This is a genomic window from Pseudomonas sp. 2hn (genome assembly GCF_019646095.1).
Classification (GTDB): domain Bacteria; phylum Pseudomonadota; class Gammaproteobacteria; order Pseudomonadales; family Pseudomonadaceae; genus Aquipseudomonas; species Aquipseudomonas peradeniyensis.
The window spans coordinates 507501-564194 of record NZ_CP081016.1 but is presented as its reverse complement, the minus strand read 5'-3'; the positions used below and the strand labels follow the sequence as shown (position 1 = coordinate 564194).

Here is a 56694-nt window from a genome sequence, read left to right as displayed (position 1 = left end):
GGCCTCCTGAAGTCGCAATTGGCGTCGCCTGAACTACCGCGCACTTAGAAGCAAGATCAAGATCAAGATCAAGAGATACGAATTGATTCGAAGATCGACAGATATACTAAGTGCTTCAAATGGGACAAGAAAGATATCCCACTACATGCAAGTTATCGTAACCCACAAGATTTAAACGAAGAAATTGGCGGAAGGCAGCGGGAGTCGAACCTGCCCGGGAACGGCTGCCGTCCCCAACCGGGTTTGAAGCCCGGCCGCGCCACCGGGCGCGATTGCCTTCCTTGAAATCAGGGCCCGTGTTGCGACTGGGCCAGGGCGCTGTCGACGCGAATATGCCGTTGGTCACCGACCCGCCGGGTCAGACCAACGCGGTCGAAGTACTCGAGTATCTGCACACTGCGCTTGCGACCGATGCACAACATATCGCGAAACGCCGCAACCTGCACTATCGGCGATGCCTCGGCCTGCTGCAACAACAGCTCTGCCATGCGCCTTAGCGTCACCTCCGGGTAGAACAGGTCACGCACCACCTGGTGCAACAGGCCCAGGCGGGCGAGCTTGCGCAGCAGCAGCCGCACCTCGGCCTCCTCGCAGCGCTCCTCGGCAGCCAGCGTACGCACCCAGGGCGGATCGAACTCACCCGCCAGCAAGCGCGGCAGCAAGCGCTCCCACAGCGCGGTATCGGCTTCGCTCAACTGAACCTTGTGCCCAGGCAGATGCAGCCACGGACCACTGCTGCTAATCCCCCCTTCACCCAACAACTCATCCAGCAGGCTGACAAACGCCGGACGCTCCAGCGGCATCGCGGTAAAACGGCGCAGGCGGTCGCGGTCCGGACCGAGCTGGTCGGGCTCCTGCTCGTGGAACTGCGCCAGCCTCGCCAGCACCTGCTGCTTGAGTGAATGCCACTGCTGGCGTGAGAACAGCAATTGGCCCTGGCGGGTGGCAATTACCTGTACATCCTCCGGCAACTGCCAGGTCTCGCGCAGACGGTTGAACTGGCGCTCGAGCCGCTGCGGGTCGAGCCCGCCCGGTGCCGTCTCGAGCAACGCCGGCAAGGCCTGCTCCAGTTCAGTGGCATCACGCAGTACCTGCAGCTGGCGCAGGCGCGCCTCGCTGCGACGCTGTCGGCTCGGCGCAAAGGGATCGAGCACGCGGCCACCGCCGAGTGTGCGCTGGGCGCGCTGGTCGCGCAGTACCAGGCGATCGCCATGCACCGCCTGCAACGGCGCGTTGAGCAGCAACTGGGCGAACATGCGCTGGCCGGCGCCGAGCCGTTCACCCTCCAACAACGCAACACGGGCCGTGACATCCTGGGTCCCCAGGTGCACATGCACCGCGCTGAAATGTTCGAATGTCCGGGTCTCGCCCGGCAGCAAGGTGAAATCGATATCGACCCGCACGCTCGGTGCATGCAGCCACTGCGGCACCAGCCAGTCGCCCCGGTGCACCTGCTCTGCCGCCAGCCGTTCAGCGCTGATGTTCAACGCGACCCGCTGCCCGGCCTCGGCCACCAGCGCCGCCTGGTTCTGCGCATGCAGGCCACGCACCCGCACCGGCTTGCCGGCCTTGCCCAGCAACAGCGTGTCGCCGGCGCTGACCTGCCCGGCCAGGGCCGTCCCGGTGACCACCACGCCCGCCCCGGACACCGCGAAGGCGCGGTCCACGGCCAGGCGGAATCCGCCCCGCACACTGCGTCGACGCACCTGTGCCTCGGCGGCCAGCAACGCTTCGCGCAAAGCGTCGATCCCCTCGCCGCTCAGGCTCGACACCGGGAACTGCGCTACCCCGGCATATGGCCCGGGCGCCAGCAACGCCGTGACCTGCGCCTGGACTTCGGCCAGCCGCTGCGGCTCGACCCGGTCGCACTTGCTGATGACCACCAGCGCCTGGGGAATACCCAGCAACTCGATGATCGACAGGTGCTCGCGGGTCTGCGGCATCACCCCGTCGTCGGCGGCGACCACCAGCAGCACCAGATCGATGCCATGGGCGCCGGCGAGCATGTTGTGGATAAAACGCTCATGGCCGGGCACATCGATGAAACCCGTCAGCGGAGCACCTTCGGCCAGTGCCGCATAGCGGTAGCCGAGGTCGATGGTCATGCCCCGGGCACGCTCCTCCTGGCGCGTGTCGCCGGCCTGGCCGGTCAGGGCCTGGAGCAGCGCGGTCTTGCCATGATCGATGTGGCCGGCGGTACCGACGATCACTGCACCGGCCCCAACTGCAACGCCGGCAGTTGCGCCAGCCACTGGGCCTCGTCGTCCAGCTGGCGCAGGTCGAGCCACAGGGCATCGTCGTCGATGCGGCCCAGTACCGGCACCGGTAGGTCGCGCAGCGCCCGCTCCAGCACATGCAGGCTGCGCCCACGCAGTTTCTTCGACACCTGCGCACGCATGCACAAGGCCGCGCTGGGTAGGCGCGCCACGGGCTGGCTGCCGCTGCCGATCATGCCCAGGGCCGGTTCGACGCTGACCGTCCATTGCGTACCCAGCCTAGCGGCCAGTTCAGGCGCCAGGCGCTCGGCCTGGGCGGCGATCTCGGGCTGGGGCCGGGTGAGCAGGCGCAGACTCGGCAGGCGCTCAGCCAGACGGTCCGGATTACGGTACAGCGCCAACACGGCTTCGAGTGCCGCAAGGGTGATCTTGTCCACCCGCAGGGCACGCTTGAGCGGGTTCTTCTTGATCTTCGCGATCAGCTCCTTGCGCCCGACGATGATCCCCGCCTGCGGCCCACCGAGCAGTTTGTCGCCACTGAAGGTGACGATGTCGGCACCATCGGCCAGGGCCTGGCGCACGGTCGGCTCGGCCGGCAGGCCCCAGCGGGTCAGGTCGAGCAGGCTGCCGCTGCCCAGGTCTTCAAGCAGCGGCAACGCATGTGCATGGGCGATGCGCGCCAGTTCCGCAGTGGGCACCTGGGTAGTGAAACCCTGGATGCTGTAGTTGCTGCAGTGCACACGCATCAGCAGGCCCGTGCGCGGGTTGATCGCGCCCTCGTAGTCGCGGGCATGGGTGCGGTTGGTGGTGCCGATCTCGTGCAGCTTCACCCCCGCGCGGGCCATGATGTCGGGGATGCGGAAGGCGCCGCCGATCTCGATCAGCTCGCCCCGGGAGATGATCCCTTCCTTGCGCGCGCCCAGGCTATTGAGCGCCAGCAACACGGCGGCGGCGTTGTTGTTGACCACGGTGACGGCCTCGGCGCCGGTCAGTTCGCGGATCAGGCCTTCGATCAGGTCGTCGCGGTCGCCGCGCTTGCCGGTGTTGAGGTCGAACTCCAGGTTCAGCGGGTAGCGGGCGGCGGTTTGCATGGCGTCGATCGCTTCTTCGGGCAGCAAGGCCCGACCGAGGTTGGTGTGCAGCACCGTGCCGGTGAGGTTGAACACCCGGCGCACCTGGCTGCGCTGCTGGATGGCCAGGCGTTCGCCGGCTCGACCCAGGAGGACTTCGGCGGTCAGTTCGGTGGCACTCAGTTGACCGAGGCGAGCTGACTCGCGCAGGTCGTCGAGCAGCTGGCGCAGGGTGGCCAGCGTGGCGTCACGACCGTGGCGGTCGATCAGTGGAGCGCAGGCTGGGTGGCGCAGCAGGGTGTCGATGGAAGGCAAGCGTGGGGTGTCGCTGGCGAGGGTTGAAGACATTCGGTACTACCTATGACTGATCCGTTGTCTGTTCCGGCCCTTTCGCGGGGCAAGCCCGCTCCTACAGGAGACACGTTGGCGTCGTAACCAGCGCTGCACCTGTAGGAGCGGGCTTGTCCCGCGAAGAAGGCGACTCGGTGTAGCAGTGTAGACAATTACCCCCTAGCCCGGCGCCAGCAGCAGGTTCGGCGCCAGCCGATGGAAACCCTCCTCGTCCAGGCGCATGTCCAGCGCCAGGCTCGCCAGGTCATCGGCCAACGGCTCGGCCGCGGCGTCATTCTCCAGGTAGCACTGCTTGAGGTAGCTCTGGCACCCCGGGCAGCACTCGGCGCGCAGCGGCGCCTTGCCCGGTGCGTGGCGGTCATCCTCAAGGTTGCTGTAGCGCAGGTCCTTGCTCGACTCGCAGTACACGCACTTGACCCGCACCACATGCCATTCGCAGGCACACAGCGAGCAGGCCAGGTAGCGCAGGCCATTGTGCTTGCCACGGTTACGCACTACCCCGGCCATGGCCGGCGATCCACAGGCTGGGCACTGGGCCAGGCTGCCGGCGGGCTTGAGCTCAGGCGCAGGCAAGGCCAGCAGCCAGCTGGACCACGCCGCCTGCAACGCGGCGCCGATAAAGGGCACCAGCGCCGCCGGCACTGCGTCGTACTGGCCACCGAGCAGGGCGATAGCCCAGCCCTTGCGCTGGGCATCGTCGCTGCCACGCAACGCATCCAGCGCCTCGGCCAGTGGCCCGTCGGATTCGGCCTCGAAGCGCTTGAGCAACGCCTGCAACCAGACCAACCAAGGCCCTTCACGCACCAGGCTGTCGGCCGCCAGGGGCGGCAGCCCATGACTTATACACAAGCGCTGGCGCTCTTCGGCCACTGGTAAGTCCGCAGGCGGGTTATCCACAAGCTGCTGCTGAATCCGACACAGCCGAGCCATCAGCCGCAGGTAGTCACCCAGGGCATTACCCTCGGCCAGGTACTCCAGCCGCGTGGCGCGGACCTCGTAGAGGTTGGCGGGGGGCAGGTGCAGGAACGGCGGCATCACTGCCGACGCTTCGATCTGCCCAGGTTCAAGAATCGTGCTCAAACGGTCATCCTTCTTTTCCACCGTGGTTGTTCGGCGTCTTGTCGCCGGTCACTTCCCGGTACCACAGTTCATGGTGCTTGCGTGCCCAGGCGCGGCTGACCCAGCCATGCAGCATGGCGCCGATCGAGCCCTTGATCCAGATCCCTGCGTAGATGTGCACGATGATGCTGAGGATCAGCACGAACGCCGCCAGGGCATGCAGCAGCGCGGACAGGCGAATGACGTCGATGCCGAACCAATGGCTGAAGTACGCGCGCCAGATCACCACGCCGCTGACCAGCAGTACCAGCATGCAGGCCAGCAAGGTCCAGAACAGCAGCTTCTGCCCGGCGTTGTACTTGCCGATCGGCGGCACGCCCTCTTCCTTGTTGAGCATCACCCGGTCGATGCGGCGCAGCCACAGGCGGTCGTTGGCGGTGATGAAGTTGGCGCGCCAGAAGCGCAGCACCAACCCGAGAAAGAACACGAACATGCCCACACCGATGAACGGGTGGAGAATCCGCGTCCACGGCCCGCCGCCGAACAGGTGGCTGAGCCAGAACAGCGCCGGGTGGAACAGCGCCAGCCCCGAGAGGCCGGCGAGCACGAACAGGATCGCCACGACCCAGTGGTTGCTCCGCTCGTTGGCGTTGTAGCGCAGGATAGGCTTGTTGTCGTTCATGGCCGCTGCTCCCCCTGCCCGCCCGGGCGGTTCGGATCATAGACATGCACCGCCGGGTCCACCTGGTGGACAGTGTTATCCACAGGCGCCGGGTGTTCGTCCTCCTCGACCCGTTGCGGACCCACGCGTACATAGTGGAAGAACCCGGCCAGCACCGCCGCGCCCATGGCCAGCAGCGCCAGCGGCTTGCTGAAGCCCTTCCACAGCCCCACCAACGGGCTGATCACCGGTTGGTCCGGCAGGCCGGCGTAGATCCGCGGCGTGTCGGCGTGGTGCAGCACGTACATCACGTGGGTGCCGCCGACGCCATCCGGATCGTACAGCCCGGCGTTCTCGTACCCCCGCGACTTCAGGTCGACGATGCGCTCGTCGGCATGCACCTTCATCTCCTCCTTGCTGCCGAAGACGATCGCCCCGGTCGGGCAGGTCTTCACGCAGGCCGGCTCCAGGCCCACGCTCACGCGGTCGGAACACAGGGTGCACTTGTAGGCCTTGTGGTCCTTCTGCGAGATGCGCGGGATGTTGAACGGGCAGCCGGTAATGCAGTAGCCGCAACCGATGCAGTGGTCCTGGTTGAAGTCGACGATACCGTTGGCGTGCTTGATGATCGCCCCCGGGCTCGGGCAGGCCTTCAGGCAACCTGGCTCGGCGCAGTGCATGCAGCCGTCCTTGCGGATCAACCACTCCAGGTTGCCGTCGTCGCGCTCGTGCTCGGTGAAGCGCATCAGGGTCCAGGTCTCGGCGCTGAGGTCCTGGGGGTTGTCGTAGGTGCCGTGGTTGTGGCCGACCTCGTCACGCAGTTCGTTCCACTCCGAGCACGCCACCTGGCAGGCCTTGCAGCCAATGCACTTGGTGGTGTCGATCAGCTTGGCGACTTCCTGCTGCTGGCGTACCGAGGGCGGTACGGTGGTGGTGGCCGAGCGGGCGATGATGTCTTGGCTGGCCATCAGAGTTTCTCCACTTTGACGAGGAACGACTTGGACTCCGGCGTCTGCGTATTGCCATCACCGAGGAACGGCACCAGGGTGTTGGTCAGGAAGCCGTGCCGAGTGCTGCCGGTGAAGCCCCAGTGCAACGGGATGCCGATCTGGTGCACGGTCTGGTTGTTGACCTGCAGCGGACGGATCCGCTTGGTCACCACCGCCACCGCGTCGATATAGCCGCGCTTGCTCGACACCCTTACCCGGTCGCCGGCCTTGATGCCCTTCTCGTTTGCCAGCACCTCGCCGATCTCGACGAACTGCTCGGGCTGGGCAATGGCATTGAGCCGGCAATGCTTGCTCCAGAAGTGGAAGTGCTCGGTCAGCCGGTAGGTGGTCGCCGCATGGGGGAACTCGTCGTGCGTGCCGAGGGTGTCCCACACCGAATCGAAGATCCGTCCGGCCGGATTGCTGGTGGCCTTCTTGTTCTGCGGATGCAGCGGGTTGATACCGATGGGTGTCTCGAACGGCTCGTAGTGCTCGGGGAACGGCCCCTCGGCCATCTTGTCGATGGCGAAGAACCGCGCCACGCCCTCGGGGTTCATGATGAACGGGTTCATCCCCGCTTCCGGTGGCGAATCGACCTTGAAGTCCGGCACGTCGGTGCCGGTCCAGGCCTTGCCGTTCCACCACACCAGGCGTTTCTTCTCCGGGTCCCACGGCTTGCCTTGCGGGTCGCTGGAGGCGCGGTTGTAGAGGATCCGCCGGTTGGCCGGCCAGGCCCAGGCCCAGTTCTGCACCTGGTGCATGCCGTACGGGTCGCTGTTGTCGCGCCGGGCCATCTGGTTGCCCTGCTCGGTCCAGCAGCCGGCGAAGATCCAGCAGCCCGACGCAGTGCTGCCGTCGTCCTTCATCTGGGCGAAACCGGCCAGTTGCTGACCGGCCTTGAGCGTGGCGCCGGTGGCGTCGGTGAGGTCGCTGACCGCCCAGCCGTTCATCTCCTTGGCCAGCTCTTCGGGCGAAGGCTCTTCCGGGACCTTGTACGGCCAGCTGAGGTTGAGCAGGGGGTCGGGGTAGGCGCCGCCTTCGGCCTGATAACGCTTGCGCAGGCGCAGGAACAGCTCGCTCATGATGTGCACGTCGGTGCGGGTCTCGCCCGGGCCGTCGGCGCCCTTCCAGTGCCACTGCAGCCAGCGGCTGCTGTTGACCAGCGAGCCGTCTTCCTCGGCGAAGCAGGTGGTGGGCAGGCGGATCACCTCGGTCTGGATATTGGCCGTGTCGACGTCGTTGAACGCGCCAGCGTTGCGCCAGAACTCCGAGGTCTCGGTGGCCAGCGGGTCCATGATCACCAGCCACTTGAGCTTGGCCAGGGCCGCGGTGACGCGGTTCTTGTCCGGCAGCGCGGCGATCGGGTTGAAGCCCTGGCACATGTAGCCGTTGACCTTGCCCTGGCCCATCATCTCGAACATACGCAGCACGTCGTAGGCCGGCACATCGAGCTTGGGCAGCCAGTCGTAGCCCCAGTTGTTGGCGGCGGTGGCGTTGGCGCCGTACCAGGCCTTCATCAGGCTGACGTGGAACTTGCCATAGTTCTGCCAGTACGACAGCTGCCCCGGTCGCAGCGGCTTGGAGGCGCGCTTGTCGATGTAGGCGGCGTAGTCCTGCTCGGCGTCTCCGGCCAGCGTGAGGTAGCCCGGCAGCGAGTTCGACAGCAGCCCCAGGTCGGTCAGGCCCTGGATGTTGGAATGCCCGCGCAGGGCGTTGACCCCGCCCCCCGGCATGCCGACGTTGCCCAGCAGCAACTGCACCATCGCCGCGCTGCGGATGATCTGCGCGCCGATGGAGTGCTGGGTCCAGCCCAGGGCGTAGAGGATCGTCATGGTCTTGCCCGGCACCGAGCAGGTGGCGATCTCTTCCCAGATCTTCATCATCTGGTCCTGGGGCATGCCGCAGGTCATGCTCGCCAGTTCCGGCGTGTAACGGCTGTAGTGCTGCTTCATCAGCTGGTAGACGCAACGCGGGTGCTGCAGGGTCGGGTCGACCTTGGCGAAACCGTCCTCGCCCAGCTCGTAGCCCCAGCCGGACTTGTCGGCGTACACGCGCTTGGCCGCGTCATAGCCGCTGAACAGTCCGTCCTCGAAGCCATAGTTCTCTTTGACGATGAACGACACGTCGGTGTAGTTGCGCACGTACTCGTGCTGGATCTTGTCGTTGCTCAGCAGGTAGTTGATCAGCCCGCCCATGAAGGCGATGTCGCTGCCGGTGCGGATTGGCGCGTAGTAATCGGCCACCGAGGCGGTACGGGTAAACCGCGGGTCGACCACGATCAGCCGCGCCTTGTTGTGCGCCTTGGCTTCGGTCACCCACTTGAAGCCGCACGGGTGCGCTTCAGCGGCGTTGCCGCCCATCACCAGGACCAGGTTTGCGTTGGCGATGTCAGACCAGTGATTGGTCATCGCGCCACGGCCATACGTCGGGGCAAGACTTGCCACCGTCGGGCCGTGTCAGACACGCGCCTGGTTATCGAACCCCAGCATGCCCAGCGAACGGATCACCTTGTGCGTCATGTAGCCCGCTTCGCTGGAAGCGGCGGACGCGGCGAGAAAGCCCGTGGTGAGCCAGCGGTTGACCGTCTGACCCTGGGCGTTCTTCTCGATGAAGTTGGCGTCGCGGTCCTGTTTCATCAGGTCGGCGACGCGGTCGAGGGCTTCGTCCCATTCGATGCGGGTCCACTCGTTGCTGCCCGGCTTGCGCACCTCGGGGTACTTGAGGCGGCTGGGGCTGTGGATGAAGTCCAGCAGGCCGGCGCCTTTCGGGCACAGGGTGCCGCGGTTGACCGGATGGTCCGCGTCGCCCTCGATGTGGATGATGTTCTGTTTGACGTTCTTGCCCGCGTCACCCTGGCTGTACATGATCAGGCCGCAGCCGACCGAGCAATAAGGGCAGGTGTTACGGGTTTCTTTGGTATGCGCCAGCTTGAAGTGGCGCACCTGCTCGGCGAACGCGGGTGTCGGGGCCATGCCCAACGCCGCAAGGCTCGAGCCTCCAAGGCCGACGGCGGCGACCTTGAAGAATTGCCGACGGTTGAGATCCATCGTGCACTCCTGATCAGGTTCTCGGGCGCGCGGGACTTGGCCGGCGCCTCAGGGACTTCACGGTGACGGTGGACAGACACCGCCAACTGTTAAGCCTAGTCAAGAATCTGCAAAGCGCGATGATCTGGATCAGGCTCAGGGCATTTCGCCGCTTCATCCATACAGATGCAGGAGGACAGCGCCCACCAACACCAGGATCACCCCGACGACCTGCAGCAGGGACAGGCGCTCGCGGTAGAACAGGAAGCCGAGAATCGCGGCAATGCCTCCGGACAAGGTGCTGATCACCGTGACGACCGCAATCGAGCCATGCAACGCGCCCCAGGAAAACGCCGAGAAGCCTCCCAGGTTGAAAAGGCTGGCACCACACAAGGTGCCCCAGGTCTTGAGCCTGACCGTAACCTGGTCTCGAAGCATTCGCAGCGCCTCAGGCAGCAGGAACAGAACCCCTACTCCGTAGCCCAGCGCCAGCATGTTCACCGGCCCCAGCACTGGCAGTGCGTACTTGCCCTGGACCCAGAAGCTGACGCCATACAGCAGCGCCGCCAGCAGGGCGAAGCCGACCGACAGACGACCGCCCGCATGCGTTTGCCCACTGCCGCCCTTTGCCTCACGGCTGGCCAGGACCACACCCAAGAAGCAGGTCAGCAACCCGAAGATCTGCCAGGTGCCCAGCGCCTCGCCGCCCAGCCAGGCGAGCAGCGTGGTGAACACGCCATAGGAAGTCACCAGCGGCGCCACCACCGAGGTCTTGCCGATCGCGAACGCCTTCGAAAGCGCCAATGCGCCGCTCAAGGTACATAGCGCCGCCAGGCAGGCGAGCAGCAGCACGCTCGCTGGAGCCGCGACCATCTTGGTGAGTTGCAGGGAAGATACGGCAATGATGAGCCCCATCAACAACAGGCCCAACAACTGTCCGAAGAATACCGCCCGCCTTACGCCAACCGCCCGGGCATTCATGCCGACCAGAAAGTCGGTGGCTCCCCAAAGTACAGCCGCCAGCAGTCCCATGAGCACATCCATGTCTCGGTTCCTGAATGGGAGGAGCGTGACGATAGCCATCGTCACGTCCAAAGTTCAAGCCACATGACGGCATTCAAGAACAGCATTACGTCGGCAATTGCGCGCTCCTACGTCGCTATCGGAAACGTACTACGTCGCGAAATATCCTGTGCCTGTTAGGTTAACGGGCCACACATGGACGAGGCTCACGGGCATGAATATCAAGTACCTTTTGACCACCCTCTTGATTGGCACTTCGGTGTTCCTTCAACCCACCGTAGCGGCGACGGCAGACAATGTTCACACGCCTCCCACCACCCAGCAGATCACAACCGAGCGCGCGCGGAGCATGGCCGATGCCGCAGAACGTGCCGCCCGTGCCCAAGGCTTTGCCATCGTCATCAGCATCGTCGACAACCATGGCAACCTGAAGTACTTCCACCGCATGGATGGCACCAGCAGCGGCAGCATCCAGGTCGCGCAGCTCAAGGCAGAGACATCCGCCCGCTTCCCTCTGTCGACCCGCTCGCTCGGCGAGCGCAGCACCGCGCTGCCGGCCAATCCCTACGCCTCGCTCCCCGGGTTCACCCTGCTGGAAGGCGGCCTGCCGATCATGGACGCGAACGGCAGGCATATCGGCGGCATCGGTATCAGCGGAGCAACGCCGGAACTGGACGCCCAATTTGCCAGAACGGCACTCGAAGAAGGCTGACGCCTTGTCAGAGCACCGGCTTCAGACAAAAAGAAACCCGCTTCAGGTATGAAGCGGGTTTCTTGTTTCAGCTCTGTTTCGCTGGGGCACCGTTGGCGCCCCCAGGAAGTATCAGAACGGAATATCGTCGTCGAAGCTGTCGAAGTCAGCGGCTGGCTGCGGAGCCGGCTGTTGCGGCGCCGGGCGCTGTGGCGCCTGCTGCGGACGTGGGGCCTGCTGGCGCGGAGCCTGGTTGTACTGCTGCTGGCCACCCTGGTTGTAGTTGTTACCACCACCTTGGTTGTATTGGTCGCCACCACCCTGCTGACCCTGCGGACGACCGCCAAGCAACTGCATGGTGCCGTTGATGTCGACGATGATCTCGGTGGTGTAGCGCTTGATGCCGTCCTTTTCCCACTCGCGGGTCTGCAGCTTGCCTTCGATGTAGCACTGCGAACCCTTGCGCAGGTACTCGCCGGCAATCTCGGCGACCTTGCCGAACAGCGACACACGGTGCCACTCGGTACGCTCGACCTTCTGGCCCGACTGCTTGTCGGTCCACTGCTCGCTGGTGGCCAGGCTCAGGTTGGTCACGGCGTTACCGTTGGGCAGGTAGCGGACTTCGGGATCCTGACCGCAGGTACCGACCAGAATGACTTTGTTAACCCCACGGGCCATAACGTTCTCCTAGGCTTCGCACGCCGCAGAGGCTGGGTTCACCAGACGCTCGAGGGTCGCACGGTCCAAAATTTTCGTATCCAGTTTGATATAGATGGCGGCTTCTTCTGCCACCACCACGGCGTCGGTCACACCCGGCACGGCCATCAGGCGCTCGGTCAGCCCGGCTTCCCGGACCGCTTCCGGCGTCAGCGGCATGCGCAGGCTGGTCACGTACGGCGGCTCGTTCATGCGCAACGCAGTGAGCAACCACAGGACGCACAACACGGCACATCCCAGGAACACCATGCTCAAGCCACCGTGCTGGAACAACCAGCCACCGAGGATGCCTCCCAGCGCGGCGCCGAGGAACTGGCTGGTGGAGTACACCCCCATCGCCGTCCCCTTGCCACCGGCAGGCGACACCTTGCTGACCAGCGAAGGCAAGGATGCCTCCAGCAGGTTGAATGCAGTAAAGAATACCACGGTGCCGATCACCAGTCCGCGCAAGTTGTCAGCCCACTGCCAGAAGAACACCTCCACCAGCAGCAGGACACTGACCGCGCCGAGCAACACGCGTTTCATCTTGCGCTTCTTTTCCCCGTAGATGATGAAGGGGATCATTGCAAAAAATGAAACCAGCAAGGCGGTCAGGTACACCCACCAGTGCTGTTCCTTGGGCAGCCCGCCGCGCTCGACGAAGGCCAGGGGCAGCGCCACGAAGCTGGCCATCAGGATCGCGTGCAGCACGAAGATGCTGATATCCAGGCGCAGAAGGTCCGGATTGCGCAGGGTCGGACCGAGGGCCTGACGGGCGACACCGGACTCGCGGTGGGTCAACACAGTGTGCGAGTTGGGCACGACGAAGGCGATCAGGCCGATGCCGACCAGGGCAAGTCCTGCGGTGGCAAGGAACAATCCTGACAAGCCAAAGGCGCGGGTCAACAGCGGGCCGACCACCATCGCCACGGCGAACGACAGGCCGATGCTCATGCCGATCATGGCCATCGCCTTGGTCCGGTGCTGCTCACGGGTCAGGTCGGACAACAACGCCATCACCGCCGCGGAAATCGCCCCCGCCCCCTGCAGGATGCGTCCGGCGATCACGCCCCAGATGGAATCGGCCTGGGCCGCCAGCACGCTGCCCAGGGCGAAGATGATCAACCCCACGTAGATCACCGGACGGCGGCCGATGCGGTCGGAAATCACCCCGAACGGAATCTGCAGCACGGCCTGGGTCAGGCCGTAGGCACCGATGGCCAGACCGATCAGCGCAGGCGTGGCGCCGGCCAGGTCCATGCCGTAGGTGGCCAGCACCGGCAGTACCATGAACATGCCCAGCATACGAAAGGCGAAGACCAGGGCCAGGCCGCTGGCGGCGCGGGTTTCGCTGCCACTCATGCGCTCGTTGTGGGTGTCGTGCATGGATTAACCTCGTGTGAACCGGCGGCGATTCTATCAGTCCGACGCCTTGACGGCATATACGTGACGCTTTGCCGCGTAATGGCAGCGCGCCGTATACTCCTTTGTTTATGCCCGCCGAGCGAGGCCGTAGTGGACAAGATCCTGATCCGTGGGGCGCGTACCCACAACCTGAAGAACATCGACCTGACCCTGCCCCGGGACAAACTGATCGTGATCACCGGCCTGTCCGGATCCGGCAAGTCCTCGCTGGCGTTCGACACGCTGTACGCCGAAGGCCAGCGCCGCTACGTCGAATCGCTGTCGGCCTATGCCCGGCAGTTCCTGTCGATGATGGAAAAGCCCGACGTCGACACCATCGAAGGCCTGTCGCCGGCGATCTCCATCGAGCAGAAGTCGACCTCGCACAACCCACGCTCGACCGTCGGCACCATCACCGAGATCTACGACTACCTGCGCCTGCTCTATGCCCGCGTCGGTACGCCACGCTGCCCGGACCACGATATCCCGCTGGAAGCGCAAACGATCAGCCAGATGGTCGATCTGGTGCTGGAAAAGCCCGAAGGCAGCAAGCTGATGCTGCTGGCCCCGGTGATCCGCGAGCGCAAGGGCGAGCACCTGGCGGTGTTCGACGAACTGCGTGCCCAGGGCTTCGTTCGCGCGCGGGTCAACGGCAAGCTCTACGAGCTCGACGAACTGCCCAAGCTGGATAAACAGAAGAAGCACAGCATCGATGTCGTGGTCGACCGCTTCAAGGTCCGCGCCGACCTGCAGCAGCGCCTGGCCGAGTCGTTCGAGACCGCGCTCAAGCTGGCCGACGGCATTGCCTTGGTCGCGCCGATGGACGACGAAGACGGCGAGGAAGTGATCTTCTCGGCGCGCTTCGCCTGCCCGGTGTGCGGCCATGCGATCAGCGAGCTGGAGCCCAAGCTGTTTTCCTTCAACAACCCGGCCGGCGCCTGCCCGACGTGCGACGGCCTGGGGGTGAAGCAGTTCTTCGACACCAAGCGCCTGGTCAACGCCGAGCTGACCCTGGCCGAAGGCGCGATACGTGGCTGGGACCGGCGCAACGTCTATTACTTCCAGATGCTCGGCTCACTCGCCGCGCACTACGGTTTCAGCCTCGAGGAACCGTTCGGCGAGCTGTCGGCCGAGCACCAGAAGGTCATCCTGCAGGGCAGCGGCAAGCAGAGCGTCGATTTCAAGTACCTCAACGACCGTGGCGACATCGTCAAGCGCTCGCACCCCTTCGAGGGCATCGTGCCCAACCTCGAGCGCCGCTACCGCGAGACCGAGTCGGCCACCGTGCGTGAAGAGCTGGCCAAGTTCCTCGGCACCCAGCCCTGCCCCGACTGCCGCGGTACCCGCCTGCGTCGCGAAGCGCGCCATGTGTGGGTCGGCGAAAAGACACTGCCGGCGGTGACCAACCTGCCGATCGGCGAAGCCAGCAACTACTTCGGCGAGTTGACCCTCACCGGACGTCGTGGCGAGATCGCGGCGAAAATCCTCAAGGAGATCTGCGAGCGCCTGCAGTTCCTGGTCAACGTCGGTCTCGACTACCTGACGCTGGACCGCAGCGCCGATACCCTGTCCGGCGGCGAGGCCCAGCGGATCCGCCTGGCCAGCCAGATCGGCGCCGGCCTGGTGGGAGTGATGTACATCCTCGATGAACCGTCCATCGGCCTTCATCAACGGGACAACGACCGCCTGCTGGCCACCCTCAACCACCTGCGCGACCTGGGCAACACGGTGATCGTGGTCGAGCACGACGAGGACGCCATCCGCCTGGCCGACTACGTGGTGGATATCGGCCCGGGTGCCGGCGTGCATGGCGGCCAGATCGTCGCCGAGGGCTCGCCCGAAGAGGTCATGGCGCACCCCGACTCGCTGACCGGCAAGTACCTGTCCGGACGCAAGAAGATCGTCGTCCCGGCCAAGCGCACACCCCGCAACAAGAAGCTGTCGCTCAAGCTCAAGGGCGCGCGCGGCAACAACCTGCAGAACGTCGACCTGGAAGTGCCGATCGGCCTGCTGACCTGCGTGACCGGTGTGTCCGGTTCGGGCAAGTCGACGCTGATCAACAACACCCTGTTCCCCCTCGCCGCCACCGCGCTCAACGGCGCGAGCAGCCTGGAGGCCGCGCCGCACGCGAGCGTCGATGGCCTGCAGCACCTGGACAAGGTGGTGGATATCGACCAGAGCCCGATCGGCCGCACGCCTCGTTCCAACCCGGCGACCTACACCGGCATCTTCACGCCGATCCGCGAGCTGTTCGCCGGCGTGCCGGAGTCGCGTTCCCGCGGCTACGGCCCCGGGCGCTTCTCGTTCAACGTCAAGGGCGGACGCTGCGAAGCCTGCCAGGGCGATGGCCTGATCAAGGTGGAAATGCACTTCCTGCCGGACATCTACGTGCCCTGCGATGTGTGCAAGAGCAAGCGCTACAACCGCGAAACCCTGGAGATCAAGTACAAGGGCAAGAACATCCACGAGGTGCTGGAAATGACCATCGAGGATGCCCGCGAGTTCTTCGACGCGGTCCCGGCCCTGGCGCGCAAGCTACAGACGCTGATGGATGTCGGCCTGTCGTACATCAAGCTGGGGCAATCGGCGACCACCCTGTCGGGCGGCGAGGCGCAGCGGGTCAAGCTGTCGCGCGAACTGTCCAAGCGCGACACCGGCAAGACCCTGTACATCCTCGACGAACCGACCACCGGCCTGCATTTCGCCGATATCCAGCAGCTGCTGGACGTGTTGCACCGCCTGCGTGACCACGGCAATACCGTGGTGGTGATCGAGCACAACCTGGATGTGATCAAGACTGCCGACTGGCTGGTGGACCTGGGTCCGGAGGGTGGCTCCAAGGGTGGGCAGATCATTGCCTGTGGTACACCGGAAGAGCTGGCCGAGAAGAAGCAATCGTATACCGGCCACTACCTCAAGCCGCTGCTGGAGCGCGACCGGGCATAAAGCAATGGGGGCGCTTTGCGCCCCATTCGCGGCACAAGGCCGCTCCTACAGGCGATCGCGTAATCTCTAGGTTGACGCGTTCAAATGTAGGAGCGGCCTCGTGCCGCGAAAGGGCTGCAAGGCAGCCCCAAGCTTTTACATCTGCGACTGCAGGTAATTCTCCAGGCCAATGGCCTTGATCAGCCCCTGCTGCTTCTCCAGCCAGTAGGTGTGATCTTCTTCGGTATCGGCCAGCTGCGCACGCAGGATATCGCGGCTGATGTAGTCCTTGTGCAGCTCGCACAGCTCGATGCCCTTGCACAGCGCGGCACGGACCTTGTACTCGAGCTTCAGATCGGCCTCGATCATCTCCGGCACGGTGCTGCCCACGTGCAGGTCGTCGGCGCGCATGTCCGGGGTGCCTTCGAGCATGAGGATACGGCGCATCAGGGCGTCGGCGTGCTGCGTCTCTTCTTCCATCTCGTGGTTGATACGCTCGTAGAGCTTGCCCAAGCCCCAGTCTTCGTACATCCGCGAGTGAATGAAGTACTGATCGCGTGCTGCCAGTTCGCCCTTCAGCAACGTGACGAGGTAGTTGATTACGTCCGGGTGACCTTGCATCGCCCTGCTTCTCCCTGTGAATACGTCTATGGGACATAGTGTGAACCAGGTTTTGCTCGCGGTCACTGAAAAACGCGCAATTAGAAGCAAAAATTCGGCTAAACAGTAGTGATATTCATTGAAAAACCGCCCAAACGAGGGCGGTTCTTGTTATCACTTCGACTTAGGCCAGGTTGATGCCCAAGGCCTTGGCGATGCCTTCTCCGTAGGCTGGATCAGCCTTGAAGAAGTACTGCAGTTGACGCTGGACGACATCCTCGCTGACGCCCGCCATGGTGCCGGCGATGTTGCCGATCAACAGCGCCTTCTGTTCATCACTCATCAGGCGGAACAGCGCGCCGGCATGGCTGTAGTAGTCGTTGTCTTCGCGGTGGTCGTAGCGGTCCGCCGAACCGTTCAGGGCCAATGCAGGCTCTGCATGGCGCGGCGACTGCTTCGGTGCGTCCGCGTAGCTGTTTGGCTCGTAGTTGGGAGCACTGCCGTAGGCGCCGGAGGCCATGGAACCATCGCGCTGGTAGCTGTGCACCGGGCAGCGTGGCGCATTGACCGGCAAGTGCTGGTGGTTGGTACCCACGCGGTAGCGGTGCGCATCGGCATAAGCGAACACCCGGCCCTGCAGCATGCGGTCCGGCGACAGGCCGACCCCGGGCACCATGTTGCTGGGGCCGAACGCCGCCTGCTCGACTTCGGCGAAGTAGTTGAGCGGGTTGCGGTTGAGTTCCAGCACGCCGACCTCGATCAACGGGTAGTCCTTCTGCGACCAGGTCTTGGTCACGTCGAAGGGGTTCTCGTCACGGCTGGCGGCCTCGGCTTCGCTCATCACCTGGATGCACACGGTCCACCGTGGGAAGTCACCGCGCTCGATGGCCTGGAACAGGTCGCGCTGGGCGTAGTCCGGGTCGCTGCCGGCCAGGCGGGCGGCCTCAGCCGGCGCCAGGTTCTTGATGCCCTGCTGGGTCTTGAAGTGCCACTTGACCCAGGTGCGCTCACCCTTGGCGTTGATCAGGCTGTAGGTGTGGCTGCCGAAACCGTGCATGTGGCGGTAGCCGTCCGGGATACCGCGGTCGGAGAACAGGATGGTGACCTGGTGCAGCGCCTCGGGCGAGTGCGACCAGAAGTCCCACATCATCTGCGCGCTCTTCAGGTTGGTCTGCGGGTGGCGCTTCTGGGTATGGATGAAGTCGGGGAACTTCAACGGATCACGGATGAAGAACACCGGCGTGTTGTTGCCGACGATGTCCCAGTTGCCTTCCTCGGTGTAGAACTTCACCGCGAAACCACGCGGGTCGCGCTCGGTGTCCGCCGAGCCGCGTTCACCACCCACGGTGGAGAAGCGCAGGAACGTCTCGGTCTGCTTGCCGATGCTGTCGAACAATTTGGCACTGGTGAGTTCTGTGATATCGCGGGTGACTGTGAAGGTGCCATAGGCGCCGGAGCCCTTGGCGTGCACGCGACGCTCGGGGATGTTCTCGCGGTTGAAGTGGGCGAGTTTCTCGACCAGGTGGAAATCGTCGAGCAGCAGCGGGCCGCGAGGGCCTGCGGAACGGGAATTCTGGTTGTCGGCTACGGGCGCGCCGCTTGCGGTGGTGAGAATCTTGCTCATGGGCTCTCCTGATCGGTCTTGAACTGCCGGCTAATCGGCTTGGAGAGAGTATTGTCGACCCAAGTTACAAGAACAAATTCATTACCTGACTTACATCAATAGAAAATAACAATTCATGAAGCAACAAAAAACCGGGCCTAGGCCCGGTTCTTTGCAGCAGACAGAACGTCTTACTCGGCAGCTTCTACAGCACCACCGACCGGACGATCAACCAGCTCGACGTACGCCATAGGCGCGTTGTCGCCAGCGCGGAAACCGCACTTCAGGATGCGCAGGTAGCCGCCCTGACGGGTGGCGTAACGCTTGCCCAGGTCGTTGAACAGTTTGCCAACGGCGGACTTCGAACGGGTACGGTCGAAGGCCAGACGACGGTTGGCGACGCTGTCTTCCTTGGCCAGGGTGATCAGCGGCTCGGCAACGCGGCGCAGTTCCTTGGCTTTCGGCAGGGTGGTTTTGATCAGCTCGTGCTCGATCAGCGACACTGCCATGTTCTGGAACATAGCCTTGCGGTGAGAGCTGGTACGGCTCAGGTGACGTCCACTTTTACGATGACGCATGATTCATTCCTTACCAAACACTACGTTCGGTGATTACGACGATCAGGCAGTCGCCTTGTCGTCTTTCTTAAGACTTGCAGGCGGCCAGTTGTCGAGGCGCATGCCGAGGGAAAGACCACGGGAGGCCAGGACGTCCTTGATTTCAGTCAGGGACTTCTTGCCCAGGTTAGGAGTCTTCAACAGCTCTACTTCGGTACGCTGAATCAGGTCGCCGATGTAGTAGATGTTCTCCGCCTTGAGGCAGTTGGCCGAACGTACGGTCAGTTCCAGGTCGTCAACCGGGCGCAGCAGGATCGGATCGATCTCGTCTTCCTGCTCGACCACAACCGGCTCGCTGTCACCTTTGAGGTCGACGAACGCGGCCAGCTGCTGTTGCAGGATGGTCGCGGCACGACGGATAGCCTCTTCAGGATCCAGGGTACCGTTGGTTTCCAGATCGATGACCAGCTTGTCCAGGTTGGTACGCTGTTCAACACGGGCGTTTTCGACCACGTAGGCGATACGACGCACCGGGCTGAACGAAGCGTCCAGCTGGAGACGGCCAATGCTGCGGCTTTCGTCTTCGTCAGTCTGACGGGAGTCGGCCGGCTCGTAACCGCGACCACGAGCTACGGTGAGCTTCATGTTCAGGGCGCCGTTGGACGCCAGGTTCGCGATTACGTGATCGGGGTTGACGATCTCGACATCGTGATCCAGCTGAATATCGGCAGCGGTAACCACCCCCGAACCCTTTTTCGACAAGGTCAGCGTAACTTCGTCACGACCGTGCAGTTTGATAGCCAGGCCTTTCAGGTTCAACAGGATTTCAATGACGTCTTCCTGAACACCTTCGATCGCGGAGTACTCATGGAGTACGCCGTCGATCTCGGCCTCGACTACTGCACAGCCAGGCATGGAGGACAACAGGATGCGGCGCAGCGCGTTGCCCAGGGTATGGCCGAAGCCACGCTCGAGAGGCTCGAGCGTGATCTTGGCGCGGGTTGGACTGACAACCTGCACGTCGATGTGACGGGGTGTCAGAAACTCATTTACCGAAATCTGCATGGATGCACCTATTTTCTAGCCCTTACTTGGAGTAGAGCTCGACAATCAGGTTTTCGTTGATGTCGGCGGACAGGTCGCTGCGAGCAGGAACGTTCTTGAAAACGCCCGACTTTTTAGCAGCATCCACGTCAACCCACTCAACGCGGCCACGCTGGGCGCACAGTTCAAGGGCTTGAACAATGCGCAGCTGGTTCAGCGACTTCTCGCGAACCGAGACCACGTCACCCGGACGAACTTGGTAGGATGGAATGTTCACAGTCTTACCGTTGACGCTGATCGCTTTGTGCGAAACCAGCTGACGGGACTCGGAACGAGTCGAGCCGAAGCCCATACGGTAGACGACGTTATCCAGACGGCACTCGAGCAGTTGCAGCAGGTTCTCACCGGTTGCGCCTTTTTTCGAGGCAGCAGCTTGGTAGTAACCGCGGAACTGACGCTCCAGAACACCGTAGATACGACGGACTTTTTGTTTCTCGCGCAGCTGGGTACCGTAGTCGGACTGACGGCCACGGCGCTGGCCGTGGATACCTGGGGCTGCTTCGATGTTGCACTTCGATTCCAGAGCGCGAACGCCGCTCTTCAGGAACAGGTCAGTGCCTTCACGGCGAGACAGTTTGCATTTTGGACCAATGTAACGTGCCATTTATCTGTCTCCTGATTACACGCGACGCTTCTTCGGCGGACGGCACCCGTTGTGCGGGATTGGCGTCACGTCGGTGATGCTGGCGATCTTGTAGCCGCAGCTGTTCAGTGCACGAACGGCGGATTCACGACCTGGACCTGGACCCTTGACGTTGACGTCGAGGTTCTTCAGACCATATTCCAGCGCAGCTTGACCAGCACGCTCAGCAGCGATCTGGGCTGCGAACGGGGTGGATTTGCGCGAACCACGGAAACCCGAACCACCGGAAGTAGCCCAGGACAGTGCGTTGCCCTGACGGTCGGTGATGGTCACGATGGTGTTGTTGAAAGACGCATGGATGTGGGCGATGCCATCAACCACTGTCTTTTTGACTTTTTTACGAGGACGAGCAGCAGGTTTTGCCATGTCTATATTCCTGGGCGATTACTTGCGGATCGGCTTACGCGGGCCCTTACGGGTGCGTGCGTTGGTCTTGGTGCGCTGACCGCGAACCGGCAGACCTTTACGATGACGCAGGCCGCGGTAGCAACCCAGGTCCATCAAGCGCTTGATCTTCATGTTGATGTCACGGCGCAGGTCACCTTCGGTGGTGAACTTCGCGACTTCGCCACGCAGGGTTTCGATTTGCTCGTCGCTCAGATCCTTGATCTTAGCGGCTGGGTTTACACCAGCGTCCGCACAGATTTTCTGCGCGGTAGTGCGACCGACACCATAGATGTAGGTCAGCGAGATAACAGTATGCTTGTTATCTGGAATGTTGACGCCTGCAATACGGGCCATTCAGTGGGACTCCAATTGACAGCTACCTACGCCCCGGAAGCCAAGAAATAGGGCGCGAGATAATATCGCTGTAGAAACGAATAATCAACCCAGCAGCACACTAGCTGCTGGGTTTGAAGCGCGGATCACACTCAGCCTTGGCGCTGCTTGTGACGCGGTTCCGCGCTGCAGATCACGCGCACGATACCTTCGCGACGAATGATCTTGCAGTTGCGGCACAGCTTTTTCACCGATGCACGAACTTTCATTACCGACTCCTCGAACCTTAAGGGGCTAAATCAGCGCAGCAGACCGCTGCCGCCGTAGCCTTTCAGGTTGGCTTTCTTCATCAGGGATTCGTACTGGTGCGAAACGAGGTGCGATTGTACTTGGGACATGAAGTCCATCACAACCACTACCACAATCAGCAACGAGGTCCCGCCAAGGTAGAACGGCACGTTTGCTGCCACCACCAGGAACTGGGGCAGAAGGCACACGGCCATCATGTAAAGAGCACCGAACATGGTCAGACGGGTCAGGACGCCATCAATGTAGCGCGCCGACTGCTCACCAGGACGGATACCCGGAATAAAGGCACCGGACTTCTTCAGGTTTTCCGCTACGTCTTTCGGGTTGAACATCAACGCTGTGTAGAAGAAGCAGAAGAAAATGATCCCTGCACTAAACAGCAGAATGTTCAACGGCTGACCAGGAGCGATCGACTGCGAGATGTCCTGCAGCCAGCCCATACCTTCGGACTGACCGAACCAGGCACCCAGCGAAGCCGGGAACAGCAAGATGCTGCTCGCGAAAATGGCCGGAATTACGCCCGCCATGTTCACCTTCAGCGGCAGGTGGCTGGTCTGCGCAGCGAAGACCTTGCGGCCCTGCTGACGCTTGGCGTAGTGAACGGCGATACGACGCTGACCACGCTCAATGAACACCACGAAGCCGATAATCGCTACTGCCAGCAAACCGATAGCGACCAGGGCGAAAATGTTGATATCGCCTGTGCGCGCAGACTCGAAAGACTGCCCGATTGCTCTCGGAAGACCGGCAACGATACCTGCGAAGATCAACATCGAGATACCGTTGCCCACACCGCGCTCGGTAATCTGCTCGCCGAGCCACATCATGAACATCGCGCCCGCCACGAAGGTGGAGACGGCGACGACATGGAAGCCCAGGCCCGCAGAAAACGCCACGCCCTGGTTGGCCAGGCCAATGGACATGCCAATGGCTTGAACCAGCGCCAGGATAACGGTGCCGTAGCGGGTGTACTGGCTGATCTTGCGACGGCCAGCTTCACCTTCCTTCTTCAACTGCTCCAGCTGCGGGCTGACAGCGGTCATGAGCTGCATGATGATCGATGCCGAGATGTACGGCATGATCCCCAGTGCAAAGATGCTCATGCGCTCCAGCGCGCCACCGGAAAACATGTTGAACAAGCTAAGAATGGTCCCCTCATTCTGCCGGAACAGATCCGCGAGACGGTCCGGGTTAATGCCTGGCACTGGGATGTGCGCGCCAATCCGATAGACGATGATCGCCATGAACAGAAAGCGCAGACGAGCCCAGAGTTCCGACATCCCGCCCTTACCGAGCGAAGAGAGAGCACCTTGCTTAGCCATTTATTCCTCGAACTTGCCGCCAGCTGCTTCGATAGCCGCACGTGCACCTTTGGTGACGGCGATACCCTTGAGGGTGACTGCGCGAGTGACTTCGCCCGACAGCATGATTTTCACGCGCTGTACGTGCTGGCCGATCACGTTGGCGTCCTTGAGGGACTGAACGGTGATCAGATCGCCTTCCACCTTGGCCAGCTCGGACAGACGCACTTCGGCGCGGTCCATGGCTTTCAGGGAAACGAAGCCGAACTTCGGCAGGCGACGGTGCAGCGGCTGTTGACCGCCTTCGAAGCCTGGAGCGATGGAGCCACCGGAGCGGGAGGTCTGACCTTTGTGACCACGGCCACCGGTCTTGCCCAGACCGCTACCGATACCACGGCCCGGACGGTGCTTCTCGCGACGGGAACCCGGCGCTGGACTCAGATCATTGAGTTTCATCGATTAACCCTCGACCTTCAGCATGTAGTAAGCCTTGTTGATCATCCCGCGGTTCTCGGGAGTATCCTGGACTTCTACAGTGTGACCGATGCGACGCAGACCCAGACCCTTAACGCACAGTTTGTGGTTAGGCAGACGGCCGGCGGTGCTTTTGATCAGCGTTACTTTTACGGTTGCCATGATCAGAAGATCTCCTCAACAGTCTTGCCGCGCTTGGCAGCAATGGACTCAGGGGATTGCATGGCTTTCAGACCCTTGAAGGTGGCGTGAACCACGTTCACCGGGTTGGTCGAGCCGTAGCACTTGGCCAGGACGTTCTGAACGCCAGCAACTTCCAGGACGGCACGCATTGCGCCACCGGCGATGATACCGGTACCTTCCGAGGCAGGCTGCATGTAGACCTTCGAGGCGCCGTGGGCGGCCTTGGTGGCGTACTGCAGGGTGGTGCCCTTCAGGTCAACCTGAATCATGTTGCGACGAGCAGCTTCCATGGCTTTCTGGATCGCGGCAGGTACTTCGCGCGATTTGCCACGGCCAAAGCCAACACGACCCTTGCCATCACCTACCACGGTCAGCGCGGTGAAAGTGAAGATACGGCCGCCTTTAACGGTTTTGGCTACGCGGTTAACTTGAACCAGCTTCTCGATGTAGCCTTCGTCGCGCTTTTGATCGTTATTTGCCATAACTTAGAACTCCAGCCCGCCTTCACGAGCAGCATCAGCCAGCGCCTTGACGCGGCCGTGGTACTTGAAGCCGGAACGGTCAAAGGCAACTTGAGATACACCGGCGGCTTTCGCACGCTCAGCTACCAGCTTGCCAACCTTAGTGGCCGCGTCGATGTTGCCGGTGGCGCCATCACGCAGTTCTTTGTCCAAGGTCGAGGCACTTGCCAGAACCTTGCTGCCGTCGGCCGAGATGACCTGGGCGTAGATGTGCTGCGAGGAGCGGAACACGCACAGACGCACGGCTTCGAGCTCGTGCATTTTCAGGCGTGCTTTGCGAGCGCGACGCAGTCGAGTAACTTTTTTGTCGGTCATTTGCTAGGCCCTACTTCTTCTTGGCTTCTTTACGACGGACTACTTCGTCCGCGTAACGCACACCCTTGCCCTTGTAAGGCTCTGGCGGACGGAAACCGCGGACTTCAGCGGCCACCTGACCCACCAGCTGCTTGTCGATACCCTTGATCAGGATGTCGGTCTGGCTTGGGGTTTCAGCGGTGATACCGGCTGGCAGTTCGTAATCCACTGGGTGCGAGAAGCCCAGGGCCAGGTTCAGGACGGTGCCCTTGGCCTGTGCCTTGTAACCAACACCGACCAGCTGGAGCTTGCGCTCGAAGCCTTGGCTTACGCCCTGGACCATGTTGTTGACCAGGGCGCGGGTGGTACCGGCCATGGCGCGAGCTTGCTGATCACCGTTGCGAGGTGCGAAACGCAGCTCACCAGCTTCTTCGGTAACTTCAACAGACGAGTGAACGTTCAGTTCGAGAGTGCCCTTGGCACCCTTCACCGAAAGCTGCTGGCCGGCGAATTTGACTTCGACGCCTGCTGGCAGCTTAACGGGGTTCTTAGCGACGCGAGACATGCCTATCTCCCCTTAGAACACTGTGCACAGAACTTCGCCGCCGACACCGGCAGCGCGCGCAGCGCGGTCAGTCATCACACCTTTGTTGGTGGAGACGATAGACACGCCCAGGCCGCCACGTACTTTCGGCAGCTCGGTAACGGCCTTGTACTGGCGCAGACCAGGACGGCTGGTACGCTTCAGCTCTTCGATGACCGGACGGCCTTCGAAGTACTTCAGCTCGATCGACAGGGAAGGCTTGGCTTCGCCGGTCACTTCGTAGCTGGCGATGTAGCCTTCGTCTTTCAGTACTTTGGCAACCGCGACCTTCAGGGTGGAAGAAGGCATGCTTACGACAGACTTTTCAGCCATCTGGGCATTACGGATGCGAGTTAGCATGTCCGCTAACGGGTCCTGCATACTCATGGGCTAGATGCTCCTGATACAAGAATTATTAGCCTTGCGGCTATCACAACCACCCGAGCAGGCAGGGCAAAAAACCCAGGCTCAGGTGAGCCGGTCATTCTAGACACAAGGCAGAAACGAAACAAGCCCCATATAGGGGCTTGTTTCGTTGCGAGGTCACCGGCGGTCGGAAGATCGCTCCCCTTGCGCCGGCGTCACGCCAACCGGGATTACCAGCTGGCCTTGACCAGACCTGGCACGTCACCGCGCATGGCGGCTTCGCGCAGCTTGTTACGGCCCAGGCCGAACTTACGGTATACACCGTGCGGACGACCGGTCAGGCGGCAACGGTTACGCAGGCGCGAGGCGCTGGCGTCACGTGGTTGCTTCTGCAGGGCGACAACGGCAGCGAAACGCTCTTCAGGAGAGGCGTTCAGGTTGACGATGGTCGCTTTCAGCTCAGCGCGCTTCTTAGCGAACTTGGCTACCGTGAGCTGACGCTTCAGCTCGCGGTTCTTCATGCTCTTCTTGGCCATTTTCCTACTCCAATCAGTTGCGGAACGGGAACTTGAAAGCACGCAGCAGAGCGCGGCCTTCGTCGTCCGAACGAGCAGTGGTGGTCAGGGTGATGTCCAAACCGCGCAGAGCATCGATCTTGTCGTAATCGATTTCCGGGAAGATGATCTGCTCTTTCACGCCCATGCTGTAGTTGCCACGACCGTCGAAGGACTTGGCATTCAGGCCGCGGAAGTCGCGAACCCGTGGCAGGGAGATCGCCAGCAGGCGGTCCAGGAACTCGTACATCTTTTCGCGACGCAGGGTCACCTTGACACCGATCGGCCAGCCTTCACGGACTTTGAAGCCCGCGATGGATTTACGAGCGAAAGTCACGACCGGCTTTTGACCGGTGATCTTTTCCAGGTCGGCAACAGCGTGCTCGATGACTTTCTTGTCGCCGATCGCTTCGCCCAGACCCATGTTCAGGGTGATTTTGGTAACGCGCGGAACTTCCATCACGTTCGACAGCTTAAGTTCTTCCTTAAGCTTAGGAGCGATTTCGTTCCGGTAAATCTCTTTCAGTCGTGCCATGGTCTTCTACCTAGCAGTGTTCAAGCATCAACCGCTTTTTGGGTCGACTTGAAGACACGAATTTTTTTACCGTCTTCTACTTTGAAACCAACGCGGTCAGCCTTGTTGGTTTCGCCGTTGAAGATGGCGACGTTGGAAGCGTGCAGAGGCGCTTCTTTCTCGACGATACCGCCCTGGACGCCCGCCATCGGGTTAGGCTTGGTGTGGCGCTTGACCAGGTTGACACCACCGACGACCAGACGGTCGTCAGCGAGAACCTTCAGCACCTTACCGCGCTTACCTTTGTCTTTGCCGGCGATCACGATGATCTCGTCGTCACGACGAATCTTTTGCATGTCGGATCTCCTTAGAGCACTTCAGGGGCGAGCGAGACGATCTTCATGAACTTCTCGGTACGAAGTTCACGGGTCACTGGCCCGAAGATGCGAGTACCGATCGGCTCTTGCTTGGTGTTCAGCAGAACAGCAGCGTTGCCGTCGAAACGAATGATGGAACCGTCAGCGCGACGTACACCGTGACGGGTACGGACGACAACAGCGGTCATCACCTGGCCTTTCTTGACCTTACCGCGAGGAATTGCTTCCTTGACGGTAACTTTGATGATGTCACCGATACCGGCGTAACGACGGTGGGAACCGCCGAGCACCTTGATGCACATGACGCGACGAGCGCCGCTGTTATCGGCCACATCGAGCATGGATTGAGTCTGAATCATAAAATTTCTCCGACCCTTAGCCCTTAGACTTCAACAGCGCGTTCGAGGACTTCAACCAGTGCCCAGGACTTGGTCTTGGCCAGCGGACGGGTTTCACGGATGGAAACCTTGTCGCCGATCTTGCACTGGTTGGCTTCGTCGTGCGCGTGCAGCTTAGTCGAACGCTTAACGTATTTACCGTAGATCGGGTGCTTTACGCGACGCTCGATCAGAACGGTGATGGTCTTGTCCATTTTGTCGCTGACGACACGGCCAGTCAGCGTACGGACGGTTTTTTCAGCTTCAGCCATGATCACTTACCTGCCTGCTGGTTGAGCACAGTTTTCACGCGAGCGATGTCACGCTTAACTTGCGAGAGCAGGTGCGACTGCCCCAACTGGCCAGTTGCTTTCTGCATGCGCAGATTGAACTGGTCGCGCAGCAAGCCGAGCAGTTGCTCATTCAGTTGCTGTGCGGATTTTTCACGAAGTTCATTCGCTTTCATCACATCACCGTCCGCTTAACAAAGGAGGTGGCGAGAGGCAGCTTTGCAGCGGCCAGAGCGAAAGCTTCGCGCGCCAGCTCTTCAGAAACACCCTCGATCTCGTACAGGACTTTGCCTGGCTGAATCTGGGCAACCCAGTATTCCACGGAACCTTTACCTTTACCCATACGAACCTCGAGAGGCTTCTTGGTAACCGGCTTGTCCGGGAAGACACGGATCCAGATCTTGCCGCCACGTTTTACGTGACGGGTCAGGGCACGACGTGCCGACTCGATCTGGCGAGCGGTGAGACGACCGCGGGCGACAGCTTTCAGAGCGAACTCGCCGAAGCTGACCTTGCTACCGCGCAGTGCCAGACCACGGTTGTGGCCGGTCATCTGCTTGCGGAATTTTGTACGCTTTGGTTGCAACATTTGGCGTACCCCTTACTTAGCAGCTTTTTTACGAGGCGCTGGTGCTTGAGGCTTCAGCTCTTCCTGGCGACCACCAATTACTTCGCCTTTGAAGATCCAAACCTTCACACCGATCACACCGTAGGTGGTGTGAGCTTCGTAGGTGTTGTAGTCGATATCGGCACGCAGGGTGTGCAGAGGCACACGACCTTCGCGATACCACTCGGTACGTGCGATCTCGGCACCGCCGAGACGACCGCTCACCTGGATCTTGATGCCCTTGGCACCAATACGCATGGCGTTCTGTACGGCGCGCTTCATGGCGCGACGGAACATAACGCGGCGCTCCAGCTGCTGGGCAACGCTCTGAGCAACCAGCATAGCGTCGAGTTCCGGCTTGCGGATCTCTTCGATGTTGATGTGCACAGGCACACCCATCTGCTTGGTCAGGTCCTGACGCAGCTTCTCAACATCTTCACCTTTCTTGCCGATAACGATACCGGGACGAGCGGTGTGGATGGTGATGCGTGCAGTTTGAGCCGGACGATGAATATCGATACGGCTTACGGACGCGCTTTTTAGTTTGTCCTGGAGGTACTCGCGAGTTTGCAGATCCTTCAGCAGGTAATCTGCGTAAGTCGCGCCGTCTGCGTACCAGACGGAGGTGTGCTCCTTGACGATTCCCAGGCGAATGCCAGTGGGATGTACTTTCTGACCCATCTGATCGACTCCGTTACTTGTCCGCAACCTTGACAGTGATATGGCAAGACCGCTTGACGATGCGATCAGCACGGCCTTTGGCACGTGGCATGATGCGCTTCAGCGAACGCCCTTCGTTGACGAAGACGGTGGAGACCTTCAGGTCATCAACGTCTGCGCCTTCGTTGTGTTCGGCGTTGGCAACGGCCGACTCGAGGACTTTCTTCATGATTTCAGCGGCTTTTTTGCTGCTGAAGGCCAACAGGTTGAGCGCTTCGCCCACCTTCTTCCCGCGGATCTGGTCGGCGACCAAGCGGGCTTTCTGGGCGGAGATGCGAGCGCCCGACAACTTAGCGGCTACTTCCATTTCCTTACCCCTTAACGCTTGGCTTTCTTGTCAGCCACGTGCCCGCGGTAGGTGCGGGTACCGGCGAACTCGCCCAGTTTGTGGCCGACCATGTCTTCGTTCACGAGAACTGGGACGTGTTGGCGACCGTTGTGTACCGCGATGGTCAGACCGACCATTTGTGGCAGGATCATCGAACGGCGCGACCAGGTTTTAACTGGCTTGCGATCGTTCTTCTCCACCGCCACTTCGACCTTCTTCAACAGGTGAAGATCGATAAAAGGACCTTTTTTCAGAGAACGTGGCACTGTCGTATCCCTCTAGTTACTTGCGACGACGGACGATCATGTTGTCGGTACGCTTATTACCACGGGTTTTAGCACCCTTGGTTGGGAAGCCCCATGGCGATACCGGATGACGACCACCGGAGGTACGACCTTCACCACCACCATGCGGGTGGTCAACCGGGTTCATGGCAACACCACGAACGGTTGGGCGAACGCCGCGCCAGCGTTTGGCACCAGCTTTACCCAGCGAACGCAGGCTGTGCTCGGAGTTCGAGACTTCGCCCAGGGTCGCACGGCACTCAGCCAGGACTTTACGCATTTCACCAGAGCGCAGACGCAGGGTCACGTAGACACCTTCGCGAGCGATCAGCTGAGCCGAAGCACCAGCGGAACGAGCGATCTGAGCACCTTTACCCGGCTTCAGTTCGATGCCGTGAATGGTGCTACCTACTGGGATGTTGCGCAGCTGCAGGGAGTTACCGGCCTTGATTGGGGCCAGGGCACCTGCGATCAGCTGGTCGCCAGCGCTCACGCCTTTAGGGGCGATGATGTAGCGACGCTCGCCGTCTGCGTAGCACAGCAGGGCGATGTGAGCAGTACGGTTCGGGTCGTATTCGATACGCTCGACAGTGGCTGGAATGCCATCTTTGTCGTTGCGACGGAAGTCAACCAGACGGTAATGCTGCTTATGACCACCACCAACGTGACGAGTGGTGATGCGGCCATTGTTGTTACGACCACCAGACTTCGATTTCTTCTCGAGCAGCGGTGCGTGAGGAGCGCCTTTGTGCAGCTCCTTGTTGACCACCTTGACCACGAAACGGCGGCCAGGGGAAGTCGGTTTGCATTTAACGATTGCCATGATGCACCCCTTCCTTACTCAGCACTGCTGCTGAAATCGAGATCTTGGCCTGGCTGAAGGGAGACGATCGCCTTCTTCCAGTCATTACGCTTGCCCAGACCACGTGCGGTACGCTTGGTTTTACCCAGAACGTTGACAGTCGACACGTTTTCAACTTTTACGTTGAACAGGCCTTCGACAGCTTTCTTGATTTCCAGCTTGGTTGCATCGGTAGCAACCTTGAATACGAACTGGCCTTTTTTCTCAGCCAGAACGGTAGCCTTCTCGGAAACGTGCGGGCCAAGGAGGACTTTGAATACGCGTTCCTGGTTCATCCCAGCAGCTCCTCGAATTTCTTCACGGCCGAGACAGTGATCAACACTTTCTCGTATGCGATCAGACTGACCGGGTCGGAACCTTGAACGTCACGTACGTCGACGTGCGGCAGGTTACGAGCAGCCAGGTACAGGTTCTGATCAACAGCGTCGGAAACGATCAGAACGTCGTTCAGACCCATGCCGTTCAGCTTGTTCAGCAGATCTTTGGTTTTCGGCGCTTCAACAGCGAAGTCCTGAACCACGACCAGACGGTCGCTACGCACCAGCTCAGCGAGGATGGAGCGCAGGGCTGCGCGGTACATCTTCTTGTTGAGCTTCTGCGAGTGATCTTGAGGACGAGCTGCGAAGGTTACACCACCGCCACGCCAGATCGGACCACGGGTAGTACCGGCACGAGCACGGCCAGTACCTTTCTGACGCCATGGGCGCTTACCGCCACCGGCCACGTCAGAACGGGTCTTCTGCTGCTTGGTGCCCTGACGGCCGCCGGCCATGTAGGCCACGACTGCTTGGTGTACCAGCGTCTCGTTGAATTCGCCACCGAAGGTCAGTTCGGAAACTTCGATCGCCTGAGCGTCATTTACATTAAGTTGCATGTCAGTTTCCCCTTAACCGCGAGCCTTGACAGCCGGACGCACGACCACGTCGCCGCCAGTAGCGCCTGGGACGGCACCCTTGATCAGCAGCAGGTTGCGTTCAGCGTCTACGCGTACTACTTCCAGGGACTGAACAGTCACGCGCTCGGCGCCCATGTGACCGGACATTTTCTTGCCCTTGAATACACGACCAGGAGTCTGGCACTGGCCGATGGAGCCAGGGACACGGTGCGATACGGAGTTACCGTGGGTGTTGTCCTGACCACGGAAGTTCCAACGCTTGATGGTACCGGCGAAGCCTTTACCTTTGGACTGACCGGTTACGTCTACCAGCTGGCCTGCAGTGAAGAGTTCAGCTTTGATCAGATCGCCAGCCTGGAAATCGCCTTCTTCAAGACGGAACTCCCAGACACCGCGACCAGCGGCAACGTTAGCCTTGGCGAAGTGGCCTGCCTGAGCGGCAGTCACACGCGAAGCACGACGCTCGCCGACAGTGACTTGCACTGCACGGTAGCCATCGGTTTCTTCAGTTTTGAACTGGGTGACGCGATTCGGCTCGATCTCGATGACCGTGACCGGAATGGAGACACCTTCTTCGGTGAAAATACGGGTCATGCCCGCTTTTCGACCGACTACACCAATAGTCATGTTGTAAACCTCATGAGTGTACGGGGCTTTCACCCGCTATGGCCGCCCATTTCAGAGCGTTACACGACCAGACCGAAGTCTTAGCCGAGGCTGATCTGCACTTCCACGCCTGCCGCGAGATCAAGCTTCATCAGCGCATCAACGGTTTTATCCGTTGGCTGGACGATGTCCAGAACGCGCTTATGAGTGCGAATCTCGTACTGATCACGCGCGTCTTTGTTGACGTGCGGGGAGATCAGAACGGTGAAACGCTCTTTGCGGGTTGGCAGTGGAATTGGACCACGCACTTGTGCACCAGTACGTTTCGCGGTTTCCACGATTTCCTGGGTGGATTGGTCGATCAGGCGATGGTCGAAAGCCTTCAACCTGATACGGATTTGCTGATTTTGCATTGGATTTCAGACTCCAGGCTGTTCCCATCGGGCGCACTACGCCCGTTAAAAGGAGGCGTGATTCTATAGACGCCCCAATTTAGTGTCAACCCAATAAAAAAAACCCCCGCTGAGCGGGGGTTTTTTCAACCGATCGAGTGATTACTCGATGATTTTGGCCACGACGCCGGCGCCGACGGTACGACCGCCTTCACGGATGGCGAAGCGCAGACCGTCTTCCATTGCGATGGTCTTGATCAGGGTGACAGTCATCTGGATGTTGTCACCTGGCATTACCATCTCAACGCCTTCCGGCAGTTCGCAGTTACCGGTCACGTCAGTGGTACGGAAGTAGAACTGAGGACGGTAGCCTTTGAAGAACGGAGTGTGACGGCCGCCTTCTTCCTTCGACAGGACGTAGACTTCTGCGGTGAACTTGGTGTGCGGCTTGACCGAACCTGGCTTGACCAGAACCTGGCCACGCTCAACGTCGTCACGCTTGGTACCACGCAGCAGGACGCCGCAGTTCTCGCCAGCACGACCTTCGTCCAGCAGCTTGCGGAACATCTCAACGCCGGTGCAGGTGGTGGTGGTGGTGTCACGCAGACCAACGATTTCCAGCGGATCCTGAACGCGGACGATACCACGCTCGATACGGCCGGTAACAACGGTACCACGACCCGAGATCGAGAATACGTCTTCGATCGGCATCAGGAACGGCTGGTCGATGGCACGAACTGGCTCAGGGATGTAGGCATCCAGAGTTTCAACCAGCTTCTTGACAGCGCTGGTACCCATTTCGTTGTCGTCTTTGCCTTCCAGGGCCATACGAGCCGAACCGATGATGATCGGAGTGTCGTCGCCTGGGAAGTCGTAGGTGGACAGCAGGTCGCGAACTTCCATCTCGACCAGTTCCAGCAGCTCGGCGTCGTCTACCAGGTCAGCCTTGTTCAGGAAGACCACGATGTACGGAACGCCAACCTGACGGGACAGCAGGATGTGCTCACGGGTTTGTGGCATCGGACCATCGGCGGCCGAGCAAACCAGGATCGCGCCGTCCATCTGGGCAGCACCAGTGATCATGTTCTTCACGTAGTCAGCGTGACCTGGGCAGTCAACGTGAGCGTAGTGACGAATGTTCGAGTTGTACTCGACGTGAGCGGTGTTGATGGTGATACCGCGCGCTTTTTCTTCCGGAGCCGAGTCGATCTTGTCGAACTCAACGACGGCCGAACCGAAAACTTCGGAGCAGACGCGAGTCAGAGCTGCGGTCAGAGTGGTCTTACCGTGGTCAACGTGGCCGATGGTGCCGACGTTAACGTGGGGAAGGGAACGATCAAATTTTTCTTTAGCCACGACAGTGAACCTCTTGCCTAAAGGGGATTAGCCTTGTTTTTTAACGAGTGCTTCGACGATGTTCGACGGAGCTTCGGCGTATTTGGAGAATTCCATGGAGTAGCTTGCGCGACCCTGAGACATGGAACGAACGTCGGTCGCATAACCGAACATCTCTCCGAGCGGAACTTCAGCACGGACGACGCGGCCGGAGACCGACTCATCCATACCCTGGACCAGACCACGACGACGGTTCAGGTCACCCATCACGTCACCCAGGTAGTCTTCCGGGGTTACAACTTCGACTTTCATGATCGGCTCGAGGACCACGCCACCGCCCTTCTGGGCCAGTTGCTTGGTTGCCATCGAAGCGGCGATCTTGAACGCCATTTCGTTGGAGTCGACGTCGTGGTACGAACCGTCGAATACCGCAGCCTTCAGGCCGATCAGCGGATAGCCGGCGACAACGCCGTTCTTCATCTGCTCTTCGATGCCCTTCTGGATCGCAGGGATGTATTCCTTCGGAATCACACCACCAACGACTTCGTTGGAGAACACCAGACCTTCGGTGATGTTGCCCTTGTCGTCCACGTCCGGCTCGGAGAAACGAACCCAGCAGTGACCGAACTGACCACGACCACCCGACTGACGAACGAACTTGCCTTCGATCTCGACGTTGGACTTGGTGATCTTCTCGCGGTACGAAACCTGCGGCTTGCCGATGTTGGCTTCGACGTTGAACTCGCGCTTCATGCGGTCAACGAGGATGTCCAGGTGCAGCTCACCCATACCGGAGATGATGGTCTGGCCAGTCTCTTCGTCGGTCTTGACGCGGAACGACGGGTCTTCCTGAGCCAGTTTGCCCAGTGCGATACCCATCTTCTCCTGGTCCTGCTTGGTTTTCGGCTCTACGGAGAGCGAAATCACAGGCTCCGGGAAGTCCATACGCTCGAGGATGATCGGCTTGTCGGCGTTGCACAGGGTGTCACCGGTGGTGACGTCCTTCATGCCGATCAGAGCAGCGATGTCACCAGCGCGTACTTCCTTGATCTCTTCACGCTGGTTGGCGTGCATCTGCACCATACGACCAACGCGCTCTTTCTTGCCCTTGACCGAGTTGATGACGGAGTCACCGGAGGTCAGGAAGCCCGAGTAGACGCGAACGAAGGTCAGAGTACCCACGAACGGGTCGGTGGCGATCTTGAAGGCCAGGGCCGAGAAGGGCTCGTCGTCGTCAGCGTGACGCTCGTCGAACTGCTCAGGCTTGACTTCGTCCTTCGGCACGTCGATCAGGTCAGGGTGAATACCCTTGATCGCCGGGATCTCGGTCGGAGCAGGCAGGAAGTCGATGACGGCGTCGAGAACCAGGGGAACGCCCTTGTTCTTGAACGACGAACCGCAGACAGCCGGAACGATCTCGCTGGCCAGGGTGCGCGCGCGCAGGCCTGCCTTGATCTCTTCGACGGTCAGCTCACCTTCTTCAAGGTACTTGTTCATCAGCTCTTCGGTGGCTTCGGCGGCAGCTTCAACCATGTTGTTGCGCCACTCGTTGGCCAGCTCGACCATATCCGCAGGAATTTCTTCCTCACGGTAGGTGGTGCCCTTGTCGTCGTCGTTCCAGTAGATAGCCTTCATCTTGATCAGGTCGACCTGACCCTGGAAGTTATCTTCCGAACCGATGGCCAGCTGAACAGGAACCGGGGTGTGACCCAGACGGTTCTTGATCTGACCTACGACGCGCAGGAAGTTGGCACCGGCACGGTCCATCTTGTTCACGTAGACAACACGTGGAACGCCGTACTTGTTGGCCTGACGCCATACGGTTTCGGACTGCGGCTCAACGCCGGAGGTACCGCAGAACACAACGACCGCGCCGTCGAGTACACGCAGCGAACGCTCTACTTCAATGGTGAAGTCAACGTGGCCGGGGGTATCGATGACGTTTACGCGGTAGTTGTCGTACTGACCACGGGAACCTTTCCAGAAGGTGGTAACGGCAGCGGAGGTAATGGTGATACCGCGCTCCTGCTCCTGCACCATCCAGTCGGTGGTCGCGGCGCCGTCGTGCACCTCGCCCATCTTGTGGCTCAGACCTGTGTAGAACAGGATCCGCTCGGTAGTGGTAGTCTTGCCCGCGTCAACGTGCGCGCAGATACCGATGTTACGGTAGCGGTTAATTGCTGTAGTACGAGCCATAAAGCCCTCGCAAAATGATTGATGCTTGAATTAGAAGCGGTAGTGCGAGAACGCTTTGTTGGCTTCAGCCATACGGTGAACGTCTTCACGCTTCTTGACTGCAGCACCCTTGCCTTCAGCAGCATCCAGCAGCTCGCCTGCCAGGCGCAGAGCCATCGACTTCTCGCCGCGCTTGCGGGCGTAGTCTACGAGCCAGCGCATTGCCAGAGCGTTACGACGGGACGGACGAACTTCAACCGGAACCTGGTAAGTGGCACCGCCGACACGGCGGGACTTTACTTCGACCAGCGGAGCGATGGCGTCGAGAGCTTTCTCGAAGATTTCCAGGGGGTCGCTGTTCTTGCGTGCTTTGACGGTATCCAGGGCACCGTAAACGATGCGCTCGGCTACGGCCTTCTTGCCGCTTTCCATCACGTGGTTCATGAACTTGGCGAGAATCTGGGATCCGTACTTCGGATCGTCCAGGATCTCACGTTTTGCTGCTACACGACGTCTTGGCATGATAAGCCCTCAAACGGTCTTCAGGTTAGCCCGGGACGTGGGTCTTCGACCCCTGCCCGACCTTACTCTTATCGACTCAAAAAAATGGATGTCTGCAAACGACCGATTACTTCGGACGCTTGGTACCGTACTTCGAACGACCCTGGTTACGGCCTTTGACGCCCGAAGTATCCAGAGAGCCGCGAACGGTGTGGTAACGAACACCTGGCAAGTCTTTTACACGGCCGCCACGGATCAGGACGACGCTGTGCTCTTGCAGGTTGTGGCCTTCACCACCGATGTACGAGGAAACCTCGAAACCGTTGGTCAGACGCACACGGCATACTTTACGCAGTGCCGAGTTAGGTTTTTTCGGCGTGGTGGTGTACACACGAGTGCACACGCCACGACGCTGCGGGCAGTTCTGCAGCGCAGGAACGTCGGACTTCTCGACCGAACGCTTACGCGGCTGACGTACCAGCTGGTTGATAGTTGCCATCTACTAGCTCCACTGATTGTCTTGCGACTCTATTGTCTTGCAAGAAAGCCAAAAATTGGCGAGACGGAGCCTCACCAAATTTAAGGGTACAAAAGTCTAAAGAGGATCTTGCACCCAGTCAAGACGAGGCCCCGGCCCTCCTCGCCCGATCATCGGCAACAATTCATGTCACCGACGATCTTGCGAGGGGTGCCGGGGCCCTGCCCTGCACTTAGTTACCGCTGGAGTTCAGCGCTTCGGTCAGTGCGGCTTCCACCTCACTGGCGCTCACACGCAGCGGCTTGTCGGCATCACGGCGACGCTTGCGCTCGCTGTGGTAGGCCAGACCAGTACCGGCCGGGATCAGACGACCCACGACCACGTTCTCTTTCAGGCCGCGCAGGTAGTCGCGCTTGCCGGTTACCGCCGCTTCGGTCAGTACGCGGGTGGTTTCCTGGAAGGAAGCCGCCGAGATGAACGATTCGGTGGACAGCGAGGCCTTGGTGATACCCAGCAGTACACGGGTGAACTTGGAGATGAACTTGTCTTCGCTAGCGAGACGCTCGTTCTCTACCAGTACCTGGGTCAGTTCCATCTGGTCGCCCTTGATGAAGCTGGAATCGCCCGACTCGGAGATCTCGACCTTGCGCAGCATCTGACGCAGGATGGTCTCGATGTGCTTGTCGTTGATCTTCACGCCTTGCAGACGGTAAACGTCCTGGATCTCGTTGACGATGTACTTCGCCAGCGCGCTCACACCCAGCAGACGCAGGATGTCGTGCGGATCGCTCGGGCCGTCGGAGATAACTTCGCCGCGGTTTACCTGTTCGCCTTCGAAGACGTTCAGGTGGCGCCACTTCGGAATCAGCTCTTCGTACGGATCGCTACCGTCGGTCGGAGTGATGACCAGACGACGCTTGCCCTTGGTCTCTTTACCGAACGCGATGGTGCCGCTGACTTCAGCCAGGATCGAGGCTTCTTTCGGACGACGCGCTTCGAACAGGTCGGCAACGCGCGGCAGACCACCGGTGATGTCACGGGTCTTCGACGTTTCTTGCGGGATACGCGCGATAACGTCACCGACGCCGATCTGGGCACCGTCAGCCACACCGACGAGGGCGTTGGCCGGCAGGAAGTACTGGGCAGGCACGTCGGTGCCTGGCAGATACAGGTCCTTGCCGTTGGCATCGACCATCTTGATCGCCGGACGGATTTCCTTGCCGGCGGCAGGGCGATCCTTGACGTCCATCACTTCAATGTTGGTCAGGCCGGTCAGTTCGTCGGTCTGGCGCTTGATGGTGATGTTTTCTTCCATGCCCACGAAGGTCACGGTACCTTTCAGCTCGGTAACGATCGGGTGGGTGTGCGGGTCCCACTTGGCGACGATGGCGCCAGCTTCGACCTTCTCACCTTCCTTGACCGAAATCACCGCACCGTAAGGCAGCTTGTAACGCTCACGTTCACGACCGAATTCGTCGGCAATAGCCAGCTCGCCGGAACGCGATACGGCAACCAGGTTGCCATCGGCACGCTCGACCTGCTTCAGGTTGTGCAGACGCACCATACCACCGTTCTTCACCTGGACGCTGTCGGCAGCCGAGGTACGGCTTGCAGCACCACCGATGTGGAACGTACGCATGGTCAGCTGGGTACCCGGCTCACCGATCGACTGCGCAGCGATAACGCCGACAGCTTCACCGATGTTCACCTGGTGACCGCGAGCCAGGTCGCGACCGTAGCACTTGGCGCAGATGCCGTAACGGGTTTCGCAGTTGATCGGCGAACGCACGACCACTTCATCGATGCTGTTCAGCTCGATGAACTCGACCCACTGCTCATCCACCAGGGTACCGGCCGGAACGATGACGTCCTCGGTGCCTGGCTTGAACACGTCACGGGCGATGACACGACCCAGTACACGCTCACCCAGCGGCTCGACAACGTCACCGCCTTCGATGTGCGGGGTCATCAGCAGGCCCTGGTCGGTGCCGCAGTCGATCTCGGTAACCACCAGATCCTGCGCCACGTCTACCAGACGACGAGTCAGGTAACCGGAGTTGGCGGTCTTCAGTGCGGTATCCGCCAGACCCTTACGAGCACCGTGAGTCGAGATGAAGTACTGAAGTACGCTCAAACCTTCACGGAAGTTCGCAGTGATCGGCGTCTCGATGATCGAGCCGTCCGGCTTGGCCATCAGGCCACGCATACCGGCCAGCTGGCGGATCTGCGCGGCGGAACCACGCGCACCGGAGTCGGCCATCATGTACATCGAGTTGAAGGACTCTTGCTCGACTTCCTTGCCCTCGCGGTCGACGACCTTCTCTTTCGAGAGGTTGGCCATCATCGCCTTGGACACTTCATCGTTCGCCTTGGACCACAAGTCGATGACCTTGTTGTACTTCTCGCCCTGGGTAACCAGACCGGAGGCGTACTGGCTCTCGATTTCCTTCACTTCGTCGGTGGCGGTACCGATGATGCGGGCTTTCTCGTCCGGGATCACGAAGTCGTTGACGCCGATCGAAACGCCGGAAATGGTCGAATAAGCAAAACCGGTGTACATCAGCTGGTCGGCGAAGATCACGGTCTCTTTCAGACCAACCACGCGGTAGCACTGGTTGATCAGCTTGGAGATCGCCTTTTTCTTCATCGACTGGTTGACCACGTCGAACGGCAGGCCGGCAGGCACAACCTGGAACAGCAGCGCACGGCCGACAGTGGTGTCGACAATACGGGTGTTCTTGACGATGGAGCCGTCGCGCTCCTTCACGGTCTCATTGATACGGACCTTGATTTTCGCGTGCAGGGCGGCTTCGCCGGCGCGGAATACGCGGTCGACTTCCTGCAGGTCGGCGAACACGCGACCTTCGCCCTTGGCGTTGATGGCTTCACGGGTCATGTAGTACAGACCCAGTACAACGTCCTGCGATGGAACGATGATCGGCTCACCGTTGGCTGGCGACAGGATGTTGTTGGTCGACATCATCAGCGCGCGCGCTTCGAGCTGGGCTTCCAGGGTCAGCGGCACGTGAACGGCCATCTGGTCACCGTCGAAGTCGGCGTTGTACGCGGCGCAGACCAGCGGGTGCAGCTGGATAGCCTTACCTTCGATCAGAACCGGTTCAAAGGCCTGGATACCCAGACGGTGCAGGGTCGGTGCACGGTTGAGCAGTACGGGGTGTTCGCGAATCACTTCGGCGAGAACGTCCCACACCTCTGGCAGCTCGCGCTCGACCATCTTCTTGGCGGCCTTGATGGTGGTCGCCAGACCACGCATTTCCAGCTTGCCGAAAATGAACGGCTTGAACAGCTCGAGGGCCATCTTCTTCGGCAGACCGCACTGGTGCAGACGCAGGGTCGGGCCTACGGTAATTACCGAACGACCGGAGTAGTCCACGCGCTTACCGAGCAAGTTCTGACGGAAGCGACCTTGCTTACCTTTGATCATGTCGGCCAGGGACTTCAGCGGACGCTTGTTCGAGCCGGTGATGGCGCGACCACGACGGCCGTTGTCCAGCAGGGCGTCGACCGCTTCCTGCAGCATGCGCTTTTCGTTGCGCACGATGATGTCCGGCGCCGACAGATCGAGCAGGCGCTTCAGACGGTTGTTACGGTTGATCACCCGACGATACAGGTCGTTCAGGTCGGAGGTCGCGAAGCGGCCGCCATCCAGCGGTACCAGCGGACGCAGGTCCGGCGGCAGCACTGGCAGGACGGTCAGGACCATCCACTCAGGCAGGTTGCCCGAGCCCTGGAAAGCTTCCATCAGCTTCAGGCGCTTGGACAGCTTCTTGATCTTGGTTTCCGAGTTGGTCTGCGGAATCTCTTCGCGCAGGCGGCCGATCTCGTGCTCCAGGTCGATAGCGTGCAGCAGCTCGCGGACAGCCTCGGCACCCATGCGGGCGTCGAAGTCGTCACCGAACTCTTCCAGCGCTTCGAAGTACTGTTCGTCGTTGAGCAGCTGACCCTTCTCGAGGGTGGTCATGCCCGGGTCGATAACGACATAGCTCTCGAAATAGAGCACGCGCTCGATATCACGCAGGGTCATGTCCATCAGCAGGCCGATACGGGACGGCAGCGACTTCAGGAACCAGATGTGGGCAACCGGCGAAGCCAGTTCGATGTGCGCCATGCGCTCACGACGAACCTTGGCCAGGGCGACTTCAACGCCGCACTTCTCGCAGATCACGCCACGATGCTTCAGGCGCTTGTACTTACCGCACAGGCACTCGTAGTCCTTGACTGGGCCAAAGATCTTGGCGCAGAACAGGCCGTCACGCTCAGGCTTGAACGTACGGTAGTTGATGGTTTCCGGCTTCTTAACTTCACCGAACGACCACGAACGGATCATTTCAGGCGACGCCAGACCGATGCGGATGGCGTCGAACTCTTCGACTTGACCCTGGTTTTTCAGCAAATTCAGTAGGTCTTTCAAGGCCTTTCCTCCTGGCGGAGCAGGGAGCGGGCATTACCTGCCCACTCCCCTTCGCGTCACGTGTTATTCGGTTTCCAGATCGATATCGATACCGAGCGAACGGATCTCTTTGATCAACACGTTGAAGGACTCGGGCATGCCCGGCTCCATACGGTGATCGCCATCCACGATGTTCTTGTACATCTTGGTACGGCCGTTCACGTCGTCCGACTTCACTGTGAGCATTTCTTGCAGGGTGTATGCCGCGCCGTATGCTTCCAGCGCCCACACTTCCATCTCCCCGAAACGCTGACCACCGAACTGCGCCTTACCACCCAGCGGCTGCTGGGTAACCAGGCTGTAGGAACCAGTGGAACGCGCGTGCATCTTGTCGTCCACCAAGTGGTTCAGCTTGAGCATGTACATGTAACCCACGGTCACAGGACGCTCGAACTTGTTGCCGGTACGGCCATCGAACAGCACCATCTGGCCGCTTTCCGGCAGGTCTGCCAGTTTCAGCATGGCCTTGATCTCACGCTCCTTGGCACCGTCGAAGACCGGAGTAGCCATAGGCACGCCTTTCTTCAGGTTGTTCGCCAGGGCGAGGATCTCTTCGTCGGTGAACTCTTCCAGGTTCTCCTGACGACCACCGATCTCGTTGTAGATCTCGGTGAGGAAGGTACGCAGTTCAGCGGCTTTACGCTGCTCTTCGATCATGCGGTCGATCTTCTCGCCCAGACCCTTGGCCGCGAGGCCCAGGTGGGTTTCGAGAATCTGACCGACGTTCATACGCGAAGGTACGCCCAGCGGGTTCAGTACGACGTCGACCGGAGTACCGTTGGCGTCGTGCGGCATGTCTTCGACCGGCATGATTACCGAGACGACACCCTTGTTACCGTGACGACCGGCCATCTTGTCACCCGGCTGGATGCGACGGCGGATTGCCAGGTAGACCTTGACGATCTTCAGTACGCCTGGAGCCAGGTCATCGCCCTGCTGCAGCTTGCGCTTCTTGTCTTCGAACTTGTCGTCCAGCAGGCGACGGCGATCGACGATGTACTGCTGAGCCTTCTCGAGCTGCTCGTTCAGTGCATCTTCGGCCATGCGCAGTTTGAACCACTGGCCGTGCTCCAGACCGTTCAGCACGTCATCGGTAATCACGGTGCCTTTCTTCAGGCCCGCGCCACCGTCGACCACCTGGCCGTTCAGAGCGGAACGCAGACGCTCGAAGGTCGCGCCTTCGACGATGCGGAACTCTTCGTTGAGGTCCTTGCGGATCTCGTCCAGCTGCATCTTCTCGATGGCCAGGGCGCGGCTGTCGCGCTCGACGCCGTCACGGGTGAAGACCTGGACGTCGATGACGGTGCCCTTGGTGCCGGTCGGCACGCGCAGGGAGGTGTCTTTGACGTCGCTGGCCTTCTCACCGAAGATCGCGCGCAGCAGTTTTTCTTCCGGCGTCAGCTGGGTCTCGCCTTTCGGAGTGACCTTGCCGACCAGGATGTCGCCAGCGCCGACTTCGGCACCCACGTAGACGATACCGGCTTCGTCCAGCTTGTTCAGCGCAGCCTCACCCACGTTCGGGATGTCCGCGGTGATTTCCTCTGGGCCAAGCTTGGTGTCACGGGCCACACAGGTCAGTTCCTGGATGTGGATCGTGGTGAAGCGGTCTTCCTGGACCACACGCTCGGACAGGCAGATGGAGTCTTCGAAGTTGAAGCCGTTCCACGCCATGAACGCGATGCGCATGTTCTGACCCAGTGCCAGCTCACCCATGTCGGTGGACGGACCATCGGCCATGATGTCGCTGCGCTGAACCTTGTCACCCTTGCTGACCAGCGGACGCTGGTTGATGCAGGTGTTCTGGTTGGAGCGGGTGTACTTGGTCAGGTTGTAGATATCCACACCTGCTTCGCCGGTCTCGACCTCATCATCGTTCACGCGAACAACGATACGGCTGGCGTCGACCGAGTCGATCACACCACCGCGGCGAGCAACCACGCAGACACCGGAGTCACGGGCAACGTTGCGCTCCATGCCGGTACCTACCAGCGGCTTGTCGGCACGCAGGGTCGGTACAGCCTGACGCTGCATGTTCGAACCCATCAACGCACGGTTGGCGTCGTCGTGCTCGAGGAACGGAATCAGCGACGCTGCGACCGATACTACCTGCTTCGGCGAAACGTCCATCAGGGTGACGTCTTCCGGCGCCTTGACGGTGAATTCGTTCAGGTGACGAACCGCTACCAACTCATCGATCAGCTGCTTCTTCTCGTTCATCGCGGCCGAAGCCTGGGCGATGACGTGATCAGCTTCTTCGATGGCCGACAGGAACACGATGTCGTCGCTGACAACGCCTTCCTTCACCACGCGGTACGGGCTTTCCAGGAAGCCGTACTGGTTGGTGCGGGCGTAGGCCGCCAGGGAGTTGATCAGACCGATGTTCGGACCTTCAGGGGTCTCGATCGGGCACACGCGGCCGTAGTGGGTCGGGTGTACGTCACGGACTTCGAAGCCGGCGCGCTCACGGGTCAGACCACCTGGGCCGAGTGCGGAGACGCGGCGCTTGTGGGTGATCTCGGAGAGCGGGTTGTTCTGGTCCATGAACTGCGAGAGCTGGCTCGAACCGAAGAACTCCTTCACCGCCGCCGCAACCGGCTTGGCGTTGATCAGGTCCTGCGGCATCAGGCCTTCGCTTTCGGCCATCGACAGACGCTCTTTGACCGCGCGCTCGACGCGCACCAGGCCAACGCGGAACTGGTTCTCGGCCATCTCGCCGACGCAACGGACGCGACGGTTGCCGAGGTGGTCGATGTCGTCGACGATGCCCTTGCCGTTACGGATATCGACCAGGGTCTTGAGGACCTCGACGATGTCTTCCTTGCTCAGCACGCCCGAACCTTCGATCTCGGTGCGACCGATACGACGGTTGAACTTCATGCGACCGACGGCCGACAGGTCGTAACGCTCGGCGCTGAAGAACAGGTTGTTGAACAGGGTCTCGGCGGCATCCTTGGTTGGCGGCTCGCCTGGACGCATCATGCGGTAGATCTCGACCAGCGCTTCCAGTTGGTTGCTGGTGGTGTCGATCTTCAGGGTATCCGAGATGAACGGACCGCAGTCGATGTCGTTGGTGTACAGGGTCTCGACGCGGACAACCTGGGCCTTGGCGATCTTCACCAGCAGGTCGGTGGTCAGCTCGGTGTTGCACTCGGCGATGATCTCGCCGGTGGCAGGGTGCACGATCGCCTTGGCGGTGGTGCGACCCAGCACGTACTCCAGCGGTACGTCCAGCTCTTTCACGCCAGCCTTTTCCAGCTGGTTGATGTGGCGCGCGGTGATACGGCGGCCTTGCTCGACGATGACCTTGCCGCTGCCGTCATGGATGTCCATGACCGCAACTTCACCACGCAGACGCTGAGGCACCAGTTCCAGGCTCAGTTTTTCGCCGGACAGGTGGAACACGTTGGTGGTGTAGAAGGTGTTGAGTACTTCTTCGGTGCTGTAGCCCAGCGCGCGCAGCAGTACCGAGGCCGGCAGTTTGCGGCGACGGTCGATACGCACGAACACGCAGTCCTTCGGGTCGAACTCGAAGTCCAGCCAGGAACCGCGGTAAGGGATGATGCGCGCGGAATACAGCAGCTTGCCCGAGCTGTGGGTCTTGCCACGGTCGTGGTCGAAGAACACACCCGGCGAGCGGTGCAGCTGAGATACGATCACACGCTCGGTACCGTTGATTACGAAGGTACCGTTCTCAGTCATCAGGGGGATTTCACCCATGTAGACTTCTTGCTCTTTGATGTCCTTGATCGCTTTGTTCGACGATTCCTTGTCGAAGATGATCAGGCGCACCTTCACCCGCAGCGGGACCGCGAAGGTCACACCGCGCAGGACACATTCCTTCACATCGAACGCCGGCTCGCCCAGGCGATAGCCGACGTACTCCAGGGCAGCATTGCCGGAGTAGCTGATGATCGGGAATACCGATTTGAAGGCCGCATGCAGGCCGACGTCGCGGAACTGATCCTTGGATGCTCCCGCCTGCAGGAATTCGCGATACGAATCCAGCTGGATGGCCAGGAGGTAAGGCACATCCATGACGTCCGGCAACTTGCTAAAGTCCTTGCGGATACGTTTTTTCTCAGTGTATGAGTAAGCCATCAGCATTCCCCAGCTTGGTCACCTGCTTGTTTGGCATCTCCCGGCGGGAGCAGCCGAAAATCGTGCAAACCCCTTGGTTTGCGCCACCCTCTTGGGTGTCTTGCAGCTCGTTATCGGGGCCGACCTGATCGGCCACCAATAACGGAAAAAGGCCGGTGGCATAAGCCACCAGCCATCAGTCCTTCGCTTAACGCTCGGACTGGAGTCGCAAAGTCGAAATTACTTCAGCTCGACTTTGGCGCCTGCTTCTTCCAGCTTCTTCTTAGCGTCTTCAGCGGCTTCTTTCGAAACGCCTTCAGCTACAACCTGAGGAGCGCCATCGACTTTCTCTTTGGCTTCTTTCAGGCCCAGACCGGTCAGCTCGCGAACGGCTTTGATCACGTTCACTTTCTTGTCGCCGGCTTCAACCAGAACAACGTTGAACTCGGTCTGCTCTTCAGCAGCGGCAGCAGCAACAGCTGGGCCAGCGGCAACAGCGGCAGCAGCGGTAACGCCGAAGGTTTCTTCCATCGCTTTGATCAGCTCAACAATTTCCAGAACGGTTTTCTGGCCGATTGCTTCGATGATTTGCTCGTTAGTCAGAGACATGACTTAAATCCTGTATTGGGGTGACAGCCTACGCAGCCATCAAATTAAACGTATGATTTTGAAAGCGTTGCGCGTGCCTTAGGCAGCAGCAGCTTCTTTCTGGTCGCGCAGAGCTGCCAGGGTACGAGCCAGCTTGCTGGTTGCACCTTGGATTACGCTCATCAGCTGTGCGATAGCCTCGTCGCGAGTTGGCAGGGTTGCCAGCACGTCGATCTGGTTAGCGGCAAGGAACTTGCCGTCAAACGCAGCTGCCTTGATCTCGAACTTGTCCTGACCCTTGGCGAACTCTTTGAACAGACGGGCAGCAGCGCCCGGGTGTTCGTTGGAGAAAGCAATCAGGGTCGGGCCTTTGAACGCGTCGTTGAGGATCGAGAATTCGGTGCCTTCAACAGCGCGCTTGAGCAGGGTGTTACGTACGACACGTACGTAAACGCCAGCTTCGCGGGCCTCTTTACGGAGTCCGGTCATTGCGCCTACAGTCACACCACGGGCATCAGCCACGACAGCGGACAGAGCGACTTTGGCAGCCTCGTTGACTTCAGCGACGATGGCCTTCTTGTCTTCGAGTTTAATTGCCACGGGTTTACTCCTGGTTTCTACCGTTTCATCTGGCCGGAGCCGGATGTCGTTTTGGTGTCTGATTCGCGAACGAATCGGGAGCACCATCTGCGTAGGCTTGAGGTTTAAGGCTTGCGCCGCCTACGGTCTTGGATAGCCCCCGCCAGGCAGGGACCCCAATTTAGTAGCCGGTGCGACCAAGGCCGCACCGGCCGAGCATTACACGTTCAGCGAGCTCTGATCGATGATCAGACCTGGGCCCATGGTGGTGCTCAGGGTAACGCGCTTGACGTAGATACCTTTCGAGGAAGCCGGCTTGATACGCTTCAGATCAGCGATCAGGGCTTCAACGTTTTCCTTCAGCTTGCCGGCTTCGAAGCCGATCTTGCCAACGGAGGTATGGATGATACCGTTCTTGTCGGTACGGTAGCGAACCTGACCAGCCTTGGCGTTCTTCACGGCAGTGGCTACGTCTGGGGTCACGGTACCGACTTTCGGGTTAGGCATCAGGCCGCGAGGACCCAGAACCTGACCCAGCTGACCTACAACGCGCATGGCATCAGGCGATGCGATGACGACGTCATAGTTCAGGTCGCCGCCTTTCATTTCGGCAGCCAGGTCGTCCATACCTACGCGGTCAGCGCCGGCAGCCAGAGCGGCTTCAGCAGCTGGACCCTGGGTGAAGACGGCAACACGTACGGTCTTGCCAGTGCCGTGTGGCAGCACGGTAGCGCTACGAACGACCTGGTCGGATTTACGTGGGTCTACACCGAGGTTGACGGCGATGTCATACGACTCGACGAACTTGGCGGCCGGCAGCGAAGCCAGCAGGGTTGCGGCTTCTTCGAAGTTGTAGGCCTTGCCTGCTTCGATTTTCTCGGCGATAGCCTTTTGGCGCTTGGTCAGCTTAGCCATTACACACCCTCCACGTTCAGGCCCATGCTGCGGGCGGAGCCGGCGATGGTGCGTACAGCAGCGTCCATGTCAGCGGCGGTCAGATCGGCCTGCTTGGCCTTGGCGATCTCTTCCAGCTGAGCACGGGTGACGGTACCGACCTTGACAGTGTTCGGACGAGCCGAACCGCTGGTCAGGCCAGCAGCTTTCTTCAGCAGAACCGAGGCAGGGGTGCTCTTGGTCTCGAAGGTGAAGCTACGGTCACTGTAGACAGTGATGATCACTGGAGTCGGCAGACCTGGCTCTTGACCCTGGGTACGGGCGTTGAAGGCCTTGCAGAATTCCATGATGTTCACACCGTGTTGACCCAGTGCTGGACCAACGGGTGGGCTTGGGTTGGCCTGGCCGGCCTTTACTTGCAGCTTGATGTAAGCCTGAATCTTCTTAGCCATGAGCTACTCCAAATTCGGGTACGAACGCCTGATGGCTCCCCGTATGACTTGCGTTTTATCCCAGTGACGACAAAACCCCGCAGCACATAGGGCTGCGGGGTATGGGATGCTGCGTTCCGCTAGACCTTTTCGACCTGGCTGAACTCGAGCTCCACCGGAGTGGAGCGACCGAAAATGAGCACTGCAACCTGCAGGCGGCTCTTCTCGTAGTTAACTTCTTCGACACTGCCATTGAAGTCGGCGAACGGACCGTCAATGACGCGAACCACTTCACCCGGTTCGAACAGCGTCTTCGGCTTCGGCTTATCACTGCCGTCGGCAACGCGACGCAGGATGGCATCAGCCTCTTTATCGGTGATCGGCGCAGGCTTGTCTGCGGTACCACCAATGAAACCCATGACCCGAGGGGTATCCTTGACAAGGTGCCAAGTCCCTTCGTTCATTTCCATCTGGACCAGTACATAGCCAGGGAAGAACTTACGCTCGCTCTTGCGCTTCTGGCCGTTACGCATTTCGACGACTTCTTCGGTCGGGACCAAGATCTCGCCGAATTCGTCTTCCATGCCAGCCAGCTTGACGCGCTCGATCAGGGAGCGCATTACATGCTTCTCGTAACCCGAGTAAGCATGCACAACATACCAACGCTTAGCCACGAGACACCCTTAGCCAACGATCAAGGAGACCAACCAGCCGAGCAGGGAATCAAGACCCCACAGCAGCAGCGCCATGACCAGAACTACAGCCACGACAATCAGCGTGGTCTGAGTGGTTTCTTGGCGGGTCGGCCACACGACTTTACGGATCTCGGCACGAGCTTCCTTCGCCAGCGCAAAGAACGACTTGCCTTTGGCGGTCTGCAGGGCAACGAAGCCAGCGACAGCAGCCAGGACAAGCAGGACGAGTACGCGATACAGGATCGGCGAGGCGGAGTAATACTGATTACCCACGACACCTACGACTACCAATGCGACAACAGCGAGCCACTTGAACAGATCAAAACGCGATTCTTGGGCTTCAGTTTTGGGAGTCATCGAGGAGGATCCTGTGAGAAGAAAGCCATCACACCGAGGTGAATGGCAGGTCAGGAGGGAATCGAACCCCCAACCTACGGTTTTGGAGACCGTCGCTCTGCCAATTGAGCTACTGACCTATAACGCTGTATCAGGCCGGCCATTATACCGGCCTGATCAAGTAAATCAACTACTTATTCAATAATTTTCGCTACGACGCCGGCGCCGACGGTACGACCGCCTTCACGGATGGCGAAGCGCAGACCGTCTTCCATTGCGATGGTCTTGATCAGGGTGACAGTCATCTGGATGTTGTCACCTGGCATTACCATCTCAACGCCTTCCGGCAGTTCGCAGTTACCGGTCACGTCAGTGGTACGGAAGTAGAACTGAGGACGGTAGCCTTTGAAGAACGGAGTGTGACGGCCGCCTTCTTCCTTCGACAGGACGTAGACTTCTGCGGTGAACTTGGTGTGCGGCTTGACCGAACCTGGCTTGACCAGAACCTGGCCACGCTCAACGTCGTCACGCTTGGTACCACGCAGCAGGACGCCGCAGTTCTCGCCAGCACGACCTTCGTCCAGCAGCTTGCGGAACATCTCAACGCCGGTGCAGGTGGTGGTGGTGGTGTCACGCAGACCAACGATTTCCAGCGGATCCTGAACGCGGACGATACCACGCTCGATACGGCCGGTAACAACGGTACCACGACCCGAGATCGAGAATACGTCTTCGATCGGCATCAGGAACGGCTGGTCGATGGCACGAACTGGCTCAGGGATGTAGGCATCCAGAGTTTCAACCAGCTTCTTGACAGCGCTGGTACCCATTTCGTTGTCGTCTTTGCCTTCCAGGGCCATACGGGCCGAACCGATGATGATCGGAGTGTCGTCGCCTGGGAAGTCGTAGGTGGACAGCAGGTCGCGAACTTCCATCTCGACCAGTTCCAGCAGCTCGGCGTCGTCTACCAGGTCAGCCTTGTTCAGGAAGACCACGATGTACGGAACGCCAACCTGACGGGACAGCAGGATGTGCTCACGGGTTTGTGGCATCGGACCATCGGCGGCCGAGCAAACCAGGATCGCGCCGTCCATCTGGGCAGCACCGGTGATCATGTTCTTCACGTAGTCAGCGTGACCTGGGCAGTCAACGTGAGCGTAGTGACGAATGTTCGAGTTGTACTCGACGTGAGCGGTGTTGATGGTGATACCGCGCGCTTTTTCTTCCGGAGCCGAGTCGATCTTGTCGAACTCAACGACGGCCGAACCGAAAACTTCGGAGCAGACGCGAGTCAGCGCTGCAGTCAGAGTAGTCTTACCATGGTCAACGTGGCCGATAGTGCCGACGTTAACGTGAGGTAGCGAACGATCAAACTTTTCCTTAGCCATCGATACAGTCCTCCGCAGAAGAAATTGTCATACAGCCTATAAAACAAAGGCAGATATTTTCATATCTGCCTTGTTTATATGGAGCTCTTGAGCGGACTTGAACCGCTGACCTCACCCTTACCAAGGGTGTGCTCTACCAACTGAGCTACAAGAGCGAAACACTTTGCGCAAAATCCTGCAAACTTGGAGCGGGTAGCGGGAATCGAACCCGCATCATCAGCTTGGAAGGCTGAGGTTCTACCACTAAACTATACCCGCGGAGCTTGCGGCTCTCGCTAAAACTGGTGGAGGGAGAAGGATTCGAACCTTCGAAGCTCTCGCAACGGATTTACAGTCCGTCCCCTTTGACCGCTCGGGAATCCCTCCAGATGTGGCCGGCATTCTATTTGTCTGCCGTCCCAGTGTCAAGCGTTTTTTCAAATTTTTTCAATCAAATCTGAAACTTAGCTGCTTTGACACCGCTTCCAGCTCTACCACCTCAGTGGTGTTCCCTGTGAAGCGGGCGCCATTCTATCAAGCTATTCAGCAGTTGCAATACCCTCGCACAAAATAATTTTGTGTTTTAAGTCTTTGAAATCCTTGGAAAGAGTCGAGAGCACCGCAGGGTCCAGCAAACGCTCGCTTTCAGGGGCCACCTTGAGCCAGAAACCCTCGGCGCCCGGCAGCTGCCCCACCACCGGCAGGGCGGCGATATCAAGGCTGACCAGGCGCTGACGCAGGGCATCGAGCTGCTCACGTGCGGCCAGCCCACCCACCACCAGGCATTCGTCGCGCCGCCTGGCAGGTGCCGCGGCCCCAGTCTCGCGCAACAAACGTATTTCCTGCTGGGAGCCTTTGTATAACGACAACGGGGCGACTTCCTTAACCTTAAGCGGAGCTTCCTGCTGATGCCATACGTAATAAACGACGTTGAGCACAACCAACAGCAGAAACAACCAGCGCATAGTCACCTCGACTCAATTGGGCAGGCCATGGCCAGGCCGACAAAGACCAGATCCGGCACGATCCGCGCTTGAGGCGCAGCGTCCTGCACCAGCGGCGCATCGCCCCCGGTCAGGAAGACCGTGAAATCCTCACCCCATAGCGCCCTGGCCTGCTCGACCTGGGTACGGGCAAAGCCCTGGAGCATCAACACACAACCACGCTCGACCGCTTCGACGGTGGAGCGCCCCGGCGCCAGGCTGCCCAAGGCACGCTCGGCCGAGGCATCGTCATAGCGGATTCGCCGGGTGTGGGTGCGCAACTGGCTACGCATCAGCGGCATGCCCGGACAGATGTACCCGCCGAGGTGCTCACCGTCGGCCGCGACATAGTCGGCCTTGGCCGCGGTACCGAAGTCGATGACCAGGCAGGCGCGACCCGCCAGGTGATAGGCGCCCAGCGCGCCGAGCCAGCGATCCATCCCCAGGCGCTGGTAGTCCTCGTAGCCATTGCGAACGCCGGCCATTTCCTTCACCGGCTGGGCCACACTCACTTCGACCCCGAACGAAGCCAGGATCAACGCGCACAGCGCCGAAGTTTCTTCTTCACTGCGCACGCTGACCATCCGGCAACCGATCAGGCGCAGGGATGAAAGCGCCGCGACGGCCGCAACCAGTGCCTGGTCGGAATCGACGATACCGCCACCGTTGATGGTGGCGTCGGCCGCATGGATGACGCGCCACTTGATGAAGCTGTTTCCGCAATCGAGCTCAAGAATCATCACGCAACCTCAGACTGAGCTCGCCACCGCTGAAGCTCTTTTCCACACCATCCACCTCGAGGCGCAAGCCGCCCTGCCCATCCACGCCCAACGCCACCCCATCGATGCGAGTGGTGCCGGCGACCAGCGAGACCTTCCGCCCCTGCCACAGGTGCGCCTGCTCCCATTCTTCCTGGAACGCGGCGAAACCATAGCGGCGATGACGAGCCAGCTCGTGCTGCAGTTGCTGACTGAGCTCCGCCACCAAGCGGTTACGGTCCACCAACTGCCCGGTCTCGCCACGCATGGAGGTCCAAGGCTGGTCGATCTGTTCACCGCCCTGCATGTTCACATTGATACCGATACCCAGCACCACATGGCAGACATCCGCCGGATCGCCGACCAGCTCCAGGAGGATGCCGGTGATCTTGCGCCCGCTGGCCAGGACATCATTGGGCCATTTCAGCCCGACATCCTTCAGGCCGAACGTCTTCAGCGTGCGCATGACCGCCAGGCCAACCACCAGGCTCAAGCCCTCGAGCTGACGCATGCCGCCATCGATGCGCAGTACCAGACTGTAATAGAGGTTTTCGGCGAACGGACTGACCCATTGGCGGCCACGACGTCCACGCCCGGCGCTCTGGCGCTCGGCCAGCACCAGGAACGGCGCCGCCTGCCCCTGGGCGGCGAGCCTCAGACCCTCGGCATTGGTGGAGTCGATAGTGTCATGAATGAAGGCCGGCCACGGCTCACCCTCCGAAAACCCGGCGATCGCCTGCGATTCAAGCAGGTTCAGCGGCGCTGCCAGCTGATAGCCACGGCCACGGACCTTGTGAATGGTCAGGTTCAGTTCGCTCTCAAGGTGCTGCAGCTGCTTCCAGACGGCGCTGCGGCTTACCCCGAGGGCGGCCCCCAGGGCTTCTCCGGAATGGAACCGGCCATCCTTGAGGAGATTCAACAACTTCAGCATGCCAGTCTCGACTTGGAATAAGGCTGGCATGATAGCCACGCCCCGCGGGCTTGCATAGGAAAAGGGCTACCGCCGGCCCCACAGCCGACGCGGTCGAAGGCCACCGTGGGAGCGGGCTTGCCCCGCGATAGGGCCGGATCAGGCGGTGATGTTGCCTGGGCTGGCCTAATCGCGGGGCAAGCCCGCTCCCACGCTGTGTATTCCACAGTAGAGGCGGTGTTGGCTTTGGGAACGCGGAAAAGACAAAACCCCTACCTGCTCGCGCAGATAGGGGTTTTGCGAAATGAATCTTGACGATGACCTACTCTCACATGGGGAAACCCCACACTACCATCGGCGATGCATCGTTTCACTGCTGAGTTCGGGATGGGATCAGGTGGTTCCAATGCTCTATGGTCGTCAAGAAATTCTGTTGCCAGAACATCCAGATGGATACTCCAGCGAATTCGGATATGCGATTTGTGATGTTGCGAACTTTCGGTTCTTTCGTCTTCACCACCACAATTTGGCCTCGGCGCAAATTGCTTGGGTGTTATATGGTCAAGCCTCACGGGCAATTAGTATTGGTTAGCTCAACGCCTCACAGCGCTTACACACCCAACCTATCAACGTCGTAGTCTTCGACGGCCCTTCAGGGAGCTCAAGGCTCCAGTGAGATCTCATCTTGAGGCAAGTTTCCCGCTTAGATGCTTTCAGCGGTTATCTCTTCCGAACATAGCTACCCGGCAATGCCACTGGCGTGACAACCGGAACACCAGAGGTTCGTCCACTCCGGTCCTCTCGTACTAGGAGCAGCCCCTCTCAAATCTCAAACGTCCACGGCAGATAGGGACCGAACTGTCTCACGACGTTCTAAACCCAGCTCGCGTACCACTTTAAATGGCGAACAGCCATACCCTTGGGACCGGCTTCAGCCCCAGGATGTGATGAGCCGACATCGAGGTGCCAAACACCGCCGTCGATATGAACTCTTGGGCGGTATCAGCCTGTTATCCCCGGAGTACCTTTTATCCGTTGAGCGATGGCCCTTCCATACAGAACCACCGGATCACTAAGACCTACTTTCGTACCTGCTCGACGTGTGTGTCTCGCAGTCAAGCGCGCTTTTGCCTTTATACTCTACGACCGATTTCCGACCGGTCTGAGCGCACCTTCGTACTCCTCCGTTACTCTTTGGGAGGAGACCGCCCCAGTCAAACTACCCACCATACACTGTCCTCGATCCGGATAACGGACCTGAGTTAGAACCTCAAGGTTGCCAGGGTGGTATTTCAAGGATGGCTCCATGAGAACTGGCGTCCCCACTTCAAAGCCTCCCACCTATCCTACACAAGCAAGCTCAAAGTCCAGTGCAAAGCTATAGTAAAGGTTCACGGGGTCTTTCCGTCTAGCCGCGGATACACTGCATCTTCACAGCGATTTCAATTTCACTGAGTCTCGGGTGGAGACAGCGCCGCCATCGTTACGCCATTCGTGCAGGTCGGAACTTACCCGACAAGGAATTTCGCTACCTTAGGACCGTTATAGTTACGGCCGCCGTTTACCGGGGCTTCGATCAAGAGCTTCGCTTGCGCTAACCCCATCAATTAACCTTCCGGCACCGGGCAGGCGTCACACCCTATACGTCCACTTTCGTGTTTGCAGAGTGCTGTGTTTTTAATAAACAGTCGCAGCGGCCTGGTATCTTCGACCGGCGTGGGCTTACGCAGCAAGTGCTTCACCCTCACCGGCGCACCTTCTCCCGAAGTTACGGTGCCATTTTGCCTAGTTCCTTCACCCGAGTTCTCTCAAGCGCCTTGGTATTCTCTACCTAACCACCTGTGTCGGTTTGGGGTACGGTTCCCAGTTATCTGAAGCTTAGGAGCTTTTCTTGGAAGCATGGCATCAACCACTTCGCGCTCTAAAGAGCACTCGTCATCAGCTCTCGGCCTTAAGATCCCGGATTTGCCTAAGATCTCAGCCTACCACCTTAAACTTGGACAACCAACGCCAAGCTGGCCTAGCCTTCTCCGTCCCTCCATCGCAATAACTGGAAGTACAGGAATATTAACCTGTTTTCCATCGACTACGCTTTTCAGCCTCGCCTTAGGGACCGACTAACCCTGCGTCGATTAACGTTGCGCAGGAAACCTTGGTCTTTCGGCGTGCGAGTTTTTCACTCGCATTGTCGTTACTCATGTCAGCATTCGCACTTCTGATACCTCCAGCAAGCTTCTCAACTCACCTTCACAGGCTTACAGAACGCTCCTCTACCGCATCACCAGAGGTGATACCCGTAGCTTCGGTGCATGGTTTGAGCCCCGTTACATCTTCCGCGCAGGCCGACTCGACTAGTGAGCTATTACGCTTTCTTTAAAGGGTGGCTGCTTCTAAGCCAACCTCCTAGCTGTCTAAGCCTTCCCACATCGTTTCCCACTTAACCATGACTTTGGGACCTTAGCTGACGGTCTGGGTTGTTTCCCTTTTCACGACGGACGTTAGCACCCGCCGTGTGTCTCCCATGCTCGGCACTTGTAGGTATTCGGAGTTTGCATCGGTTTGGTAAGTCGGGATGACCCCCTAGCCGAAACAGTGCTCTACCCCCTACAGTGATACATGAGGCGCTACCTAAATAGCTTTCGAGGAGAACCAGCTATCTCCGAGCTTGATTAGCCTTTCACTCCGATCCACAGGTCATCCGCTAACTTTTCAACGGTAGTCGGTTCGGTCCTCCAGTCAGTGTTACCTAACCTTCAACCTGCCCATGGATAGATCGCCCGGTTTCGGGTCTATACCCAGCGACTAAAGCGCCCTATTAAGACTCGCTTTCGCTACGCCTCCCCTATTCGGTTAAGCTCGCCACTGAATATAAGTCGCTGACCCATTATACAAAAGGTACGCAGTCACCTAACAAAGTAGGCTCCCACTGCTTGTACGCATACGGTTTCAGGTTCTATTTCACTCCCCTCTCCGGGGTTCTTTTCGCCTTTCCCTCACGGTACTGGTTCACTATCGGTCAGTCAGTAGTATTTAGCCTTGGAGGATGGTCCCCCCATGTTCAGACAAAGTTTCTCGTGCTCCGTCCTACTCGATTTCACTGGCAAGAGATTTTCGTGTACGGGGCTATCACCCACTATGGCCGCACTTTCCAGAGCGTTCCACTAATCTCAAACCAGCTTAAGGGCTGGTCCCCGTTCGCTCGCCACTACTAAGGGAATCTCGGTTGATTTCTTTTCCTCAGGGTACTTAGATGTTTCAGTTCCCCTGGTTCGCCTCTTGCACCTATGTATTCAGTACAAGATAACCAGCTTGTGCTGGCTGGGTTCCCCCATTCAGAGATCTCTGGATCACAGTCTGTTTGCCGACTCCCCAAAGCTTATCGCAGGCTACCACGTCTTTCATCGCCTCTGACTGCCAAGGCATCCACCGTATGCGCTTCTTCACTTGACCATATAACCCCAAGCAATCTGGTTATACTGTGAAGACGACATTCGCCGAAAATTCGCATTTCGCTCATTGCTGAGCAGAACTCACAAATTTTACCTTAGCCTGAATAACCAGCAGTGAAACTGGCATTCAGTCTATCTATCACATATCCGAATTTTTAAAGAACGATCTGACAAAAGTCAGAAATCAACATTCATCAACGAATGTTCATTTCTAAGTTCTGAGCAGTGCTGCGAAACCTGAAAGAGTGGTGGAGCCAAGCGGGATCGAACCGCTGACCTCCTGCGTGCAAGGCAGGCGCTCTCCCAGCTGAGCTATGGCCCCATTTGACCAGCCGCACCAAGTAATTGGTAGGTCTGGGCAGATTTGAACTGCCGACCTCACCCTTATCAGGGGTGCGCTCTAACCAACTGAGCTACAGACCTATAACAGGGTCGCGTTACAGCATCGTCTTTACACAATGAATCAAGCAATTCGTGTGGGAGCTCATCAGC

Annotated in this window: 58 protein-coding genes, 7 tRNA genes and 2 rRNA genes; 2 read left to right on the top strand and 65 right to left on the bottom strand. The window is 59.8% G+C overall.

Translation table 11 applies throughout. The features are described 5' to 3' along the window. Positions 1 to 185 precede the first annotated feature (185 nt). From K2O50_RS02685 to K2O50_RS02650, 8 genes are all read right to left on the bottom strand, one after another. Positions 186 to 281, bottom strand: a tRNA-Sec gene (locus K2O50_RS02685). Between the two features lie 6 nt (positions 282 to 287). Then, on the bottom strand, positions 288 to 2210 hold the full coding sequence (gene selB / locus K2O50_RS02680) for a selenocysteine-specific translation elongation factor (protein WP_050703568.1): 1923 nt from the start codon (positions 2208 to 2210) through the stop codon (positions 288 to 290). Beyond that, the gene (gene selA, locus K2O50_RS02675; RefSeq protein ID WP_050703567.1) at positions 2207 to 3634 is read right to left on the bottom strand and encodes an L-seryl-tRNA(Sec) selenium transferase; all 1428 of its coding nucleotides are present in this window, start codon (positions 3632 to 3634) and stop codon (positions 2207 to 2209) included. The genes selB and selA overlap by 4 nt, the downstream gene beginning before the upstream one ends. Before the next feature lie 162 nt (positions 3635 to 3796). Continuing rightward, positions 3797 to 4717, bottom strand: coding sequence for a formate dehydrogenase accessory protein FdhE (gene fdhE, locus K2O50_RS02670; protein ID WP_050703566.1), 921 nt, complete (start codon positions 4715 to 4717; stop codon positions 3797 to 3799). Positions 4718 to 4721: 4 nt separating this feature from the next. Beyond that, positions 4722 to 5378, bottom strand: coding sequence for a formate dehydrogenase subunit gamma (locus K2O50_RS02665; protein WP_050703565.1), 657 nt, complete (start codon positions 5376 to 5378; stop codon positions 4722 to 4724). Then, entirely contained in the window at positions 5375 to 6325 is a 951-nt protein-coding gene (gene fdxH / locus K2O50_RS02660; RefSeq protein WP_050703564.1) for a formate dehydrogenase subunit beta, read from the bottom strand. Before fdxH ends, K2O50_RS02665 begins: the two co-directional genes overlap by 4 nt. Next, the gene (gene fdnG, locus K2O50_RS02655; protein ID WP_156329574.1) at positions 6325 to 9393 is read right to left on the bottom strand and encodes a formate dehydrogenase-N subunit alpha; all 3069 of its coding nucleotides are present in this window, start codon (positions 9391 to 9393) and stop codon (positions 6325 to 6327) included. The genes fdxH and fdnG overlap by 1 nt, the downstream gene beginning before the upstream one ends. 153 nt (positions 9394 to 9546) lie before the next feature. Further along, positions 9547 to 10416, bottom strand: coding sequence for a DMT family transporter (locus tag K2O50_RS02650; protein WP_050703561.1), 870 nt, complete (start codon positions 10414 to 10416; stop codon positions 9547 to 9549). 193 nt (positions 10417 to 10609) lie between these two features. On the opposite strand from K2O50_RS02650, the gene K2O50_RS02645 reads away from it, so the two are divergent. Further along, a complete protein-coding gene (locus tag K2O50_RS02645) occupies positions 10610 to 11107 on the top strand; it encodes a heme-binding protein (protein WP_082337615.1) in 498 nt (165 codons plus the stop codon). A 111-nt stretch (positions 11108 to 11218) separates the two neighbouring features. Here K2O50_RS02645 and K2O50_RS02640 read toward each other — a convergent pair whose 3' ends face one another. Together K2O50_RS02640 and K2O50_RS02635 are read right to left on the bottom strand one after the other, a co-directional pair. Next, complete coding sequence (locus K2O50_RS02640) at positions 11219 to 11764, bottom strand: single-stranded DNA-binding protein (protein ID WP_028690243.1); 546 nt, start codon at positions 11762 to 11764, stop codon at positions 11219 to 11221. A 9-nt stretch (positions 11765 to 11773) separates the two neighbouring features. Then, positions 11774 to 13168: an MFS transporter gene (locus tag K2O50_RS02635; RefSeq protein WP_050703560.1), complete on the bottom strand. Its 1395-nt coding sequence runs from the start codon at positions 13166 to 13168 to the stop codon at positions 11774 to 11776. 129 nt (positions 13169 to 13297) lie between these two features. Between K2O50_RS02635 and uvrA the strand changes: the two genes are divergently transcribed. After that, positions 13298 to 16132 (top strand): excinuclease ABC subunit UvrA, encoded by a 2835-nt coding sequence (gene uvrA / locus K2O50_RS02630; protein ID WP_050703559.1) that lies wholly within the window; start codon positions 13298 to 13300, stop codon positions 16130 to 16132. Positions 16133 to 16267: 135 nt separating this feature from the next. Here the strand turns inward: uvrA and bfr are convergent, their stop codons facing one another. The 55 genes from bfr to K2O50_RS02355 all read right to left on the bottom strand — a co-directional run bounded on the left by bfr (position 16268) and on the right by K2O50_RS02355 (position 56625). Beyond that, the gene (bfr, locus tag K2O50_RS02625; RefSeq protein WP_050703558.1) at positions 16268 to 16732 is read right to left on the bottom strand and encodes a bacterioferritin; all 465 of its coding nucleotides are present in this window, start codon (positions 16730 to 16732) and stop codon (positions 16268 to 16270) included. Positions 16733 to 16895: 163 nt separating this feature from the next. Beyond that, positions 16896 to 18335: a catalase gene (locus K2O50_RS02620; protein WP_050703557.1), complete on the bottom strand. Its 1440-nt coding sequence runs from the start codon at positions 18333 to 18335 to the stop codon at positions 16896 to 16898. Between the two features lie 170 nt (positions 18336 to 18505). Beyond that, positions 18506 to 18892 carry a 50S ribosomal protein L17 gene (rplQ, locus tag K2O50_RS02615; protein WP_003255451.1) on the bottom strand — a complete coding sequence of 129 codons (387 nt, stop codon included), beginning with the start codon at positions 18890 to 18892 and terminating at the stop codon, positions 18506 to 18508. 42 nt (positions 18893 to 18934) lie between these two features. Further along, positions 18935 to 19936 (bottom strand): DNA-directed RNA polymerase subunit alpha, encoded by a 1002-nt coding sequence (locus K2O50_RS02610; RefSeq protein ID WP_003255452.1) that lies wholly within the window; start codon positions 19934 to 19936, stop codon positions 18935 to 18937. A 22-nt stretch (positions 19937 to 19958) separates the two neighbouring features. Further along, complete coding sequence (gene rpsD, locus K2O50_RS02605; protein WP_023629185.1) at positions 19959 to 20579, bottom strand: 30S ribosomal protein S4; 621 nt, start codon at positions 20577 to 20579, stop codon at positions 19959 to 19961. A 15-nt stretch (positions 20580 to 20594) separates the two neighbouring features. Continuing rightward, positions 20595 to 20984, bottom strand: coding sequence for a 30S ribosomal protein S11 (rpsK, locus tag K2O50_RS02600; RefSeq protein ID WP_003255454.1), 390 nt, complete (start codon positions 20982 to 20984; stop codon positions 20595 to 20597). Between the two features lie 18 nt (positions 20985 to 21002). Further along, positions 21003 to 21359 (bottom strand): 30S ribosomal protein S13, encoded by a 357-nt coding sequence (gene rpsM / locus K2O50_RS02595; RefSeq protein WP_003255457.1) that lies wholly within the window; start codon positions 21357 to 21359, stop codon positions 21003 to 21005. Between the two features lie 131 nt (positions 21360 to 21490). Further along, positions 21491 to 21607, bottom strand: a complete 117-nt coding sequence (gene rpmJ, locus K2O50_RS02590) for a 50S ribosomal protein L36 (protein WP_011531897.1) — start codon at positions 21605 to 21607, stop codon at positions 21491 to 21493. Between the two features lie 30 nt (positions 21608 to 21637). Continuing rightward, a complete protein-coding gene (gene secY, locus K2O50_RS02585; RefSeq protein ID WP_003255459.1) occupies positions 21638 to 22969 on the bottom strand; it encodes a preprotein translocase subunit SecY in 1332 nt (443 codons plus the stop codon). Beyond that, the gene (gene rplO / locus K2O50_RS02580) at positions 22970 to 23404 is read right to left on the bottom strand and encodes a 50S ribosomal protein L15 (protein ID WP_011531896.1); all 435 of its coding nucleotides are present in this window, start codon (positions 23402 to 23404) and stop codon (positions 22970 to 22972) included. It lies immediately after the preceding gene. 3 nt (positions 23405 to 23407) lie between these two features. Beyond that, a complete protein-coding gene (gene rpmD / locus K2O50_RS02575) occupies positions 23408 to 23584 on the bottom strand; it encodes a 50S ribosomal protein L30 (protein ID WP_028690238.1) in 177 nt (58 codons plus the stop codon). Positions 23585 to 23586: 2 nt separating this feature from the next. Further along, positions 23587 to 24087 carry a 30S ribosomal protein S5 gene (gene rpsE, locus K2O50_RS02570; RefSeq protein WP_011531894.1) on the bottom strand — a complete coding sequence of 167 codons (501 nt, stop codon included), beginning with the start codon at positions 24085 to 24087 and terminating at the stop codon, positions 23587 to 23589. A 3-nt stretch (positions 24088 to 24090) separates the two neighbouring features. Beyond that, on the bottom strand, positions 24091 to 24441 hold the full coding sequence (rplR, locus tag K2O50_RS02565) for a 50S ribosomal protein L18 (RefSeq protein WP_011531893.1): 351 nt from the start codon (positions 24439 to 24441) through the stop codon (positions 24091 to 24093). 10 nt (positions 24442 to 24451) lie between these two features. Next, the gene (rplF, locus tag K2O50_RS02560; RefSeq protein WP_028690237.1) at positions 24452 to 24985 is read right to left on the bottom strand and encodes a 50S ribosomal protein L6; all 534 of its coding nucleotides are present in this window, start codon (positions 24983 to 24985) and stop codon (positions 24452 to 24454) included. A 12-nt stretch (positions 24986 to 24997) separates the two neighbouring features. After that, positions 24998 to 25390: a 30S ribosomal protein S8 gene (gene rpsH, locus K2O50_RS02555; protein WP_028690236.1), complete on the bottom strand. Its 393-nt coding sequence runs from the start codon at positions 25388 to 25390 to the stop codon at positions 24998 to 25000. A gap of 209 nt (positions 25391 to 25599) precedes the next feature. Then, the gene (rpsN, locus tag K2O50_RS02550) at positions 25600 to 25905 is read right to left on the bottom strand and encodes a 30S ribosomal protein S14 (RefSeq protein WP_011531890.1); all 306 of its coding nucleotides are present in this window, start codon (positions 25903 to 25905) and stop codon (positions 25600 to 25602) included. A gap of 13 nt (positions 25906 to 25918) precedes the next feature. Then, on the bottom strand, positions 25919 to 26458 hold the full coding sequence (rplE, locus tag K2O50_RS02545; RefSeq protein WP_012316517.1) for a 50S ribosomal protein L5: 540 nt from the start codon (positions 26456 to 26458) through the stop codon (positions 25919 to 25921). 20 nt (positions 26459 to 26478) lie between these two features. After that, positions 26479 to 26793 (bottom strand): 50S ribosomal protein L24, encoded by a 315-nt coding sequence (gene rplX / locus K2O50_RS02540; protein WP_016715319.1) that lies wholly within the window; start codon positions 26791 to 26793, stop codon positions 26479 to 26481. A gap of 11 nt (positions 26794 to 26804) precedes the next feature. Beyond that, positions 26805 to 27173 carry a 50S ribosomal protein L14 gene (gene rplN, locus K2O50_RS02535; protein WP_008089810.1) on the bottom strand — a complete coding sequence of 123 codons (369 nt, stop codon included), beginning with the start codon at positions 27171 to 27173 and terminating at the stop codon, positions 26805 to 26807. Positions 27174 to 27196: 23 nt separating this feature from the next. After that, a complete protein-coding gene (gene rpsQ / locus K2O50_RS02530) occupies positions 27197 to 27463 on the bottom strand; it encodes a 30S ribosomal protein S17 (RefSeq protein ID WP_003255478.1) in 267 nt (88 codons plus the stop codon). A 2-nt stretch (positions 27464 to 27465) separates the two neighbouring features. Further along, positions 27466 to 27657, bottom strand: coding sequence for a 50S ribosomal protein L29 (rpmC, locus tag K2O50_RS02525; RefSeq protein WP_002555481.1), 192 nt, complete (start codon positions 27655 to 27657; stop codon positions 27466 to 27468). Next, positions 27657 to 28070: a 50S ribosomal protein L16 gene (gene rplP, locus K2O50_RS02520; RefSeq protein WP_009397508.1), complete on the bottom strand. Its 414-nt coding sequence runs from the start codon at positions 28068 to 28070 to the stop codon at positions 27657 to 27659. The genes rpmC and rplP overlap by 1 nt, the downstream gene beginning before the upstream one ends. 12 nt (positions 28071 to 28082) lie before the next feature. Further along, a complete protein-coding gene (rpsC, locus tag K2O50_RS02515) occupies positions 28083 to 28769 on the bottom strand; it encodes a 30S ribosomal protein S3 (RefSeq protein ID WP_011531889.1) in 687 nt (228 codons plus the stop codon). Between the two features lie 13 nt (positions 28770 to 28782). Beyond that, on the bottom strand, positions 28783 to 29115 hold the full coding sequence (gene rplV, locus K2O50_RS02510; protein ID WP_003103908.1) for a 50S ribosomal protein L22: 333 nt from the start codon (positions 29113 to 29115) through the stop codon (positions 28783 to 28785). Positions 29116 to 29126: 11 nt separating this feature from the next. Beyond that, entirely contained in the window at positions 29127 to 29402 is a 276-nt protein-coding gene (rpsS, locus tag K2O50_RS02505; RefSeq protein WP_003255482.1) for a 30S ribosomal protein S19, read from the bottom strand. A 16-nt stretch (positions 29403 to 29418) separates the two neighbouring features. After that, positions 29419 to 30243: a 50S ribosomal protein L2 gene (gene rplB, locus K2O50_RS02500; RefSeq protein WP_027915105.1), complete on the bottom strand. Its 825-nt coding sequence runs from the start codon at positions 30241 to 30243 to the stop codon at positions 29419 to 29421. Positions 30244 to 30257: 14 nt separating this feature from the next. After that, positions 30258 to 30557, bottom strand: coding sequence for a 50S ribosomal protein L23 (gene rplW / locus K2O50_RS02495; protein ID WP_003255484.1), 300 nt, complete (start codon positions 30555 to 30557; stop codon positions 30258 to 30260). Then, positions 30554 to 31156, bottom strand: coding sequence for a 50S ribosomal protein L4 (rplD, locus tag K2O50_RS02490; protein WP_008089819.1), 603 nt, complete (start codon positions 31154 to 31156; stop codon positions 30554 to 30556). Before rplD ends, rplW begins: the two co-directional genes overlap by 4 nt. A gap of 12 nt (positions 31157 to 31168) precedes the next feature. After that, positions 31169 to 31804 (bottom strand): 50S ribosomal protein L3, encoded by a 636-nt coding sequence (rplC, locus tag K2O50_RS02485; protein WP_011531887.1) that lies wholly within the window; start codon positions 31802 to 31804, stop codon positions 31169 to 31171. A gap of 80 nt (positions 31805 to 31884) precedes the next feature. Continuing rightward, complete coding sequence (gene rpsJ / locus K2O50_RS02480; RefSeq protein WP_003103876.1) at positions 31885 to 32196, bottom strand: 30S ribosomal protein S10; 312 nt, start codon at positions 32194 to 32196, stop codon at positions 31885 to 31887. A gap of 141 nt (positions 32197 to 32337) precedes the next feature. Further along, positions 32338 to 33531 (bottom strand): elongation factor Tu, encoded by a 1194-nt coding sequence (gene tuf / locus K2O50_RS02475; RefSeq protein WP_182323863.1) that lies wholly within the window; start codon positions 33529 to 33531, stop codon positions 32338 to 32340. 27 nt (positions 33532 to 33558) lie between these two features. Beyond that, positions 33559 to 35706 (bottom strand): elongation factor G, encoded by a 2148-nt coding sequence (gene fusA / locus K2O50_RS02470; protein WP_050703554.1) that lies wholly within the window; start codon positions 35704 to 35706, stop codon positions 33559 to 33561. A 30-nt stretch (positions 35707 to 35736) separates the two neighbouring features. Next, positions 35737 to 36207 (bottom strand): 30S ribosomal protein S7, encoded by a 471-nt coding sequence (gene rpsG / locus K2O50_RS02465; protein ID WP_003246741.1) that lies wholly within the window; start codon positions 36205 to 36207, stop codon positions 35737 to 35739. 106 nt (positions 36208 to 36313) lie between these two features. Continuing rightward, a complete protein-coding gene (rpsL, locus tag K2O50_RS02460; RefSeq protein WP_003255492.1) occupies positions 36314 to 36685 on the bottom strand; it encodes a 30S ribosomal protein S12 in 372 nt (123 codons plus the stop codon). Between the two features lie 211 nt (positions 36686 to 36896). Continuing rightward, positions 36897 to 41096, bottom strand: a complete 4200-nt coding sequence (gene rpoC, locus K2O50_RS02455) for a DNA-directed RNA polymerase subunit beta' (protein ID WP_028692258.1) — start codon at positions 41094 to 41096, stop codon at positions 36897 to 36899. 63 nt (positions 41097 to 41159) lie between these two features. After that, positions 41160 to 45233, bottom strand: a complete 4074-nt coding sequence (gene rpoB / locus K2O50_RS02450; RefSeq protein WP_050703555.1) for a DNA-directed RNA polymerase subunit beta — start codon at positions 45231 to 45233, stop codon at positions 41160 to 41162. Continuing rightward, positions 45214 to 45402, bottom strand: a complete 189-nt coding sequence (locus tag K2O50_RS02445; protein WP_156329573.1) for a hypothetical protein — start codon at positions 45400 to 45402, stop codon at positions 45214 to 45216. The genes rpoB and K2O50_RS02445 overlap by 20 nt, the downstream gene beginning before the upstream one ends. Before the next feature lie 50 nt (positions 45403 to 45452). After that, complete coding sequence (gene rplL, locus K2O50_RS02440) at positions 45453 to 45821, bottom strand: 50S ribosomal protein L7/L12 (protein ID WP_050703553.1); 369 nt, start codon at positions 45819 to 45821, stop codon at positions 45453 to 45455. 78 nt (positions 45822 to 45899) lie between these two features. Continuing rightward, the gene (rplJ, locus tag K2O50_RS02435) at positions 45900 to 46400 is read right to left on the bottom strand and encodes a 50S ribosomal protein L10 (RefSeq protein ID WP_003257082.1); all 501 of its coding nucleotides are present in this window, start codon (positions 46398 to 46400) and stop codon (positions 45900 to 45902) included. 198 nt (positions 46401 to 46598) lie between these two features. Next, entirely contained in the window at positions 46599 to 47294 is a 696-nt protein-coding gene (gene rplA / locus K2O50_RS02430; protein ID WP_028692260.1) for a 50S ribosomal protein L1, read from the bottom strand. Continuing rightward, complete coding sequence (gene rplK / locus K2O50_RS02425; protein WP_028692261.1) at positions 47294 to 47725, bottom strand: 50S ribosomal protein L11; 432 nt, start codon at positions 47723 to 47725, stop codon at positions 47294 to 47296. Before rplK ends, rplA begins: the two co-directional genes overlap by 1 nt. Before the next feature lie 119 nt (positions 47726 to 47844). Beyond that, complete coding sequence (gene nusG, locus K2O50_RS02420; RefSeq protein ID WP_050703552.1) at positions 47845 to 48378, bottom strand: transcription termination/antitermination protein NusG; 534 nt, start codon at positions 48376 to 48378, stop codon at positions 47845 to 47847. A 9-nt stretch (positions 48379 to 48387) separates the two neighbouring features. Next, positions 48388 to 48756: a preprotein translocase subunit SecE gene (gene secE, locus K2O50_RS02415; protein WP_050703551.1), complete on the bottom strand. Its 369-nt coding sequence runs from the start codon at positions 48754 to 48756 to the stop codon at positions 48388 to 48390. 43 nt (positions 48757 to 48799) lie between these two features. Beyond that, positions 48800 to 48875, bottom strand: a tRNA-Trp gene (locus K2O50_RS02410). Positions 48876 to 48929: 54 nt separating this feature from the next. Beyond that, positions 48930 to 50123, bottom strand: a complete 1194-nt coding sequence (gene tuf / locus K2O50_RS02405; RefSeq protein WP_182323863.1) for an elongation factor Tu — start codon at positions 50121 to 50123, stop codon at positions 48930 to 48932. A 79-nt stretch (positions 50124 to 50202) separates the two neighbouring features. Beyond that, a tRNA-Thr gene (locus K2O50_RS02400) sits at positions 50203 to 50278 on the bottom strand. 29 nt (positions 50279 to 50307) lie between these two features. Beyond that, positions 50308 to 50381 (bottom strand) — tRNA-Gly (locus K2O50_RS02395). A gap of 24 nt (positions 50382 to 50405) precedes the next feature. Continuing rightward, positions 50406 to 50489: transfer RNA gene (locus K2O50_RS02390), tRNA-Tyr, on the bottom strand. 152 nt (positions 50490 to 50641) lie between these two features. Next, on the bottom strand, positions 50642 to 51067 hold the full coding sequence (locus K2O50_RS02385) for a hypothetical protein (RefSeq protein WP_050703550.1): 426 nt from the start codon (positions 51065 to 51067) through the stop codon (positions 50642 to 50644). Between the two features lie 2 nt (positions 51068 to 51069). Beyond that, positions 51070 to 51825 carry a pantothenate kinase gene (locus tag K2O50_RS02380; protein ID WP_050703549.1) on the bottom strand — a complete coding sequence of 252 codons (756 nt, stop codon included), beginning with the start codon at positions 51823 to 51825 and terminating at the stop codon, positions 51070 to 51072. After that, complete coding sequence (gene birA / locus K2O50_RS02375) at positions 51815 to 52774, bottom strand: bifunctional biotin--[acetyl-CoA-carboxylase] ligase/biotin operon repressor BirA (RefSeq protein ID WP_050703548.1); 960 nt, start codon at positions 52772 to 52774, stop codon at positions 51815 to 51817. Before birA ends, K2O50_RS02380 begins: the two co-directional genes overlap by 11 nt. 288 nt (positions 52775 to 53062) lie before the next feature. Beyond that, positions 53063 to 53178 (bottom strand): 5S ribosomal RNA (gene rrf / locus K2O50_RS02370). Positions 53179 to 53310: 132 nt separating this feature from the next. Then, positions 53311 to 56203, bottom strand: a 23S ribosomal RNA gene (locus tag K2O50_RS02365). 245 nt (positions 56204 to 56448) lie between these two features. Further along, positions 56449 to 56524: transfer RNA gene (locus tag K2O50_RS02360), tRNA-Ala, on the bottom strand. Between the two features lie 24 nt (positions 56525 to 56548). After that, positions 56549 to 56625, bottom strand: a tRNA-Ile gene (locus K2O50_RS02355). Positions 56626 to 56694 lie beyond the last annotated feature (69 nt).

Coding starts and splice junctions, on each gene's coding strand:
- selA (WP_050703567.1), bottom strand. CDS start 3,634: ATGTCTTCAACCCTCGCCAGCGACACCCCACGCTTGCCTTCCATCGAC.
- K2O50_RS02665 (WP_050703565.1), bottom strand. CDS start 5,378: ATGAACGACAACAAGCCTATCCTGCGCTACAACGCCAACGAGCGGAGC.
- fdxH (WP_050703564.1), bottom strand. CDS start 6,325: ATGGCCAGCCAAGACATCATCGCCCGCTCGGCCACCACCACCGTACCG.
- K2O50_RS02650 (WP_050703561.1), bottom strand. CDS start 10,416: ATGGATGTGCTCATGGGACTGCTGGCGGCTGTACTTTGGGGAGCCACC.
- K2O50_RS02645 (WP_082337615.1), top strand. CDS start 10,610: ATGAATATCAAGTACCTTTTGACCACCCTCTTGATTGGCACTTCGGTG.
- K2O50_RS02640 (WP_028690243.1), bottom strand. CDS start 11,764: ATGGCCCGTGGGGTTAACAAAGTCATTCTGGTCGGTACCTGCGGTCAG.
- K2O50_RS02635 (WP_050703560.1), bottom strand. CDS start 13,168: ATGCACGACACCCACAACGAGCGCATGAGTGGCAGCGAAACCCGCGCC.
- bfr (WP_050703558.1), bottom strand. CDS start 16,732: ATGCAAGGTCACCCGGACGTAATCAACTACCTCGTCACGTTGCTGAAG.
- K2O50_RS02620 (WP_050703557.1), bottom strand. CDS start 18,335: ATGAGCAAGATTCTCACCACCGCAAGCGGCGCGCCCGTAGCCGACAAC.
- rplQ (WP_003255451.1), bottom strand. CDS start 18,892: ATGCGTCATCGTAAAAGTGGACGTCACCTGAGCCGTACCAGCTCTCAC.
- K2O50_RS02610 (WP_003255452.1), bottom strand. CDS start 19,936: ATGCAGATTTCGGTAAATGAGTTTCTGACACCCCGTCACATCGACGTG.
- rpsD (WP_023629185.1), bottom strand. CDS start 20,579: ATGGCACGTTACATTGGTCCAAAATGCAAACTGTCTCGCCGTGAAGGC.
- rpsK (WP_003255454.1), bottom strand. CDS start 20,984: ATGGCAAAACCTGCTGCTCGTCCTCGTAAAAAAGTCAAAAAGACAGTG.
- rpsM (WP_003255457.1), bottom strand. CDS start 21,359: ATGGCCCGTATTGCAGGCGTCAACATTCCAGATAACAAGCATACTGTT.
- rpmJ (WP_011531897.1), bottom strand. CDS start 21,607: ATGAAAGTTCGTGCATCGGTGAAAAAGCTGTGCCGCAACTGCAAGATC.
- secY (WP_003255459.1), bottom strand. CDS start 22,969: ATGGCTAAGCAAGGTGCTCTCTCTTCGCTCGGTAAGGGCGGGATGTCG.
- rplO (WP_011531896.1), bottom strand. CDS start 23,404: ATGAAACTCAATGATCTGAGTCCAGCGCCGGGTTCCCGTCGCGAGAAG.
- rpmD (WP_028690238.1), bottom strand. CDS start 23,584: ATGGCAACCGTAAAAGTAACGCTGATCAAAAGCACCGCCGGCCGTCTG.
- rpsE (WP_011531894.1), bottom strand. CDS start 24,087: ATGGCAAATAACGATCAAAAGCGCGACGAAGGCTACATCGAGAAGCTG.
- rplR (WP_011531893.1), bottom strand. CDS start 24,441: ATGACCGACAAAAAAGTTACTCGACTGCGTCGCGCTCGCAAAGCACGC.
- rplF (WP_028690237.1), bottom strand. CDS start 24,985: ATGTCTCGCGTCGCTAAGAACCCCGTTAAGCTGCCAGCAGGCGTCGAA.
- rpsH (WP_028690236.1), bottom strand. CDS start 25,390: ATGAGTATGCAGGACCCGTTAGCGGACATGCTAACTCGCATCCGTAAT.
- rpsN (WP_011531890.1), bottom strand. CDS start 25,905: ATGGCCAAGAAGAGCATGAAGAACCGCGAGCTGAAGCGTCAGCTCACG.
- rplE (WP_012316517.1), bottom strand. CDS start 26,458: ATGGCACGACTGAAAGAGATTTACCGGAACGAAATCGCTCCTAAGCTT.
- rplX (WP_016715319.1), bottom strand. CDS start 26,793: ATGCAAAAGATTCGTCGTGACGACGAGATCATCGTGATCGCCGGCAAA.
- rplN (WP_008089810.1), bottom strand. CDS start 27,173: ATGATTCAGACTCAATCCATGCTCGATGTGGCCGATAACAGCGGCGCT.
- rpsQ (WP_003255478.1), bottom strand. CDS start 27,463: ATGGCTGAAGCTGAAAAAACCGTCCGTACGCTGACTGGCCGTGTCGTC.
- rpmC (WP_002555481.1), bottom strand. CDS start 27,657: ATGAAAGCGAATGAACTTCGTGAAAAATCCGCACAGCAACTGAATGAG.
- rplP (WP_009397508.1), bottom strand. CDS start 28,070: ATGTTGCAACCAAAGCGTACAAAATTCCGCAAGCAGATGACCGGCCAC.
- rpsC (WP_011531889.1), bottom strand. CDS start 28,769: ATGGGTCAGAAAGTACATCCCACTGGCATTCGCCTGGGAATCGTCAAG.
- rplV (WP_003103908.1), bottom strand. CDS start 29,115: ATGGAAGTAGCCGCTAAGTTGTCGGGCGCTCGCATCTCCGCCCAGAAA.
- rplB (WP_027915105.1), bottom strand. CDS start 30,243: ATGGCAATCGTTAAATGCAAACCGACTTCCCCTGGCCGCCGTTTCGTG.
- rplW (WP_003255484.1), bottom strand. CDS start 30,557: ATGAACCAGGAACGCGTATTCAAAGTCCTCCTTGGCCCGCACGTTTCC.
- rplD (WP_008089819.1), bottom strand. CDS start 31,156: ATGCAACTTAATGTAAATGACGCTCAGGCGATCGAAGTTTCCGAACTG.
- rplC (WP_011531887.1), bottom strand. CDS start 31,804: ATGACTATTGGTGTAGTCGGTCGAAAAGCGGGCATGACCCGTATTTTC.
- rpsJ (WP_003103876.1), bottom strand. CDS start 32,196: ATGCAAAATCAGCAAATCCGTATCAGGTTGAAGGCTTTCGACCATCGC.
- fusA (WP_050703554.1), bottom strand. CDS start 35,706: ATGGCTCGTACTACAGCAATTAACCGCTACCGTAACATCGGTATCTGC.
- rpsG (WP_003246741.1), bottom strand. CDS start 36,207: ATGCCAAGACGTCGTGTAGCAGCAAAACGTGAGATCCTGGACGATCCG.
- rpsL (WP_003255492.1), bottom strand. CDS start 36,685: ATGGCAACTATCAACCAGCTGGTACGTCAGCCGCGTAAGCGTTCGGTC.
- rpoB (WP_050703555.1), bottom strand. CDS start 45,233: ATGGCTTACTCATACACTGAGAAAAAACGTATCCGCAAGGACTTTAGC.
- rplL (WP_050703553.1), bottom strand. CDS start 45,821: ATGTCTCTGACTAACGAGCAAATCATCGAAGCAATCGGCCAGAAAACC.
- rplA (WP_028692260.1), bottom strand. CDS start 47,294: ATGGCTAAGCTGACCAAGCGCCAAAAGGCTATCGCCGAGAAAATCGAA.
- rplK (WP_028692261.1), bottom strand. CDS start 47,725: ATGGCTAAGAAGATTCAGGCTTACATCAAGCTGCAAGTAAAGGCCGGC.
- secE (WP_050703551.1), bottom strand. CDS start 48,756: ATGACTCCCAAAACTGAAGCCCAAGAATCGCGTTTTGATCTGTTCAAG.
- tuf (WP_182323863.1), bottom strand. CDS start 50,123: ATGGCTAAGGAAAAGTTTGATCGTTCGCTACCTCACGTTAACGTCGGC.
- K2O50_RS02385 (WP_050703550.1), bottom strand. CDS start 51,067: ATGCGCTGGTTGTTTCTGCTGTTGGTTGTGCTCAACGTCGTTTATTAC.
- K2O50_RS02380 (WP_050703549.1), bottom strand. CDS start 51,825: ATGATTCTTGAGCTCGATTGCGGAAACAGCTTCATCAAGTGGCGCGTC.
- birA (WP_050703548.1), bottom strand. CDS start 52,774: ATGCTGAAGTTGTTGAATCTCCTCAAGGATGGCCGGTTCCATTCCGGA.